The sequence below is a fragment of the Bradyrhizobium sp. WSM2793 genome (assembly GCF_000379585.1).
GTDB lineage: Bacteria > Pseudomonadota > Alphaproteobacteria > Rhizobiales > Xanthobacteraceae > Bradyrhizobium.
This window is the reverse complement of the sequence record NZ_KB902806.1, coordinates 1-56,283: the sequence shown is the minus strand read 5'-3', so window position 1 is coordinate 56,283 and position 56,283 is coordinate 1. Positions and strand designations below refer to the sequence as shown.

The 56,283-nt window shown below is 58.9% G+C and carries 55 protein-coding genes, 1 tRNA gene and 1 pseudogene (1 of these 57 only partly in view); 23 read left to right on the top strand and 34 right to left on the bottom strand.

Translation table 11 applies throughout. From position 1 onward, the window contains the following. On the bottom strand, positions 1-822 hold the 5' portion of the coding sequence (locus tag A3AS_RS0132630; protein WP_018321688.1) for an alkaline phosphatase family protein. 1,158 nt of this gene lie to the left of the window's left edge; only the first 822 of its 1,980 coding nucleotides appear in the window; its start codon is at positions 820-822; its stop codon lies off the left edge, out of view. A gap of 1,469 nt (positions 823-2,291) precedes the next feature. On the opposite strand from A3AS_RS0132630, the gene A3AS_RS48605 reads away from it, so the two are divergent. Further along, positions 2,292-2,453, top strand: a complete 162-nt coding sequence (locus tag A3AS_RS48605; protein WP_198293743.1) for a hypothetical protein — start codon at positions 2,292-2,294, stop codon at positions 2,451-2,453. Between the two features lie 2,311 nt (positions 2,454-4,764). Then, the gene (locus A3AS_RS0132605) at positions 4,765-4,977 is read left to right on the top strand and encodes a hypothetical protein (RefSeq protein ID WP_026202599.1); all 213 of its coding nucleotides are present in this window, start codon (positions 4,765-4,767) and stop codon (positions 4,975-4,977) included. A gap of 581 nt (positions 4,978-5,558) precedes the next feature. Here A3AS_RS0132605 and A3AS_RS0132600 read toward each other — a convergent pair. Continuing rightward, positions 5,559-5,738, bottom strand: coding sequence for a hypothetical protein (locus A3AS_RS0132600; protein ID WP_018321683.1), 180 nt, complete (start codon positions 5,736-5,738; stop codon positions 5,559-5,561). A 450-nt stretch (positions 5,739-6,188) separates the two neighbouring features. After that, positions 6,189-6,683 (bottom strand): DUF4142 domain-containing protein, encoded by a 495-nt coding sequence (locus tag A3AS_RS0132595; RefSeq protein ID WP_026202598.1) that lies wholly within the window; start codon positions 6,681-6,683, stop codon positions 6,189-6,191. A 3,333-nt stretch (positions 6,684-10,016) separates the two neighbouring features. Here A3AS_RS0132595 and A3AS_RS0132575 point away from each other — a divergent pair. Beyond that, the gene (locus A3AS_RS0132575; RefSeq protein ID WP_018321679.1) at positions 10,017-10,286 is read left to right on the top strand and encodes a hypothetical protein; all 270 of its coding nucleotides are present in this window, start codon (positions 10,017-10,019) and stop codon (positions 10,284-10,286) included. Here A3AS_RS0132575 and A3AS_RS48600 read toward each other — a convergent pair. Further along, positions 10,283-10,456, bottom strand: coding sequence for a hypothetical protein (locus A3AS_RS48600; protein WP_018321678.1), 174 nt, complete (start codon positions 10,454-10,456; stop codon positions 10,283-10,285). The genes A3AS_RS0132575 and A3AS_RS48600 overlap by 4 nt on opposite strands. Positions 10,457-10,763: 307 nt before the next feature. Here A3AS_RS48600 and A3AS_RS0132565 point away from each other — a divergent pair, with 307 nt between their 5' ends. After that, positions 10,764-11,183 (top strand): CopG family transcriptional regulator, encoded by a 420-nt coding sequence (locus A3AS_RS0132565; protein ID WP_018321677.1) that lies wholly within the window; start codon positions 10,764-10,766, stop codon positions 11,181-11,183. A 4-nt stretch (positions 11,184-11,187) separates the two neighbouring features. Then, positions 11,188-12,360 (top strand): PHB depolymerase family esterase, encoded by a 1,173-nt coding sequence (locus A3AS_RS0132560; RefSeq protein ID WP_018321676.1) that lies wholly within the window; start codon positions 11,188-11,190, stop codon positions 12,358-12,360. An 85-nt stretch (positions 12,361-12,445) separates the two neighbouring features. On the opposite strand, the gene A3AS_RS47820 is transcribed toward A3AS_RS0132560, so the two are convergent. The 5 genes from A3AS_RS47820 to A3AS_RS0132535 all read right to left on the bottom strand — a co-directional run bounded on the left by A3AS_RS47820 (position 12,446) and on the right by A3AS_RS0132535 (position 14,611). Then, positions 12,446-12,616, bottom strand: coding sequence for a hypothetical protein (locus A3AS_RS47820; RefSeq protein ID WP_018321675.1), 171 nt, complete (start codon positions 12,614-12,616; stop codon positions 12,446-12,448). 185 nt (positions 12,617-12,801) lie between these two features. Further along, the gene (locus A3AS_RS0132550) at positions 12,802-13,725 is read right to left on the bottom strand and encodes a Ku protein (protein WP_018321674.1); all 924 of its coding nucleotides are present in this window, start codon (positions 13,723-13,725) and stop codon (positions 12,802-12,804) included. A gap of 116 nt (positions 13,726-13,841) precedes the next feature. Beyond that, complete coding sequence (locus A3AS_RS0132545; protein ID WP_018321673.1) at positions 13,842-14,081, bottom strand: hypothetical protein; 240 nt, start codon at positions 14,079-14,081, stop codon at positions 13,842-13,844. 75 nt (positions 14,082-14,156) lie between these two features. Then, positions 14,157-14,321, bottom strand: coding sequence for a hypothetical protein (locus A3AS_RS48595; protein ID WP_018321672.1), 165 nt, complete (start codon positions 14,319-14,321; stop codon positions 14,157-14,159). Positions 14,322-14,428: 107 nt separating this feature from the next. Next, the gene (locus A3AS_RS0132535) at positions 14,429-14,611 is read right to left on the bottom strand and encodes a hypothetical protein (protein ID WP_018321671.1); all 183 of its coding nucleotides are present in this window, start codon (positions 14,609-14,611) and stop codon (positions 14,429-14,431) included. A 120-nt stretch (positions 14,612-14,731) separates the two neighbouring features. Between A3AS_RS0132535 and A3AS_RS0132530 the strand changes: the two genes are divergently transcribed. Further along, complete coding sequence (locus A3AS_RS0132530; RefSeq protein WP_018321670.1) at positions 14,732-14,932, top strand: hypothetical protein; 201 nt, start codon at positions 14,732-14,734, stop codon at positions 14,930-14,932. A gap of 1,039 nt (positions 14,933-15,971) precedes the next feature. Here the strand turns inward: A3AS_RS0132530 and A3AS_RS0132520 are convergent. Together A3AS_RS0132520 and A3AS_RS0132515 are read right to left on the bottom strand one after the other, a co-directional pair. Then, positions 15,972-16,358 (bottom strand): response regulator, encoded by a 387-nt coding sequence (locus A3AS_RS0132520; RefSeq protein ID WP_018321668.1) that lies wholly within the window; start codon positions 16,356-16,358, stop codon positions 15,972-15,974. Between the two features lie 117 nt (positions 16,359-16,475). Continuing rightward, complete coding sequence (locus A3AS_RS0132515; protein WP_018643617.1) at positions 16,476-16,841, bottom strand: PRC-barrel domain-containing protein; 366 nt, start codon at positions 16,839-16,841, stop codon at positions 16,476-16,478. 92 nt (positions 16,842-16,933) lie between these two features. Here A3AS_RS0132515 and A3AS_RS0132510 point away from each other — a divergent pair, with 92 nt between their 5' ends. Together A3AS_RS0132510 and A3AS_RS0132505 are read left to right on the top strand one after the other, a co-directional pair. Further along, positions 16,934-17,191 (top strand): hypothetical protein, encoded by a 258-nt coding sequence (locus A3AS_RS0132510; RefSeq protein WP_018321666.1) that lies wholly within the window; start codon positions 16,934-16,936, stop codon positions 17,189-17,191. A 266-nt stretch (positions 17,192-17,457) separates the two neighbouring features. Continuing rightward, the gene (locus A3AS_RS0132505; protein WP_026202595.1) at positions 17,458-18,771 is read left to right on the top strand and encodes an adenylate/guanylate cyclase domain-containing protein; all 1,314 of its coding nucleotides are present in this window, start codon (positions 17,458-17,460) and stop codon (positions 18,769-18,771) included. A 559-nt stretch (positions 18,772-19,330) separates the two neighbouring features. Here the strand turns inward: A3AS_RS0132505 and A3AS_RS0132495 are convergent. Then, the gene (locus A3AS_RS0132495) at positions 19,331-21,112 is read right to left on the bottom strand and encodes an adenylate/guanylate cyclase domain-containing protein (RefSeq protein ID WP_018321664.1); all 1,782 of its coding nucleotides are present in this window, start codon (positions 21,110-21,112) and stop codon (positions 19,331-19,333) included. 346 nt (positions 21,113-21,458) lie between these two features. After that, positions 21,459-23,048, bottom strand: a complete 1,590-nt coding sequence (locus A3AS_RS0132490) for a winged helix-turn-helix domain-containing protein (RefSeq protein ID WP_018321663.1) — start codon at positions 23,046-23,048, stop codon at positions 21,459-21,461. 290 nt (positions 23,049-23,338) lie between these two features. Between A3AS_RS0132490 and A3AS_RS0132485 the strand changes: the two genes are divergently transcribed. Together A3AS_RS0132485 and A3AS_RS0132480 are read left to right on the top strand one after the other, a co-directional pair. Continuing rightward, positions 23,339-23,902 (top strand): hypothetical protein, encoded by a 564-nt coding sequence (locus A3AS_RS0132485; RefSeq protein ID WP_245283336.1) that lies wholly within the window; start codon positions 23,339-23,341, stop codon positions 23,900-23,902. 19 nt (positions 23,903-23,921) lie between these two features. Beyond that, complete coding sequence (locus tag A3AS_RS0132480; protein ID WP_018321661.1) at positions 23,922-24,281, top strand: hypothetical protein; 360 nt, start codon at positions 23,922-23,924, stop codon at positions 24,279-24,281. A 160-nt stretch (positions 24,282-24,441) separates the two neighbouring features. On the opposite strand, the gene A3AS_RS0132475 is transcribed toward A3AS_RS0132480, so the two are convergent. Continuing rightward, positions 24,442-24,738 (bottom strand): hypothetical protein, encoded by a 297-nt coding sequence (locus tag A3AS_RS0132475; protein WP_018321660.1) that lies wholly within the window; start codon positions 24,736-24,738, stop codon positions 24,442-24,444. Positions 24,739-24,908: 170 nt separating this feature from the next. On the opposite strand from A3AS_RS0132475, the gene A3AS_RS0132470 reads away from it, so the two are divergent. After that, the gene (locus tag A3AS_RS0132470) at positions 24,909-26,471 is read left to right on the top strand and encodes a winged helix-turn-helix domain-containing protein (RefSeq protein WP_018321659.1); all 1,563 of its coding nucleotides are present in this window, start codon (positions 24,909-24,911) and stop codon (positions 26,469-26,471) included. Positions 26,472-26,625: 154 nt separating this feature from the next. Here A3AS_RS0132470 and A3AS_RS0132465 read toward each other — a convergent pair whose 3' ends face one another. Beyond that, positions 26,626-28,206 carry a winged helix-turn-helix domain-containing protein gene (locus A3AS_RS0132465; protein ID WP_026202592.1) on the bottom strand — a complete coding sequence of 527 codons (1,581 nt, stop codon included), beginning with the start codon at positions 28,204-28,206 and terminating at the stop codon, positions 26,626-26,628. Positions 28,207-28,355: 149 nt separating this feature from the next. Here A3AS_RS0132465 and A3AS_RS49860 point away from each other — a divergent pair, with 149 nt between their 5' ends. The 3 genes from A3AS_RS49860 (at position 28,356) to A3AS_RS44120 (ending at position 30,927) form a co-directional block, all read left to right on the top strand. Then, positions 28,356-28,592, top strand: coding sequence for a DUF1127 domain-containing protein (locus A3AS_RS49860; RefSeq protein WP_018321657.1), 237 nt, complete (start codon positions 28,356-28,358; stop codon positions 28,590-28,592). A 234-nt stretch (positions 28,593-28,826) separates the two neighbouring features. Continuing rightward, positions 28,827-29,420: a DUF6647 family protein gene (locus A3AS_RS0132455; protein ID WP_018321656.1), complete on the top strand. Its 594-nt coding sequence runs from the start codon at positions 28,827-28,829 to the stop codon at positions 29,418-29,420. A gap of 916 nt (positions 29,421-30,336) precedes the next feature. Further along, entirely contained in the window at positions 30,337-30,927 is a 591-nt protein-coding gene (locus tag A3AS_RS44120; RefSeq protein WP_018321655.1) for an NYN domain-containing protein, read from the top strand. 624 nt (positions 30,928-31,551) lie between these two features. Here A3AS_RS44120 and A3AS_RS0132440 read toward each other — a convergent pair. The 11 genes from A3AS_RS0132440 to A3AS_RS44115 all read right to left on the bottom strand — a co-directional run bounded on the left by A3AS_RS0132440 (position 31,552) and on the right by A3AS_RS44115 (position 40,591). Continuing rightward, complete coding sequence (locus A3AS_RS0132440; RefSeq protein ID WP_157644448.1) at positions 31,552-32,709, bottom strand: hypothetical protein; 1,158 nt, start codon at positions 32,707-32,709, stop codon at positions 31,552-31,554. 59 nt (positions 32,710-32,768) lie between these two features. Beyond that, positions 32,769-33,560 carry a hypothetical protein gene (locus tag A3AS_RS0132435; RefSeq protein ID WP_018321652.1) on the bottom strand — a complete coding sequence of 264 codons (792 nt, stop codon included), beginning with the start codon at positions 33,558-33,560 and terminating at the stop codon, positions 32,769-32,771. 941 nt (positions 33,561-34,501) lie between these two features. Continuing rightward, positions 34,502-34,801 carry a hypothetical protein gene (locus A3AS_RS47815; RefSeq protein WP_157644447.1) on the bottom strand — a complete coding sequence of 100 codons (300 nt, stop codon included), beginning with the start codon at positions 34,799-34,801 and terminating at the stop codon, positions 34,502-34,504. Between the two features lie 132 nt (positions 34,802-34,933). Beyond that, positions 34,934-35,638, bottom strand: a complete 705-nt coding sequence (locus A3AS_RS0132410; RefSeq protein WP_018321647.1) for a hypothetical protein — start codon at positions 35,636-35,638, stop codon at positions 34,934-34,936. Positions 35,639-35,732: 94 nt separating this feature from the next. Beyond that, positions 35,733-36,131, bottom strand: coding sequence for a hypothetical protein (locus A3AS_RS0132405; RefSeq protein WP_018321646.1), 399 nt, complete (start codon positions 36,129-36,131; stop codon positions 35,733-35,735). 270 nt (positions 36,132-36,401) lie between these two features. After that, positions 36,402-36,635, bottom strand: coding sequence for a hypothetical protein (locus tag A3AS_RS0132395; RefSeq protein WP_018321644.1), 234 nt, complete (start codon positions 36,633-36,635; stop codon positions 36,402-36,404). 116 nt (positions 36,636-36,751) lie between these two features. After that, on the bottom strand, positions 36,752-36,961 hold the full coding sequence (locus A3AS_RS0132390) for a hypothetical protein (protein ID WP_018321643.1): 210 nt from the start codon (positions 36,959-36,961) through the stop codon (positions 36,752-36,754). Then, on the bottom strand, positions 36,948-37,556 hold the full coding sequence (locus tag A3AS_RS0132385) for a hypothetical protein (RefSeq protein ID WP_157644446.1): 609 nt from the start codon (positions 37,554-37,556) through the stop codon (positions 36,948-36,950). The genes A3AS_RS0132390 and A3AS_RS0132385 overlap by 14 nt, the downstream gene beginning before the upstream one ends. Before the next feature lie 122 nt (positions 37,557-37,678). Further along, entirely contained in the window at positions 37,679-37,810 is a 132-nt protein-coding gene (locus tag A3AS_RS49855; protein WP_018321641.1) for a hypothetical protein, read from the bottom strand. A 197-nt stretch (positions 37,811-38,007) separates the two neighbouring features. Next, on the bottom strand, positions 38,008-38,376 hold the full coding sequence (locus A3AS_RS0132375; RefSeq protein ID WP_018321640.1) for a hypothetical protein: 369 nt from the start codon (positions 38,374-38,376) through the stop codon (positions 38,008-38,010). Positions 38,377-38,614: 238 nt separating this feature from the next. Next, entirely contained in the window at positions 38,615-40,591 is a 1,977-nt protein-coding gene (locus A3AS_RS44115) for an ATP-dependent helicase (protein WP_018321639.1), read from the bottom strand. 363 nt (positions 40,592-40,954) lie between these two features. Between A3AS_RS44115 and A3AS_RS0132365 the strand changes: the two genes are divergently transcribed. From A3AS_RS0132365 to A3AS_RS0132350, 4 genes are all read left to right on the top strand, one after another. Further along, the gene (locus tag A3AS_RS0132365; protein ID WP_018321638.1) at positions 40,955-41,530 is read left to right on the top strand and encodes a site-specific integrase; all 576 of its coding nucleotides are present in this window, start codon (positions 40,955-40,957) and stop codon (positions 41,528-41,530) included. A gap of 95 nt (positions 41,531-41,625) precedes the next feature. Then, positions 41,626-42,585, top strand: a complete 960-nt coding sequence (locus A3AS_RS49425) for a hypothetical protein (RefSeq protein WP_245283335.1) — start codon at positions 41,626-41,628, stop codon at positions 42,583-42,585. Between the two features lie 246 nt (positions 42,586-42,831). Beyond that, positions 42,832-43,401, top strand: coding sequence for a hypothetical protein (locus A3AS_RS0132355; protein WP_157644445.1), 570 nt, complete (start codon positions 42,832-42,834; stop codon positions 43,399-43,401). Between the two features lie 118 nt (positions 43,402-43,519). Continuing rightward, entirely contained in the window at positions 43,520-43,849 is a 330-nt protein-coding gene (locus tag A3AS_RS0132350; protein WP_020508780.1) for a DUF3768 domain-containing protein, read from the top strand. A gap of 27 nt (positions 43,850-43,876) precedes the next feature. Here the strand turns inward: A3AS_RS0132350 and A3AS_RS0132345 are convergent, their stop codons facing one another. Then, positions 43,877-44,107 (bottom strand): helix-turn-helix domain-containing protein, encoded by a 231-nt coding sequence (locus A3AS_RS0132345; protein WP_018321634.1) that lies wholly within the window; start codon positions 44,105-44,107, stop codon positions 43,877-43,879. A gap of 99 nt (positions 44,108-44,206) precedes the next feature. On the opposite strand from A3AS_RS0132345, the gene A3AS_RS0132340 reads away from it, so the two are divergent. The 3 genes from A3AS_RS0132340 to A3AS_RS0132325 all read left to right on the top strand — a co-directional run bounded on the left by A3AS_RS0132340 (position 44,207) and on the right by A3AS_RS0132325 (position 46,114). Then, entirely contained in the window at positions 44,207-44,743 is a 537-nt protein-coding gene (locus A3AS_RS0132340; protein ID WP_157644444.1) for a DUF4339 domain-containing protein, read from the top strand. Between the two features lie 152 nt (positions 44,744-44,895). Continuing rightward, positions 44,896-45,705: a hypothetical protein gene (locus A3AS_RS0132330; RefSeq protein WP_018321631.1), complete on the top strand. Its 810-nt coding sequence runs from the start codon at positions 44,896-44,898 to the stop codon at positions 45,703-45,705. 193 nt (positions 45,706-45,898) lie between these two features. Then, positions 45,899-46,114, top strand: coding sequence for a hypothetical protein (locus tag A3AS_RS0132325; protein ID WP_157644443.1), 216 nt, complete (start codon positions 45,899-45,901; stop codon positions 46,112-46,114). 459 nt (positions 46,115-46,573) lie between these two features. Here the strand turns inward: A3AS_RS0132325 and A3AS_RS47810 are convergent, their stop codons facing one another. The 3 genes from A3AS_RS47810 to A3AS_RS0132305 all read right to left on the bottom strand — a co-directional run bounded on the left by A3AS_RS47810 (position 46,574) and on the right by A3AS_RS0132305 (position 49,310). Continuing rightward, entirely contained in the window at positions 46,574-46,993 is a 420-nt protein-coding gene (locus tag A3AS_RS47810) for a hypothetical protein (RefSeq protein ID WP_157644442.1), read from the bottom strand. 295 nt (positions 46,994-47,288) lie between these two features. Further along, on the bottom strand, positions 47,289-47,885 hold the full coding sequence (locus A3AS_RS0132310) for a hypothetical protein (RefSeq protein ID WP_018321627.1): 597 nt from the start codon (positions 47,883-47,885) through the stop codon (positions 47,289-47,291). A 267-nt stretch (positions 47,886-48,152) separates the two neighbouring features. Continuing rightward, complete coding sequence (locus A3AS_RS0132305) at positions 48,153-49,310, bottom strand: ParB/RepB/Spo0J family partition protein (RefSeq protein ID WP_084674958.1); 1,158 nt, start codon at positions 49,308-49,310, stop codon at positions 48,153-48,155. Positions 49,311-50,339: 1,029 nt separating this feature from the next. Between A3AS_RS0132305 and A3AS_RS0132300 the strand changes: the two genes are divergently transcribed. Then, positions 50,340-51,362, top strand: coding sequence for a tyrosine-type recombinase/integrase (locus A3AS_RS0132300; protein ID WP_026202590.1), 1,023 nt, complete (start codon positions 50,340-50,342; stop codon positions 51,360-51,362). 61 nt (positions 51,363-51,423) lie between these two features. Here A3AS_RS0132300 and A3AS_RS0132295 read toward each other — a convergent pair. From A3AS_RS0132295 to A3AS_RS0132280, 4 genes are all read right to left on the bottom strand, one after another. After that, positions 51,424-51,499: transfer RNA gene (locus tag A3AS_RS0132295), tRNA-Lys, on the bottom strand. Positions 51,500-51,656: 157 nt separating this feature from the next. Further along, positions 51,657-52,265 carry a Spy/CpxP family protein refolding chaperone gene (locus A3AS_RS0132290; protein ID WP_026202589.1) on the bottom strand — a complete coding sequence of 203 codons (609 nt, stop codon included), beginning with the start codon at positions 52,263-52,265 and terminating at the stop codon, positions 51,657-51,659. Between the two features lie 209 nt (positions 52,266-52,474). Then, the gene (locus A3AS_RS0132285; protein ID WP_018321623.1) at positions 52,475-53,479 is read right to left on the bottom strand and encodes a TRAP transporter substrate-binding protein; all 1,005 of its coding nucleotides are present in this window, start codon (positions 53,477-53,479) and stop codon (positions 52,475-52,477) included. A 224-nt stretch (positions 53,480-53,703) separates the two neighbouring features. Further along, positions 53,704-55,266 (bottom strand): 2-isopropylmalate synthase, encoded by a 1,563-nt coding sequence (locus A3AS_RS0132280; RefSeq protein ID WP_018321622.1) that lies wholly within the window; start codon positions 55,264-55,266, stop codon positions 53,704-53,706. A gap of 774 nt (positions 55,267-56,040) precedes the next feature. Between A3AS_RS0132280 and A3AS_RS49420 the strand changes: the two are divergent. Then, positions 56,041-56,283, top strand: a pseudogene (locus A3AS_RS49420) (hypothetical protein); the annotation flags it as partial.

Below are 56,283 nucleotides of genomic sequence, written 5' to 3'. Positions count from 1 at the left end.
CCAGAACACGGTCAGGTCGGGTTGCTTGGCCGGTAGGATGTAGTCGACGAATACGTCGGTCAGGTAGCGGAAGCCGCGCCGCGACAGCGCGCCGCTGCGATCAAGCGGGTTGGCGGTCTGCCCGTCCTTCAGCCGCTGGATCGGGATCGGCGCAGTGGGATCGCCGTTGTCCTTGGCAAACGTCAATGCACCCGCCGGATGGGCGTTAACGCTGTTGCGTGGCAGCGCGTAGCCGGCGTTCTGCAGTTCCTTGGCGAAGGCGAACGGTATCGCCGCGTCCTCGTCGAGGATGATGCCGCCGCGTCGGTAGTCCTGGATGAAGGCGGCGCCGAACTTGCCCACCGCTGCGGTGGACAGGCCCTTGGCCTGTGCCGTCTGCAGCAGTGTCGGAACCAGCGTCAACCTGCTCTGGTAGGCTTCGCGCACCGCCTCCACCACGCCGAAATCCTCGATGAAGGCCGGCGCCGAAAAGTCGATCTCGGAACCTTTCGCGTTCTTTCCGCTCGCGTGCGGCGCGTACACCACGTTGCCGTAGAACCCATGTGCGCCCGGATAGGCGCCGGTGGCGATGGAGGCGGAATTCATCATCGTGAAGGTTGGATAGACCGCGTGATGGTCGGCGAAGACGACGCCAGTTCGCGCAAGCGCGAAGTAGTTCGGCGTGATCTCTGGTGCCAGGTCGTCGGCGCGCAGCCCGCCCCAGACAAAAACGATCACGCGTCGCTTAGCGGATGCGTCCGGCTGCTGCGCACACAAGTCGTCGGCGGGCGCAAGCAGTATGACCGAGAGGGCGCCGAGGAGAGCAAGCGATCTCATTTTCATGGTTCGCCTCGCATGACGCCGGCAATGATACCCGCCTCTCCGGAAGCCGCTGCGGCTGCCCCCCAGATGCCAGCGAGAAGGAAGATCACCGGCTGGACATGTCTCGCGGAGGTTAAGAAGATTCTGCTTTGCCGTCCAATACATAATTGTACTATTCTTCGCGCGTCATGCACTGAAGAAAGCCGCTGCGCGACCGCTACGTTATCCATTGGGACAAGCGGCGTCCCTGCCTATCACGCGTCCGACGGGCGCGGCAGCACGGCGCTGTAGCTGGGACGTACCATGGCGCATCGTGTGATCGATGTCAGCTATTGGCCCCATCTGCGAAGTCGCGGCACAAGGCATTAATGTCCGCGAGCGGACTGGATTGCTCGCTCTGAGGTCTTCGCATTTTGACCCAAAGCCGTCCTGCGGCCACGCTCACAGTTCGCGAGCAGCACTTGCTGGCCTGTGAACGCAAGGGTTCCTTCACCTTGATCGAGGGTTACATCCGAATGGGCTATAGCCGAAGATCTTCGCGACGAAGAGTGAGCCCGCTGCTGCTGGGGGCCAAACGGAGATTTCCGATGGGTGCGGCAGGCTGGCGGTATGCGCATACGAAGAGAACTCTCCGCGTCCGGGTGGTCGTTATCGGCGCGCTGGAAGAGTTGCCGTTTGTCTGCCCGGTGGCAGTCGCAATCGGCTCACTGATCATGATCGACTACGCTCTACAAAGTTTGGCCGCAGTGAGGGGGAATAGTGACGAGCGAGCTTACCGCGGCGGAGCCGCGATGCGTTTTGTAGGATGGAGTCGGCGCGCGAGTCAGCCAGCTTCATTATGCCGCCGACTTGTCTTCCTTCTCCGCCCCGCGCATCACGATCTTGAGGGCGTCATCCGGCAATGGCTGCTGCAACGTCTTCGCCTCGTCCCACGGCGGGCGTATCCACACGTCGCGCTCCTCGGCGGTCGTGAGGGCCCGCCTGCGGTCCGCCGCTCACACTTTGATGGAGTGGCAGCAGACATCGCGCACCGCCGTAAACCTTCGTATCGGTCCGTAACCCCTCTAGATACCCGACGTTTACCTACCCTCAATTGAGCCGCCGGCCGCGATCATCTTATCTTAAGCGTGTGCGGTAGCGCTCCCGCTATCGCTGCCCTCCTTGGGCGTTTCCTCCCTAGACTTGGCCGCTTGTGGCAACGCAGGCGGCCTTTCTTTTGTGTGCACCCTGGGATTAAACCGAAGTCTGGTCGACCTACACCCATTCACTAGCTCGAGCGTACGTCAGTAGGATCACTTCATACCCGCGCGCAATGGCGTCAACGAAGTGCTCGGTGCTTAATGAATGCGGATTGAAAGGCAACGGAACCGGCCCACGAGCAGGCAGTTGCAGGACAAGGTCGGCGGCGTAGCGCCCGCCGATCTTTCCCTTGATCGAGCCGCGCGTTGCCGCTCCTGTCTACTGCGACAGTTGGCTGCGGAGAGTACGCCATGAAAAACATCGCCGATCTCCTAATGCGGTTTTGGCAAGGGAGCCAACCCGCGTCAGATACTCAGGGTGCGGCTATGGCCGAAAATCGGGATCGATCCAGCATGGCCGATTTTGTCCGCATCCTTCAGGCCTACGATCAAGACCAGTACGGCAGGAGTTAGGGGCGACGGTTGGCTGACATGGTGCCGCGATCACCGTCTCGCGGTAATGACGTGATGCGACGGCTACCCGCTCCCGGTGAGCTTCTCAACTGGCAACTTTTCCAGTTGCCTCGCAAGCTTCCGCCGTGACGCGGTCGTCTCTCCCGGACAACCTGTTCATCACGATGATGTGCCCGTCGAGTTCCCGAAGGTTGTTTGGAAGGTTCTGCAAAAGCACAAAGCCACCCTCGCTTGCATTGCCACACTTACAATCTTGGCCGCGACGTAGCTCAACGGTTCGCAGAAAGCCACCTACTGCCGCTAATAGGTTCTCGATGAAGTCATGCGCGACACCCTCTAGGCCTTACCGCCGACAATCGCAGCGCGCTCAATCATGTGTGGGCAGTCTTCAACCCGCTTGGATGCTTGGGCCGGCGCAGTAGCTCACTCGCGTTCCGAACCCCAAGGGATTGATAATTTGACTCTCGGCGGCGCCGCGCTTCGGTAGCGGTATGCCTCGTTCTGTTCGACGCCACACACCTACGCAGGCCGACGGCCGGCCGATGAAGATCACTTTCGGCCAGATGCGCGCGATGGGCCTACGCGGGATCGTGGGTCTACCGCCACTGCGGTCCTCACGTTGCGCTGAATGCCAATCGCTGGAGACGAAGTGCCGTCATCTGATACCGAACCGCAGTTCGTATGCCAGGGGTGCGGCAGCCGTGGCGCGGACTTGCGGCCCGATTTCGAGCGAGGTAATCCGAAGATGGCAATCACGGGCCGCCGACCTGAGAGCGATGAAGCATGACAAAGTTCGCGGCCTCACGTCCCTATGCAGATCCTGAAGCCGCCGCCCGGCAGCTGGTCCAGCTCGCATCGAGCCGGTTCGGGACGGGTTATCCATATCGAGAAGATCAACGCGCCGTTTCGCTACACGATGAGGGGCAACGGCTCAGAGTTCGGAGCTGGTATCAAGTATGCCGTCCAGCAAGGCTGGCTCGAACTCCACGAGAGTGGGACATATGTGCGCTTGAAATCGGAGAAGCAGCTGATTCCGAGCTAATCAAGGCGCTGCGGGTGATCCTCTGCCGCCGTTATCATCTGAACTCTCACGCATCAGCCGGGCAACTCTGCGCGGCCCGTCCCACACCTCAACAGAAGGATGTGCGTCTAAGAATTTCTTGGCCCGAGCTTGAGCGTCTTTGTCGGTCGGGCAATCGATCTCGTAAACTGCGCGAGCAACACCGTTTAGATCGACCGCGTACGCAACATAACGCATTGCCGTGCCCACGCATTTGTTGACCGCATCGAAAGTGGCCCCAGTCATTTGGCGGTGACTGGAGCCGTTGCGCCCTGGCACGGCAGGGGGCTGAAGTGCCAGAGCACACACCAAACCGGCCGCTGGCTACTGGTTCCTAGAAGGACTTCAGCGCGCCGCTTGCGAGAACCGACCGATCGCCAAACGCGCGTCAGACGATGGGCCGTCCCGGGTGGATGTCGCGACTAGCGTATCGCGCCACAGACGAAAATCCCAATTCTCTGGGGTCGAGAATCGTTCCTTTACAGATACTTCGAGCCAACTGAGGGGGCCTTACTCTTTCCAGTAGAGGCGCTTGCAGGTTGGGCAGTCGTACACGTGGATCTTTGCGCTCTTGCGGAGATCGAAGATGGTGGCCCGGAATCTCGTCGGTGTGTGGCAATCCTCGCAGGACGGCTCACGGGTCTCGGTCTCAGCTTGCCGGATGGGGCTAGAAGGGATCATTTCCAAGCATCGCGACCGCCCGTACCGCAGGGGCAAGCAGCAGCATTGGGTCAAGGTGAAGGACCGTCTGCGCAATGGGACGGGAGCTTTAGAAACGAGCCACAGGCCCGCTCTGATACGGCGCCCGCGGTCCGTGCCGCGACGTTCCGCACGATCGGCGCGGCTGATGGACCTAGCAACACTCGCCAACGGCGAAGATCTTAGGCCGCCATTGGCGAGAATCTGTCAGCTTGCGCCTGGGAAGGGGCCGTTGGGGGACATACGGGCTCTGCTCAGAGGTGAAGGCCCGCCAGCTCGCCGGCCCATCCTGCTGAAAATTGTGAATTGCATCATATTGCGTCTCAGAAATGCTGCGGTAGTGTCAGCGTCACCGGGCTGGCCGCATATTTCACTTAGATCTTTTCACCCGGCTTTTTTGACCATTGCGCTGACCGCAGCAGTCCCCCTGCTGCGGCCTACGCGCTGACGGGAGGCTGCGTCCAATGCCCAAGTAGATTTGCTCTCCGCCGCCAGTTTTCCCTTTTTGTGTCGACCATTTTTCCGGCTTCCAAATTGCCATTGGAGACCTTTATGGCCAAAGAGCATTGCCTGATTGTCCGTGCTGCTGGGAAACAGCTTGACCTGCTACGAGGCGAAGCCTCCCGCATCGCAAAAGGAGCTAATGTCGCTTGGTGGACCGACCGCGCGGAGATCGGCACCAGGTTCTGCTTCGAGGATTCCAAATCGAAAGATTTGTTTGCTCTCACCTGCGACGGACTCGGCATCAGCTGCCAGGACGGCTAGGTCCCAATAAAAAACCCGTCGACCTGGAGCCGACACGTTCTCTTTGCCCTTGCGTACCGCGGTACTTGTCACCAACCCGCGATGACCAATCGTAACGCAGTACAGTTGATGCTCGGTTACCGCTTCAACCGCCTAGCCGCCACTGATGCATTCTGAACGTCCGGCGTCGGCGCTTCATCGCTCCTCGCTCAGCAGGCGCTCTCGGAGATCACGGGATTTTTCGGCGATATCATTCCTACAGGATTTATCCAGCGCCGCCGCCGCCCGTTCCTTGGACCGTTCGGACCCCGACCATGTGCTTTGCTTGGAAGACTTCGGCTCGCAGGCTGCGCAGGGCCTATAATTCAGAATCCGCGTCCCCTGATAACCGGAAGCCGCGGCATAGATCCAATCGCAAGCGCAATCTCGAGAACGCTTCGTGTCCATCGTGTGGGCGATCATGACCGCTACGCTGACGTCGATGAGAATAACGAGGACTCAATTAAATACACGCTCACCTCCAATTTTTGGAATTGAGCGCGCGCAACTGCGGTGTAGAGTAACTTCCAAACTCAACCGCCCATTGGTTGCTGGCCTCGCGATCACCGCTGGTGACCGAGTCCAATTCCCAGGACAATCGCCTTCTGACGTAGTGCGCCCTCAGTTCGCTTAGTCATCTTAGCGATTTTGACAACCGGCGTCCGGGCCTTGGAATGCGCCTTCAGTTCTTTAATGTCTTCCTTGGTCCACTCACGGCGAACGTTCTTTGCCTTCTTGGCCACTCTGCGCTCCTTCGATGTTTAGAGCGCCGTTTAGCACAAAGTTTGTAGCGCGCAACCCTGCGCGCATTTTCTCCAACCAGAACGTGACAGCGGTCGATTAGCCGCGCGCCAACGTTCTTAGGATTCCAATGGCAAACGACTTAGTACCTGCTGCGTATCTGCTGCCCAACGGGATGGTGGGAGCGCGACGCAACTAGACTTACGCTAACCGGTTTCGCAGGACGTTTAATTCAGCAATTTGCCTTTCGAGAAATGCGATACTTTGTGCAAAGCAGCGGCCTGGAAAGATCAATCGGAAATACTCATCACGGCCTCAACGCAACTGAGCTGTATATTTTTCATCAATCTCAGCTTTACCCCACTAGAGGGGCGGACCAAGTAGTCTTCGCGTCATGAAGGACCGCCGTGAAGTTGCCTTGCCGAGATCCTGCCGAGCGAATTAGGTGTGGATTAGTGACCGGCTTTCAATGATTTTGCGGCGTTCAGATGCTTTTGCAACGTATCTATTTGGCGGGACGCATACTCTCCGGCAGCATCTTTACTTTTGGATGCCTTCTTGTACTCGGCGATATCCTTTTGGTGGTCTGCGACCATGTGAGTCGCGAACATATTGTCGAACCCTGCGCCGGACATTTTTGACATCTTGTCATGTTCAGCTTTTTGCTTAGCGTTCGGTCCGCTTGGTGGATTCATTCCCAGCGCTTGGGCAGCATCTAAAGCCTTCTGATTTGCGGCAGCGTGGTCTGTGGAAAGCATTTTGCCATAGGACTTGACGACATCGCTTTGACCGTTCTGCTGCGCCAGCTCTCCCATGCCAACTTCAGCGAAATTGCCTTCGATTGCCTTCTTGAGGAACGTTTCGCTTTGCTTTTCCTTCGCAGATGCGTTGGCAATTGAGAGTGCCATTAAGGCTGCTGTTCCGAGCGACAAAAGGATTCTGTTCAAGGCAAACTCCTATGAGTTGTTTGTCGATGAACACGTCAATCATGGAAGAGGTTCCAATTGAGCACGTCGGCCGCGTCCCCGCGGTGCGCGCGCAGGCACTCCCGGGTTCTTGCCGGGCTTCGGGGGCTTGCCAACTGACCGGCCGAAGTCGGAACGATGCCCAACAGGAACCGAATAGTGCGAGCACCATTGGCTCCCCATGACCGATCAGGTCCTGTATGAAAGCAGTAATCGCGACGTCTGGTTTTTGACGCGACACCCGGCTTCGAGCACAGCCGAATGCCGGTCTCGTACATTGAAATCGGCAAATTCTTGCGGGACGGCGCAAACGGTCCGGAGCACCAAGCGCTGCTCGACGTGATCGGAACTTTGATCCTAGCCTAACGAGGACGCTATTATGCGGCATCCTTGGACTTTAGCGGCAGCTCTTTCCGCACTCGGCGTCGTTGCTTGGGCTGTAGTGGCTGAGCGCCGCCCGGAGAACCCGCTCCGGATTGAGGCTTCCCTGACCTTGGCCGCCGACTCCGACCTTCGATTGGTCTCAGAGCGCAGTCCTTATATGCGGACAGAGCGGTGATAACGAACAGGCGCCCAGCCGCCCGGGCGAGTTGGGTCGCGGTTTGAAAGGCTCACCCGAGCCGTAGATTTTCAGCGTTTGCCGCGATTGTTTACGACGTCGAAGCTCACTTTTGCGCCCTCTGCGACGGAGGTAGAACCGGCCTTTTCACCGCCGAGATGTGGACGAAGACGTATTTCGGCCACAGCAAGGACGATGCCCAGCCCGCTTCTGCGGCGAGGTAATCACACACGTTCTCGCCGCAAAACGCCACGCGCCGCAAGCTTGGAGCTAGCAGAAGGCGCCGGCAATGCAGACATCGGTTGAGCGTAGAAGGCTATCCCGGCGATCGAACGATTGGCATGGTCGAAGGGACCATGGCAATACCGAGCCCGGCCGCAACCAGACCTAGCGTAGTTGTGGTCCTCGGCGCCGGTTGACCGACCTTGCGCACGAGCTCGGCGGCCAGTGTTTTGTCGTGCAGGCGCGTTCCCTGCCGGCCGGTCAGGATTGCGCATTGCCTCGCTTGGCGATCTCCAGAAGCCGCCGATCAATCGGCGAAAACGAACGTCATGTCTTGAACATTCTGTAGCGGCAGATTGGCGACGCTTCGCTGTAAAGTTTGGAGATCTACACTAGTGCTCGACGGGACTGCCCGCGCGAGATGGGCATCGACGAAAGTAAGCTTTGCGGTGACGCCGAGTAGGAGAACCGCGACGAGGCTCAGAGTGGAACGTGCACGCATGATCGCTCCTCCTTTTGCAACTGCAGTGGGGGCTCCAGTCCCTCCATAGCGGACTTTGACAGTGTAGACAGCCTGCGTTTCAGGTCCTTTTCCTTCTTCCGTAAAACGATTTCATGGACCTGTATTTTGACTTCGTGTCGCCGGGCGAGATTCGAAGGGCCGATATTTTCGTTCATGTGCGGCTGGAAAACGACTCGACCCCCTACGGGGCGAAGCTTCTCAAATTGCCAAAGCAGCTCAGGCCGGCTGGTGGACAGACCGTGCCGAGGTTGGAACTAAATCTGCTTCGAAGATCCTAGTCGAAGGACACTTTCGCACTCGCTTGCGAACGTTTCGGCATCGCTGCCGAGAAGGCTGCTCCGTGAAAAACCCGCCAGCCCAGGAGCCGGAGGAGTTTAGACTGTAGACCGAGATCCCGAGCCCCTTTGTAGGACGAAGACCGCCAGCTGTGAACGAGAGGCCGCGAGTTGAAGCGGTGGCCCAAAGGAAGCCGGAATTGTGTCAGCGACGATCTGGACGCGCCTGGAGGGGCACGACTTTGTCCATCTCGCTGCGACCGGAGCGCCGGCTCCGCAGCTTCACCACCTGCTCGAGTTCGAGAACCTCTATAGCGAGCTCATCTGCCAAGCGTTCGAAAAGTGCGCGCTTTTGCGGGTCGCTCGTTCGCCTGCTCATAAGGGCTAGGTCCGCGGCATCGGCACGGAGTTTGTCCAATTTTTCCCTGAGGTCCACCATGGTAACGGCACCGTCCTAGACCCACCTCGTCATGCGGTGACGGGATGCAGGTCAACGGCGGAACATGTTATGGACTCTTCGTTAACCGATTGTTAGGCCGACCTTCCTTAGAGCCGAGATGTGTGAACGAGCGCCCGCTAGCTTTGCCGAGCGCGGGTCTAGCAGCTATTCCGCTCAATGGTTCAGTGCACACACGTGGTCACGAGCAGCATGGTCCGGCTGCATTGCCAATCGGATCCCAACATTGATTCATGGACTCCACGAGGTGTACCGATGGCCATTGTGGTACCAGCCGCCACTAGAACAGCGGCGGCCAGCGCGAGCGTTCGATAGGTTGCCTTCCACGTCATTGCGCTTCTCTCCGGTGGAAGGGCGCACGCTACGCTCAGGAATACCTCCCCGCTTGTGAACTACTTCACATGGCGTTTCTTAACAGCCATCACAGTCGCGTGCAGCAAGCCGCGCTGCGTGAAGCGGCGGGCTTGAGGCGCTCGGCCCCGAGACGCAGTCATACGTGATGATGCAGTCCCCAAAACGCAATCAGCAGCAGAGCCGCGGCCCCAATCCCAGCAACAGGAGAATGGCTTCCAGCATGACGAATCAAGCTCCGCCCAGGCGAAATCATACACCGGACTGAAACTTAGTCATCTAAGCCCGCCAGAGCCGGCTTGCCATCACACGCTTTGGGGGCCTCTCACGGCAGCAGCGTCTGGTCCGCTTCTCTCGGGGCCCCCGTTCTTTCTCAAACAGCGATGAAAGCTTCAACTGAAGCCCGAGCTCGCGACACGGCGAATCCCAAGAGCTTCCCTGATTTGTGATTTTGAGAGATGACGCACTCGCGAGCTACCCGCCTCGACTGATAAGCTTTCGCATATTACCTTATCAGTTGGCCAATTGACTCCGTTTGCGACCAAAGCTTATCAGTCCGCGGACTGACTCCGTTTCGCTGTTTTCGAGAGTGCCACACAAGAACGGACTTCCAAATCCAAAAATATAATAGAATCAATACGACGGCAGATCGAGGCAACAGTTCAAGCCTGTCCGGCTGCGTGAAGTTTCCCCTGTTTTGCAAGGCCTTCACGGAGCGCAAGCCGTCATCGCAAAGCTTTGATGCAAGTGACGAAAAGTGCACTCCGCTGCGAGCGCCGTAACATCGCTAAGGACAGCGCGTTGCCAATCGTGGCGGCTCGAAACAAGTGGACAAGCCGAAGCCCTGCCGATTCCGAATCCCTGCCCCGTGTAACCGCCCGGAACGAGCGAGAGGGCGAAAGGATTCGTCCCGGCAGGAGCGATCTCGATGCTGATGACGAAGGAAAGACGGCCGGCGCTCCGGACGTTGCGCGGCTGGGCGATCTCGGTGCTGCAGGAAGCCGGCGCCATCCGCGAGTGCGAAGAGCACGGGTGGATGCAGGACCGCGCCGACCCGCACGCTCGCGAGCGGGCCTTCGACATCGCACGTCGGGATTCGCCGGCCGGTGTCGCTCCGGACGAGGCCGTCGCCGAGATCCGCGATGTTTTGGACTCGATCGGCTACACCTGCCCGGAGTGCCCGCCCGAGGCCGACTAAGCCGCCTCGTCCTTCATGCCGCCCTCGCAGCAAGCCGAGGCACGAAGGCGAATGAGTTCGATCCACGCCAGCGCGGCGTTGATCCATCTCTGCCGTTCAGCTCCATCGGCTTCGGCGGCGAGCCTCATGGCCGCAAACGCCTCGCGCTCGGGATCGTACTCGACCTTCATGGGCTAAAATATAATTGCGGATCGTAAACGATCACGCAGCGAGGCGACCGTAGGAATCCGGGGGCCGCCACGACCGCAATCGCGGGCCTAACCCTCCGGAGCGTCACGCCTCTGCTCCTCTAATCTGTCGATGAGCTGCTCCCGACGCTCGGGATCAACCGCAAGCCTCTGCCGCTGCTACTGCAGAAGGCGATGCGGGTAGCGCTGGCCGCCCCGGACGGATCGCACTTTCGCAAGTGGGGTCTTGCGGGCTGACGAATACCATCCATATACCATCTGCTCAGATGGCGAAGGGATGGTAATAACGATGGTCGGCAACATGTACGAAATCCGACCAAAGCCCTCCGACTCGGAAAAAATCACGATCAATCTTGGTTTTGTCGATCTCGGTCAGGTCGATTTGATGGTGCAGGAAGGCTTCTACTCGAACCGCACGGATTTCATCCGGACCGCCATCCGCAACCAGCTCGAACGCCATGCCGACGTGGTCAAGCAGTCGACGGCGCGAAAGAGCCTGGACCTGGGCTTGCGAAACTACAGCCGCGAGGATCTCGAGGCGGCGCGGCGGGCGGGCGAGATGCTGCACATCAATGTTCTGGGTCTCGCCACCATCGCGCAGGACGTCACGCCCGAGCTGGCCCGCGCGACGATTGCATCGGTCTCTGTGCTGGGGGCCCTGCATGCCAGTCCGGCGGTCAAGTCCGCTCTCGCCGACAGAACGAGGTAAGGTCATGTTGAACCAGGACATCATTCGCGAAGCCACACGCCTCACACGCTCGGGCCAACTCGTCGAGGCCACCGCGCTGCTTCAGCGCATGCTTCGGGGCGAGAGAGAGCGCGGCGCTACCGCACCGACGGTCGACCACGCCGCCCTTGCGTCAGGACGAGAGCCGCCAACCATCGACGCCAAGGCGAACGCCGCCGAGACGAGGCGTCCGCGTCGGGCTGCCCAGCCGGCAGTGGATATCGCCAAAAACCTCCGCGGGCTCGGACTGGGAGGAGCCCTGAGGCGTGCGCCGCCTCCCATGGCGGACATCGTGCCGGACGGCGCCAGGTTCGTCGAAGGCGTCTACGCGAACGGCGCGGGAAGCCGCGCCTACCGGCTCTTCATCCCGAGCGGCTATCATGGCCAGCCCATTCCGCTGGTGATCATGCTCCACGGCTGCACGCAGTCGCCGGAGGATTTCGCCGCCGGCACGCGAATGAACTTCATCGCCGAAGAACAGACCTGCTTCGTCGCCTATCCCGCGCAGCGGGCCGACGCAAACCAGGCGAAATGCTGGAATTGGTTTCGTCCGGCCGACCAACAGCGCGACGGAGGCGAGCCCTCGCTCATCGCCGGCATCACCCGCCAGATCATGTGCGATTATTCGGTCGATTCGGAACGCGTCTACGTCGCCGGACTGTCCGCCGGGGCCGCGGCCGCGGCCGTCATGGGATCGACGTATGGCGACCTGTACGCGGCGATCGGCATTCATTCCGGACTGGCCTGCGGAGCAGCCAGCGACCTTTCCTCGGCACTGATCGCCATGAAGCAAGGCGGCGGGTCCGATGTAAGGCCGGCAGATGGCCCATCCATTCCGACGATCGTCTTCCACGGCGACCGCGACAATACGGTGCATTCGAAAAACGCCGCGCGAATTGTCCGGCAATCCGTTGGTGGGACAAGCACGACGACGAAGGTGCGTCGCGGGCGGGTACCTGGAGGGCATGCCTACACTCGCACGGCCCATACCGACGTCTCTGGACGCGGCATCCTCGAGCACTGGGAGATCCACGGAGCCGGACACGCATGGTCGGGGGGCAGCCCCGCCGGCTCCTACACCGATCCGGACGGACCGGACGCAACGAGAGAAATGCTGCGCTTCTTCCTCGAGCATTCGCTCCCGCAGGGGCGGAATTGAGGTGGCATCCGCTTTTCATCTCGGTGATGGGAGCGGACGTCGCAATCGTCTCCATCGAACGGGAGCCCGCTGGCGCTAACCGCTTTCAGGTCTTTGGCTTCTGTTTCGCTGCAGCCTCTCGAGCGATCCGCTCCGCCTTCAGGCGCTCCCGGTTTGCATGGAATGCCTGTTGGTCGCGCTCATGCTCTGAGACCGGCGCCTCCGCGCGCGTGTCGCGAAACACCTTGCGGGCTTCCCGTTGGGCAACGGTCGGCATCCGTCGGTCCGATATGCGATTGTTCATTGCTCCCTCCTTCGGGCGCAAACGGTCCTTGCGCTATGTTGCGCATTCGGACCGCCAACCTTGGGGTAGGTTTTCCCCCGGATGGGGCTTTTGGGGGCCGGGGGCTTGGATTCGACGTTTCGCGAACCCGTTCGTTCCAATCCTCCTGCTGTAGAAAATCACGCAGACTTCCGCTGCGGTTTGGCCGGCCTTTTCGCCGTAGCTTCCTTCGCCGTCTTCTTGCCCTCGATCGGCATCAGCATTTCCTTCTGGCCGGCCGCCGCCTTTAGCGGCTTCTTGGTGGGCTTTGCGGCCTTCGCCGGCGCGGCCTCGTTGCCGACGGACCGCCGCAGCGCCTCCATCAGATCGACGACGTTGGTCGACGCTGGACGCTCCTTCGGCGTGATCGGCTTGCCGGCGCGCTTCTTGTTGATGAGGTCGATCAGCGCGGTCTCATAGTGATCCTCGAACTTCTCCGGCTCGAACCGCCCCGCCTTCTGGTTGACGATGTGCTTTGCGAGGTCGAGCATGTCCTTGGTCAGCTTCACCTGCTGGATGTCCTCGAAATACTCCTGCTCGCTCCGGACTTCGTAGGGGTAGCGCAGCAGGGTGCCGACGAGCCCCTTGTCCAGCGGCTCGAGCCCGATGATGTGCTCGCGGTTGGTCAGCACGACCCGACCGAGGGCCACCTTGTTCATGTCGCGGATGGTCTCCCGGATCACCGCGAAGGCGTCGTGCCCGACCTTGCCGTCGGGACGGATGTAGTACGGGCGGATCAGGTAGCGCGGGTCGATGTCGGACTTGTCGACGAACTCGTCGATCTCGATAGTGCGCGTCGACTCCAGCGCGATCTCCTCGAGCTCCTCCTTCGTCACCTCGATGAACTGATCCTTCTCAAGCTGGTAGCCCTTGACGATGTCCTCGTTCGGCACCTCGTCGCCGGTGTCGGCATCGACCTTCAGGTACTTGATGCGATGTCCGGTCTGCCCATTGAGCTGGTTGAAGCTGATCTTCTCGGACTCGGAGGTGGCCGGATAGAGCGCGACCGGACAGGTCACTAGGGACAGACGCAGGAAGCCTTTCCAGTTGGCACGCGGGGCCATGTACGCAGAACTCCGTTGGGGCCTGGATTCAAGACGAACGAGGCGGTCCGGTTCCGACATGGCCGACGGGCGGCGGGAGCATTTCACCCTGCGAGGGGTATCGCCCGGCCCCGGCGTCAGCGCACAGCCGCGTGCTCGATCTCGAAGCGAAGGCCCACCCGGAGAACGGGCCCTGCGTCATCCCGGACTTCGATCGCCAAGTTGCGAACCTCGGACCCTGGCAGTACGTCCTTGGCGAAGTCCGCCATGGCCTGTGACGCCTCCCGTTTCACGTCCTCGAACGAGGCGATCTCCACCCCGACGTCGTCGAAGACGAAGTTCTCGTTGTCGGAGGTATCAAAGTAATAGCGGGGCATTCACGAAAACCGGCTGCGGCGGCTGCCGTTCCTAGGCGCCCACGCTTTCGCCGCGCCGCGACCGGCGCGGCCAGATCATTCCTCGCGCGGGGCGGCATTTCCCGATTCGAGCAAGTTCAGCGCGGTCTCGATCTGCGCGAGCAGACGCTCGATTTCCTCGCGCTCGTTCGGTCCGGCACCGTTCTCCAGTCGCTCCATGAGCGCCTGCTTGCGCGCGAGCAGGTTTGCGACAGTCGACACCTCGCACCTCCCATGTTCGGTAACAATAATGGAGTTGGTGCGCCTATGAGGAACTTGCCAGTCCCAGCGTCTTCCTGGCCGTCAGACCAGACCGTCCTTCCGGACCCCTATTTCGCCGGCGGCCGCAGCGGGCCGTCCACCCACTTCCGGGCGGCGGGATCGTGCAACGGGTCGTCGTCGCACTCGGGACAGACGTAGCGCTCGCCGCCTCTGGCGGCCGCGTCGCGAACAAGCTTCATCGGCCGCCCGCAGTGCGGGCACGGCTTCAGGATAGGATGCAGCATCGACATTGGCTTCCCCCGCCGCGATCAGCGTAGTGCCCTTTGCCTTGCGGGCACAAGCGATCTCTTGACGCGAACGCCGAAGACCGTCGAAGATCGGCGCCCGCGGTGTTGTTGCAGGGTGGCGTCATGGAAGAGTTCTACAGCGGGTTCGCGCAGCGGGCGCGGGATCTGGCGGACAAGGCAGACCCGTTTACGCGCAGAAGACTGCTCGATCTGGCCAAGAGGTACGACGCCAAGAGCAGACCCGGATCTCCCGTCGGAAGGTCCATTCCGCCGCCGCGCGCGACGCCGCCCGCCGTGCTGTTCTCCGGTTCCGGCGAGATTTGACTCAGCCCTACCCGTCCTTCGGGACCGGCGAAGCATTGGCCCGGCTATCGTAATTCTTCCGCCAGAGCGGCGAGCCGCTCGATCACCTCCGGATCGGTGATGGAAGCAGCCAAGCGCCTGCACCTCTGGGCTTCGGCGAGCAATCGGGTCTTCCCGTCTTCCATGGCAATTCTAGCCCGCTTCCAGGCGGGTCGCGGCCTCCTCCGTAGCCGCAAGCGCGTCATCCGTCCTTCAGCGCATCCTTGGTGTCCTTCGCAGGCCAACTGTCGCCGACCGGCCTGACACGCACCTTCCCGCCAGCCCCCAGCAGTTCGTGGGTGGCGACCTCATCTTTGGCCTGGACGAGTCGAGCGTCAGGTCGAGATCGCCCGGAAAGATCTGCCAGCGCGAGCCGTCTTCGATTTCGACGATGTGGCTTTCGGAATGGGAGCGGATCTTCATCTCAGGCCGCATCAAGAGTCCGAGGCGGGTCGCGCGGCACGAACGAGCGCCGCAGCCGGCCCGCTTCGTCACCGTGGCACCTTGGGCACCTGAACCGGATATCCGGCTGTGGGGATGACGTGCGCTGCAGGTTCGCGGCCATCGGCGAGGCGCCGCAGCGGGGGCATTTTTCCAATAGGGTCTCGGTTTCGATCATCGTGACGGTTCCTTCAAGGCGAGGCCCCGTGGTTGCGAACGGCCTGCACTTGCACAGGTTCCCGCCTCCCTGCCGGCACGGACACGTCCATTCGTGAACCAAAAATCGCTCTTGCCGTTGTGCCGCATCCGGACGCCCTCACTGCGCGTGCACCGAAACGGCAACCATGAAGACCTACTCGAGTCGCTAATCCGCGAGGATTTCGAGCGATGCCATTTCCGGCGAGACGCTGGAAGATCTCAAGCGGCGTGCGTCGTTTTCCAGAGAGGACAGAGGCCGCTGCGGGACTGGATGCTGGTCGCGGGGGCGCGCGCCGCGGCCGCACACGAAGTCAAAGAACGCTAACGATCAGCCAACCGATGTGGGCACGATCGAAGCACGGGAACTCACCACGATTCCGGTTCAAGCCGGCGAGGCTCCGGTATCAAGTAGCTGCGAGACGGCGGCAGCCAATTGCGCCGGCGCAAAGGGCTTTTGAACCAGGACGCTGCCGTCGACGCCCTGCGATTGCCAGTCAGGCGCGCTGGCGCTCGTCATGTAGACCACAGGAAAACCAGGCGTGATTTCCCTGATCTGCCGCGCCAGCTCCCAGCCGCTGATGCCGTCACCCAGGTTGATGTCCGTCAGTAGGACCCGACATCCCTCGCGGCCATCGCAAAAGGTGCACATGGCCTCCTCCCCCGAATGGACCGAGCAGGCCTCGAAACCGCCGTCGGACAAGGCGTCCTCGACGAAGCTTGCGATGAGAGCTTCATCCTCCACGACCAGAACACGAACGGCATCACCCACTTTCAAATCTCCTCGGCGACCGAGCCGGGTCGTCTCGCGTGCGGCAGTGCGCTGGTCCGCAGTCCGGCGGAAGAGCGACCTCCGCCGTCAGCCAGCCAAGCACCGTAATGCGCCGTGTCAAGCCACCGGCACACCGTAATAGGCGTTCACCGAGCGCGTCGTCGCCGGGTCGCTCCAATTCCAACTGCTCTCGTCGGCGTATTTGGGGGCGCCGCGGAGCTGGTCCTGGGAAATGCCGGTGACTACATAGCCGCCGAGGTTGGTGTCGTATTTCAGCGTCTGCCATGGCAGCGGATAGTGATCGTCGCCGATGCCGAGCAGGCCGCCGAAGCTGAGCACTGCGTACGACACCTTGCCGCTGATCTTGTCGATCATGACGCGCTCGATGTAGCCCACCTTTTCGCCCTTCGCGTCGTACGCGTTCGTGCCCTCGACCTTGTCGCTGCCGATCAGGCTGAACGTCTCGCGATCTTCCATGGTCATGTTGACCTCCTGGGTGTTGTCTTCCGCAATCAACGGGGCCACGATGCCTCTGTTCCTGGCACAATCCGGGGCGAAAAGTTGATTTCCCAGGGATGAAGCGGCCGGATCGGATGACGCGCCGCAATGTGCCGGACGAAGTCGGCGAGCGGAGTTGGAGCATGGAGCTGACCGATCTGGAGCGGGATTTTCTGAGGAAGCTCCTCGGCGAATCCTGGGTCAGCCCGCCGACGTTCGACCATGAAATCGTGGCGCGGCTCGTGGAGCTCGGTCTCGTGGAAACCGAACCGCTTCCATCCGGAGATATCGAGTATCGCATCACCGACGCCGGGCGGGCGGCGGCTACCGCGTAAAACACAGGTCGGCCGGTCCAGGAGGATCACGGATCGCCGATCCAAGCGGCGGCGGAGGACCTGACCGCGGCCAGGCGGAGCGGCAGCATCAAGTGCCACCTGCCAACGTGGCCGACTCGGCAAGGCTGCAGCTGAAGTCCGCCGCGTACCCTCAGCGAACATGGGCAGCTGAGGCCATCGGACACTGCTCACGAGCTTATCCCGATCAATTGCACTGCTTGGCCGTTAGCCGTAGGCTACCCAGCGGGCTAGGCCGGCGGAAAGCCATGGTTGTCGAGACGCGCTATGTGACCAGCGGCGAGGTCTTCGTCGCTTACCAGATATCCGGACAGGACGGTCCGGATTTGCTCATGACGCCGGGCTTCGTATCGCATCTGGAGCTGTCATGGGAGAATCCCCAGGCCGCGCGTTTCCTTAACGACCTCGGCTCGTTCTCGCGATTGATCCGATTCGACAAACGCGGCACGGGTCTAAGCGATCGTGGCGTCGGTGTCCCGCATCTCGATGAAAGGATCGACGATATCCGCGCCGTCCTCGACGCCGCGGGTTCTAAGAGGGCCTACTTGTTCGGTGTCTCGGAGGGCGGGCCGATGTCGATCCTGTTCGCGGCGACTTACCCTGAACGGGTCGCCGGTCTCATCCTGTTCGGCACGTATGCGCGCACGGTTGGCGCCTCCGTTCCGTTTGACGATTTTGTGGGATTAGAGCGCGAGATCCGGTCCAACTGGGGTACCGGCAAAAGTCTGCCAAGTTTCTCCCCGTCGGCAGCCGCAGTTCCCGAGGCCATGGAGCGGTTCGCCAAGTTCGAGCGCTCGGCGGCCAGCCCGTCTGATGTGATCAACCTGATGCGTATGAACCGCGAGATCGACGTGACGGCTATCCTGCCGTCGATCCGTGTTCCTACGCTGGTCATGCATCGGCGCGACGACGTGCGCATTCGTGCACTCGCCGGCCGTGAGCTTGGAGAGAAAATTCCTCGGGCGCGCTACATCGAACTCCCGGGCAGTGACCACCTCGCGTGGTCAGGAAATCAAGATCGGGTTGTCGAGGAGATCAGACAATTCATGGGTGTTTCCGCTAGTGACTTCGACGTTGATCGCGTCCTCTCGACTGTGCTGTTCACCGATATCGTTGATTCGACAAGGAGAGCCTCGTTGGTGGGCGACCGGCAGTGGCGTTCAACTCTGGAAGCGCATCATGCGGCGGTGCGTTCGGAACTGGAGCGGCATCGCGGACGCGAAGTTAAAACTACAGGCGACGGATTTCTGGCGCTGTTCGACGGCCCGGCGCGCGCTGTCCGCTGCGCCCAGAGGATTGTCCGCGCCGTGCGGCCGCTCGATCTCGAAGTGCGGGCCGGCGTCCATACCGGTGAGGTTGAAATGATGGGCGACGATGTGGGCGGCATTGCTGTGCACATCGCAGCACGGGTAGCTCAGCATGCGAAAGCGAACGAAGTACTGGCCTCGAGCACGGTAAAAGACCTTGTGGCAGGAGCTGGCCTCAAGTTCTTCGATCAGGGACCCGCTGAGCTTAAGGGTCTGGCCGAGCCAATGCGCCTATTTGCAGCCGTCGATGCATAAGCACAACTCGAAAAACCTTAAGCATTATCGACCGGCCATCCACGAAGAATACCAATGTTGATAGCCAGTAGTTGCCCTCTAAACTACATGGGGTAGCGCCACCTCAACGCGCGGCGCAGGAAAAGCAAGGATACGCTGATCGCAACGGTGGCAAACCAAAGGAAAGCTGGAACTGGCGATTGATTGTGGATGTGCGCAATGTACAGCACCAGCGCTAACAGCAGGCAAACCAGCGCGTTCGACAGCCAGTATAAGGGCGAGCGCAAAACTCCCGCTGCTGCGAGCTCAGCGGCCCGTTTGCGAGCGTGTGTTACGCGCCACCAACAAAAGCCTAAGAATGCAATGGCAATGATCCAGACCATCACCATCCGTTCGCATAGAAATCTGCAAGCACTCTTGCTCAAATCACTCGAATTATCTGCATCGCACGCTTTGGCAAAAGGGCCCCACGTCGCCTTGTGGCCCGTCTGCGAAGTTGCGCCGGGTCTGACGAACGTCCGCTCATCGCGCCAGAGGGGACCAGATTTGCTCAACTGAGTTCTTTGACCCACCGCCGACATCACCCCTCCGGCACCCCGGCCATGCGCATACCATTCCGAATACGTTCGCCTCCGGCTCGGTAGGTTGGATGGTCGCTCATTCGTCGCATACGGCGAATGGTAAACGTAGGGTCGAGCGTCAGGCCATCTTGAATGGCGGCACGAGCCTCATCGGGCTTCTGAATAAGCACAAGCGCTGCGCCCAGCTGGAAGTAAGCTAAGGGATTGTTTCGATTGGTCTCGATGCTTCGACGCAGCCAAGCTACTGCTTCAGCATCGGCGCCAAGCATCAACTTGGCAAAGCCGATCCAATGCAACCATCGGTAAACACCTGTATCGCGAGGAGATAAGCGCAGCGCCTCGTGAACGTGGGCTTCCGTTTCAGCACCTCGCCCGATAAGGATTTTGGCCGCACCGATCGTAGCATGCGCTTCCGCCAGATTTCGGTTCAACTGCAGCGCTCGTTCGCATTCGGCGATACCTTGGGCCACGCGGTTCGTACAGATTTGGGTACAACCTAAAAGCATGTGCGCCAAAGAATTGTCTGGGGCTAGGGACAGAGCTCTGATTGAGGCCTTTTCAGCCACAGCGAATCGCGCATGCCGATCGTCGATTTGAAAAGTGCTGATCATTCCGTCAACGTACGCCAAGCCCACCAACGCTTCGACACTGCCGGGATCAAGCGTTAGGGCCCTTTCGAAGAATCCGCGCGCTCGCGCCATGTGGTCAAGGGTTGGCCCTTTGTTGAACCAAGCCATACCCTGGAAATAAAAGTCCATCGAATTGGGATGCAGTGAACGCTCCGCCCGCCGTGCCTCGACTTCAATGAGTTGTGTTTCAAGCGTGTTGGCGAGCCGTGATACGATTTCATCCTGCACTTCAAACAGATCGGCGACGGGCTTGTCGAAGCGTTCTGCCCATAGGTGATTTCCGGTTTCGGCATCAACCAGCTGGACGTTCACCCGAAGCCGGTTGCCGCTACGCTGCACGGATCCTTCGAGTACGTAGCGGATGTTCAGCTCCCGGCCGACCTGTCTAACGTCTACTGACCTCCCTTTGTATGAGAAGGCGCTGTTGCGGGCGATGACGAACGAGCCGCTGATGCGCGAAAGGTCCGTGGTCAGGCTCTCAGTCACCCCATCGACAAAATAGTCTTGCTCGGAATCACGGCCGAGGCTGGCGAAAGGCAGCACAACAATGGAAAGACGAGGTGGTGAGAGCGGGCCTTGCCTTGTGCGCTCAACCTGTGTCGCCGAGGTTGGCGCATCCCAAATTACCGCATACGCCCGGATCGGAAGGGCGATGTTTTTGAGGTTCTTCTCGCCCAGATCGACGAACTCAACCCCGACCTTTCCTCGGACGTGATCGTAGGCAGAAGACGAGATGCAGATACCGCCCGGCTCTGCAATGCTTTCAAGCCGCGCCGCAATATTCACGCCATCTCCAAAAATGTCATGCGGCTCGACAATTACGTCGCCCACATTGATACCCACGCGGAAGGCAATGCGATTGTCTTCTCCCGCGCCGATTGTAAGTTCGTGAATGCGCGCCTGGAACTGCATCGCAGCCCGAACCGCCTCGACTGCACTTGGAAACTCCGCCAAGAACCCATCACCGGTGTTCTTCACGATGCGGCCGCCGTGTTCGGCGATCGCCGGGTGGACAGCCTCCATTATGAGCGCGGTCAGTTTGGTATGCGTAGCCTCTTCGTCATCGTGCATCAATCGCGAGTAGCCAGCTACGTCGGCGGCCAATATCGCCGACAATCTGCGCTCCACTCGGGCTGGCCGCTCTTGCACCATCGACCTGCGGACCTTTCGACTTGCACGTTGTACGATAAATCCGGCTACAGCGCCACGACTGGCTCAAAGCGCGGCGATAACATGGGCGTAGACCGCCTGGAGGTCACAACGCTGGGGGGCTCCATATTCGGAATAGCCCCGATCGGTTCTCCCGCTTGGCCTAAAGAGGCTTGGGCGTTTCAGCTAAGATATTTTCGGCAGTTGCTTCGCCCTCCAGATAGGGAGCTGATGTCTCCTGTTGGCCCATCGCTGCCGCATGCCGCGGCCGAAGGATATGTCGGCTGTCGGGGTAGATCGGACCTAACCTAAGCGGGCACAAACCGTCGCGATTGACCCATAAGCGACATCACCCCTCCGGCACGCCAGCCAAATACATCCCCTTCAAAAGCCGCCTTGATCCCGCGAGAAACGTAGGGTCGTCGGAAACCCGGAGGATTTTCAAACGGCGAATCGTGAAGGCGGGATCGAGTAACAGACCTTCGTTTCTAGCTGCTACCGCGTTATCTGTTTGCCCGAGAAGCGCGAGGGCGGAAGCGTATTCGAAGTGCGCCATGGGATAGTTCGGGTTGGCTTTCAGGCTTCGGCGTAGCCACTCAGCGGCTTCACCATCGGCTTCAAGGTGCAATTTAGCTGTACCGACATAGGCCAGCCAACGAGCGATCCCTTCGTCGCGAGGAGATACACGCAGCGCTTCCTTTATGTGTGCCTCAGTCTCAGTGGGGCGACCGAGATACAGTTTGGCGACGCCGACACAAGCATGAGCCTCGGCAAAATTTGGGTTCAAAGATAGGGCATGCTCGAATTCAGCAAGTCCTTCCACTCCGCGTCTCGTACACAATCGCACGCCACCAAGAGCCAAATGAGCGGCGGCGTGCCGTGGATCGAGAGAGACAGCCTTAATCGAGGCCACTTCTGCGGTCGCAATGTACCGATACGGGTCATCAACGAACGCAAGGCCAGCACAGAACACATCTAACATCGCAATAGCGGCCAGTGCCTCGATGTTATCAGGTTCAAGCTTTAGGGCCCTCTCGAAGAAACCTCGCGCTTGGATTAGGCTAGTTGGAGTCCAACCTTTATTAAGTCGGGCCATCCCTTGGAAATGCAGATCTAACGCGCTTGGTTGCAAAGAACGCTCTGCTCGCCTCGCCTCGACTGCAATAAGTTGAGCATTAAGAGCGTTGGCCAGTCTCGACACGATTTCGTCTTGCATTTCAAAAAGGTCGGCGAGTGGTTTGTCGAAGCGGTCCGCCCACAGATGGCTGCCCGTTTCGGTATCGACTAGTTGCACGCACACCCGAAAACGATCCCCGCTCCGCTGCACCGAACCTTCGAGGACGTAACGAACATTGAGCTCGCGGCCAATCTGCTTGAGATCGACTGCTTTGCCCTTGTAAGTAAATGCGGTGTGCCGACCAATCACGAACGAGGCTCTGATGCGGGATAAGTCCGTGGTCAGGCTCTCGGTCACGCCGTCGGCAAAATAGTCTTGCTCGGGATCTCCACTGAGATTGGCGAACGGCAGCACAACGATAGAAAGGCGGGCTGCTGAAGGCGATGTCGCTGCGGTCACTTCACCACGCACCGCCGGACTGTCCGGCTCGACAGGGCTAGCCTGTCTTTCTTCCTGCACGGCTCCAACAAAGCGGAAACCTTTGCGCGGGAGCGTCTTGATCAGGTCCTGTTTCTCACCAGTGTCGCCGATTGCACACCTGGCGCCATTGATGCGCGTCGTCAGCGCGGCATCCGAGACGATGCGACCATTCCAAACGCCGGCAATGAGCTCGTCCTTACTGACGACGCGTTCCCTGTTCCGGATCAAATAGTTCAGAAGGTCGAATACCTGCGGCGCGACAGAGATTGTGTCGGCTCCTTGCCGCAGCTCCCGCCGTTCCGTGTCCAGCGTGAAATCCGAAAAGGAGTAAAGCAAAGGCATCCTCCTGCGGTACGGTCGTACCCCGTGGAGCGGATATGTAAGCAGACGGTAAGAAGAATGGAAGGCGCCTGTAAAGCGCTTCTCATGACCTTGGCGCATCCTCGTGCGCGGCTGAGCAGTATGAACTGCTTGGATCCCGCGTCACGAGGGAGGATGTCATGAGGCGGACGGCCGCACTGACGTGGGCTGCCACAGCAGCGAGGCTCTTGATCTGGGTCGTATGCGTTCTCGCCTCTGCGAACCGCGCTCACGCTCAATGCTCGGCGCGCGATGTGTTGCAGAGGCAGTTAGTGCTCAAGGCGGCGCCCGTTGTCCCGACGCGCATGGGTCCCGTAACGTCCGTTTCGGATGTTGCCGAATGGAAAACGATCAGCATCGGGACGTTCCCGGATACGTTCGCTCTCCTCACCGCGCTGAGTAAGATTGGTTGCGGCGTCGGTAACTCGGCTGCGGAGGCTCTTGCCCGACCTGCGTTTACGCTCAGCAGTACCAGAACGGCGGTAACACTTCTGACAGTGACCGCAGCCGATCTGGGCTTCAGCGGTGAGACGGTGCCATTGCGGCAGATTTACGAACTCGCGCAGCAACTCGGCTTCCGTCTTGCACCCCCTGAAATCGCTCCGCAGCTCAGACTTCAATATCCGGACCAGCCCGTAGGCGAGTTTCTCATCATCGGGATGAACCCGATCCGGACATGGACTGGTGAAGAGGTCATCCTGACCGTCGCAAATGGGGGAGCGGGTCTCATTCTCATCGGCCAGGATGGCCGCGCCGACGCGGAAATACCAGTGACCTCCCGCTTCGTGTTCCTGCGCTCCTTGCCCATTACGCCAGCTGCGCTAAATCGAAACTGATTTTCCGAGAGGTGATGAAATGCTGGCGACCAGAGCGATGAAGCGCTTGGCGGCTCAAATCTGCCTGCTGCTGGTGTCGACCGCGACATTTGCGCGGGATGACGGGCGCTATGCGAATTCCCCGCTAAAGCCCTGGTTCGAGAGTCTGCAAAGCGAATTCGGGAAGTGCTGTGAGGACTCCGACGCCTACGTCGTCTCCGAACCGAATTGGAAGTCCGATCACGGACAATATCGCGTTCGCATCGACGATGAATGGGTGCTCGTGCCAGACGGCGCTGTCATCAAGCAACCCAATCTTGCCGGACGGACCATGGTCTGGAAGCACTACATCGATGGACATCCTCGTGTCCGCTGTTTCATTCCGGGCAGCATGACCTGATACGTCACCACGTCTCATGCACTGCGCATGATCCAAGCTCGATGTCCCGTCCGCCATTGGGATCGGTGGCTCGGTTACGTCAAAGCAGGAGGGTTCATCTCGTTATTGTTGCGGTGCAGGCACGCGGAAACGGCCCTTCCGGACCCAGCGCTCGTGACCTCTATCGAAAGTCGGTAGGTCCAAGCTGGCCGTCCACAGTTGGCAGATATCGCAGCCATTCGCCGGATCGGATGCCCCGGGGGTCAATACCTCGGTGCGAGGCGACGTAGTCGATCTCGCCCCGCGTGGTGCCGATATCCATCATTTCTCCGTCACTTAGGTCGGACAAGGTGACGCTCAATTCTTGGCGTTCGCGGCGCTCCCGAAAGGCATCCCAACATTTCCAGATGAAGCTGGTGACATACCGGCTCGACAGGGATGTCCATTCCAGCCACGTAGTGCCGTCTGTCGTGGTCATTGCGGTGTCTCCTGAACGGCGCTTTCCACCGACCGGAGAGTGCCGCAGGATTGGCGGGGCCGCTTGACCGGCAGCTTACATTTTCCCTACCGGCGGCTTATTCTCGCGATTTTCGGCGAGGCCAGAACGCTACCCGGCTATGGGAGCCTTCATCCAACGGGATTCTCATCTTGCGCTATCTCTTTGCGGAGTACGTATTCGACACTGACCGGCGCGAGCTGCATCGCGGGGCAGAGGTCATCGCCGTCGCACCACAGGTATTTGACCTGATCGATTACCTGATCCGCAATAGGGAGCGAGTTGTCAGCAAGGATGACCTCATCAAAGCCATTTGGAACGGGCGTAGTGTATCCGATGCGGCGCTGACAACCCGCTTAAACGCCGCCCGGCTTGCAATTGGCGATTCTGGCGACGAACAGCGCTTCATCAAAACACTGCAGCGCAAGGGCTTTCGTTTCATTGGAGCTATTCGGGAAGAGAAGGAACCGACGGGCGTAGCAGTCGCCGACGATCATGTAGAAATACAAAAACCCGATCTTGCACTCCCCGACAAACCTTCGATCGCCGTGCTGCCGTTTGAAAACATGAGCGGCGACCCCGAGCAGGAATACTTTGCGGAAGGCATGGTGGAAGAAATAATCACCGCGCTTTCGCGATTCAAAAGGCTGTTCGTCATCGCTCGAAATTCAAGCTTTACATTCAAAGGGAAGGCCGTTGACGTGAAGGAGGTTGGGCGCAGGCTTGGCGTCCGGTATATCCTTGAGGGGGCTGTGCGCAAGGCGGGGGGTAAAGTCCGCATCACCGGGCAGCTGGTCGATACAACCACCGGCGCACATATTTGGGCGGATCGCTTCGACGCGGCATTAGAGGACATCTTCGATCTTCAGGACAAATTGTCCACTTTGATCGTGGGCGCCATCTCGCCAAAGCTGGAAGAGGCTGAGATCGAGCGGGCAAAGCGCAAGCCGACCGAAAGTCTTCACGCGTACGACTACTACTTGCGCGGAATGGCAAGCCTCCATCACGGGAGCAAGAAATCCGTTGCCGAAGCCTTGGAGCTCTTCAAAAGGGCGAGCCAAATTGACCCTGCCTTTGCAGCAGCCTATGCAATGGCCGCATGGTGCTACGATATCCTTTCGCCTTGGACGGCCCACGAGGATGAGGCGCGCGAAGCAGTGCGCTTGGCGCGGCGTGCGGCAAGATTGGGCACGGATGATGCGACAGCACTCAGTGCCTCGGGTTTCGTGCTGGCTTCGATTGCCGGCGACTTCGACGCTGGTGTGGCCTTGACCAGTCGGGCTCTTGTGCTCAATCCAAACCTTGTGACCGCTTGGTTTCTCGGTGGTTGGGTGCGAATGATTAATGGCGAACCCGACGTGGCGATCGAACACTTCGCACACGCCGAGCGCCTCAGTCCATTTGATCCACTCATCTGGGCCGTGCATGGCGGCATCGCCGGCGCCCATTTCTTTGCGGGCCGCTACGATCTGGCCCTGTCGGCTGCTGAACGTTGTTTGCGCGATATGCCGAATCATCTCTGGGCACTCGCCATTGTAGCAGCAAGTAGCGCCCTAACTGGAGCCATGGATCGGGCGAGAGAGGCTATAGCGCGGGCTCTTGAAATCAGTCCGGGAATGACCATTTCCGAAGTGGAGAAAAGGATGCGGCGACGTCGCTCGGAAGATATTGCGAGAATGAGAGAGGGCCTAAGAAAGGCTGGGATGCCGGAGTGACCGCGCCAACCTCCGCATCCCCGACAAAAGCAAAGCTCAGTGAGTAAGCATTTCCGTCGCTAACCTCAGCCCAGAGCACGGCGATGTCCGCTTCCGAGAGATGACCGACCAAGGGCATGCTGGCGGCCGAGGGCGGTTTGCCCCGAACCGGACATCAGCCCTCCGGTACCTCGGCGAGGTATAACCCCCTAACGAAGCGCTTGGCTCCTGCAATGAATTTCGCATCGCCCCGCACTGGAAGATTTCTGACGCGACGGATCGTAAAGCTTCGATCGATTGCAAGTCCCATCCTGGCCGCCGCTCGCGCCTCCTCTAACCTTCCAAGGAGTGCGAGGGCAGCAGCGTGCCCAAAATGCAGGTCAGGAAAGTTTTGGTTAGCTTCGATTCCCCGAGCAAACCAAGCGGCTGCGTCGGCGTCCGCTGCGATCTGCAGTTTGGCATAACCCGCCGTACTCATCCAATGGAAGGCGAAGCTATCGCGAGGGGACAGGCGCAGCGCTTCGTTTACGTAGAACTCTGTGTCTGCACCGCGACCGATATAAAAATTGGCCGTACCCATCGTCACATGAGCGTCAGCCAAATTACGATCTAAGGTCAAGGCGCGCCGGCACTCAGCCACTCCTTGAGACACCCGATTCGTACCGACGAGCACCCTGGCTAAGGTCAAATGCGCCAAGGGCTGGTCCGGTGCGAGGCGCAACGCCTTGAGCGCCAGGGCCTCCGATGCCATCAGATGTTCGTGGGGGCAGTCGGTTAAGAACAAAAGTCCAAGCGCCCCCTCGACCGAAGCCATCCAACTCATGGCATCGACATGATTGGGGTCTTTCGCCAGCGCCAATTCAAACGAGCGGCGAGCTTCCGTTAAAAACTCGGATGTCAGTCCCTTGTTACAGAAATGGCGGCCCTGGAAATAGAGATCGATGGCATCAGGACTTAGCTTTCTTGCAGCGCGCTGCGCCTCGGCCACAATGAGCTGGATGTCCAGAGTTCGCGCAATTCTGGTTACAATTTCGTCCTGCATTTCGAGAATTCCGGCGATGGGCTTATCGAAACGGTCAGCCCATAGGTGACTGCCCGTATTAGAGTCGATCAACTGAACATTCACCCGGAGGCGGTCTTCGCAACGTTGCACCGAGCCCTCAAGCGCGTAACGCACATTCAACTCGCGGCCAATTTGCCTAACATCGATCAATTTGCCCTTGTAGCTGAAAGCGGTGCTTTGACCGATAACGAATGAGCCACTAATGCGTGACAAATCTGTGGTGAGGCTGCCGGTCACACCATCAACGAAGTAGTCCTGTTCGGAATTACCACTAAGATTCGCGAAGGGCAGCACCACCATGGACAAGCGCGGCGCCGTAGACAAGCTTGACATCGTATCGCTGTGCTGAGCTGGCGAACCGAGCGGGTCAACAGTGCGTATCGGGATTTCCCGAACGGCGCCAACAAAGCGGAAGCCTTTGCGAGGCAGTGTTTTGATCAGTCGCTGTTTTTCCCCTGTGTCACCGATTGCGCTGCGAGCCCCATTCAGGCGGGTAGTAAGCGCAGCATCCGAGACGATGCGTCCATTCCAGATGGCGCTGAGTAGATCGTCCTTCGTAACGACGCGCTCCCTGTTTCGGATCAGGTAATCAAGCAGATCGAACACCTGAGGTGTGACAACAATCACGTCCGTTCCGCGGTGCAGCTCGCGCCGGTCGGTATCCAATGCGTAGTCCTCAAAGAGATAACGCAAGCTGCCATTCCTTTTCGAGGTCACCTCTGAAGCCCAGGAGCGCAAAGAATAAGCTGCCGGTAAGGAGAATGTAAGCCACCTGTTAAGCGCGCCAGCGGATGTGCTGGCAGCTTTAGCAGGGTGAAACAGGCCAACTTGGACACACCGCGATGAGCACGATCCACGGGACCACTGAGTTCGGACCGGCAACCGCAAGGCGACAGTATTACAGCCCCCTCGAAGCATATTGGGATGCGTTTTGTGAGTGGCGCAAACGAGAGAGGCTGCGAACGGAGCTGTGTTGCCTGACGGACAGCGAGCTTATGGACATTGGTATCACGCGCGGTGAGATCGACTTCGTCGCCTCGAACCCGTCCGTCGACCCAACCGGTTTTCGTTCGTCCTAGCTCGGCAATTGGCGATAGGCGTGCTCACGGTCACTACGATAGACGGTCTGTTCGTATCCCGGCGAGGTACCACCCGCGCCGCTCACCAGCATACTCGGTGACCGGCGTTGTGGCTTCTCTGGGTGTGAAAGGGTTCACAATGGCATCGGCAAGCGAATGCTATGATTCCAGCCATTCAACCGCTGATCGTATTTGACGAGGATCTCTATTCCGAACAGCCTCTAGGAGAGAGTCATGTTCAAGCAATTTCTTTTGGTCGCTGTAGTTGCCTCTCTCACGTTGGCGACATCCTCAAGAGCTCATTGCGAATATGCTTTGGAGCGCAGCGCGTCCACTGGGTCGCGTTCGGTCTTGTTTCATTCTGAAGCGGTTCAGCCTCCGGAAGACCTTTTGAATGACATTGTGGCTTGGCTCTCATCAAATTTTGACCTGCCTGCCATCAAAGATCGTCCTGCCGTTGAGTTTACATCAAGGGTGGAGCTTGCGAGGCTGCGTGCAAGAGACCTTTCTTCCTCGCAAAGCCTCATAGGAAACGATGGGCAAGCAGCCGGGCGCGAGGTTGTAGCACTCTACGACAACAATACGAGTACGATCCTGCTTCCTGACGATTGGGATGGGGCTTCGCCGACGGACCAGTCGGTCCTGGTACACGAGATGGTCCATCACCTTCAGAATCTGGGAAAGCTCAAATTTGAGTGCCTGGGGGCGCGGGAGAAGACGGCCTACCTGGCTCAGGCCAAATGGCTAGAGCGATTCGGCCTAAGCCTGGAGAAAGAGTTCGACGTGGACATGTTTACGGTGCTGATTACTTCAGCATGCTCGTATTGATCGGTGACCGGCCGATTTGGTCGCTGTTCGACCCGAAGGACCGAAAAGCCAAGATCTTGTACGAACAAAATTTCAGCGGATTTGATCGATGGCCAAACTCTTGGCGGTCCTTGCAATCATCTTGGCTATCCTCGCGATGGCGCGGGGGCAGCAGGATCAATTTGTACCGCTACCAACAGCACCACTGCCAGCCGCGCTTATTCCCTGAGTTCGCCAGGGGGGACGCGTTCACCCGACTGGGCGATGGCGCACAGGTCGGCTCATGATGCTGTGGACGGCTCCTCCACGGGCATGAGAGTGCCAAGGAGTGGGCGCCGTTTGAGGCTCCCACGATTCGGAGGAGCAGCCCATGCTGTCAATTTCGACGATCGGTCTGGAGCCGTCCGGAAGAAGCAGACCAGTTGGCACGCTAAGTGGCCGATCGGGTGCGGCCCGAGCGATGCTGGCTGCTTCCGGCTGCACCAAGCCACTGGGAGCCGCTGCCGGCACGCAGCATCATTTGGAAGAGCGCTCGATGGGCCTGGTATTTGGCCTCGGACCGCCTGCTTTCCGAGCCATGCATGATCATGTGACCGTCTGCCGTGAAAAGAAGCCACGTCCATCTTCGGCCGCGCCTTTTCAGGTGAGTCTCGAAAACAGGAAAGTGCTCGGGCATCGCCACCGCCGCTCGGTCAGAGGGACTTCCACTGACGTTTGTCTTGGCGTCTCGCCCCAGGTTCAAGCATATGTTGTGCCGTGAAGTATATCGGATTGAAACCCCCACCAGGTGGGAGTAGCCTTCGACGTGTGGGGCACGGATCCGTAAGGCGACAGCGGTCGCGTGATGCTTGTGACCGCAGCCCCGTTTGAGCCATTTCATCGACCCAAGCTTGTGCGGATGCGCGTGCCTCCGCCTCTCCTATTAAAGCAGCCCCGGATGTCTCCCGTCCCCGACAAGATCGCGCTCTTTATCGACGGCGCCAATCTGTACGCCAGGGCGAAGGCGTTAGGCTTCGATATTGACTACAAGCGTCTCCTCGGCGAATTCCAGGGTCGCGGCACGATGCTGCGCGCCTTCTACTACACCGCGGTCATCGAGGATCAGGAGTACTCGTCGATCCGTCCGCTGATCGACTGGCTGGACTACAACGGCTATACCGTCGTCACTAAGGCCACCAAGGAATTCGTCGATGCCTTTGGCCGACGCAAGATCAAGGGCAATATGGACATCGAACTCGCGGTCGATGCCATGGAGCTCGCGGGCCGCGTCGACCAGGTCGTGCTGTTCTCGGGCGACGGCGATTTCCGCTCCCTGGTCGCGGCGTTGCAGCGTCGTGGCGTCCGCGTCACCGTAGTCTCTACCATTGCCAGCCAGCCCCCGATGATCGCGGACGATCTCCGCCGCCAAGCCGACCTCTTTATCGACCTGGCCGAGCTTCGATCCCGAGTTGGTCGCACCCCTTCCGAGCGCCCTGTCGCACGCGGCACCGTGTCGGCCGCGCGGTCGTCTCCGGCCGGCCCGGTGTGAAGCCGACAGCAGCTTGCTCGCGGCGTCGGCCTTCGCTGAGTCCCGTGACCTCTTTGCCGACTTGGGGTCGTCCAGTTGATGCAGACGGACGTGGCTAACACGCGTTAGATGTGGTAACCATTAATGTGCGGCGCCGCTCAAGAGTGCCACACAAAAGCAGTTCGCCGGGCCGAAAAATCTAGCAAAATCAATGCACTCCAGGATTGCTTCCTCAGTTCAATCCTGTCTGGCATCGCCATTCCGCTCCTCCATCACACTGATAAGCTTTCAGCTATTTCCTTATCAGTCGACAACTGACTCCATTTTGTTAGTTTCCTTATCAGTCTGCAGACTTACTCCGTTTGCGACCAAAGCTTATCAGTGGAAGATCCCCTCCAGTAACGACCAAGCATATCAAGCTACAGCGCCGGCTTTAGAAGCAGCAACCATCACGCAGGGCCCAGACATCCTCCTCATAAAGGTTGTCCTGCGGTACGAGGCATACTTTCGGGAGAGGTATGAATTCGGGCGATTCCAGCAGGATATCGAAGCCGCGCTGGCTACCATGCTCTATACCGACAAGGAACAGGATGAGAAGAGACGGGTCAGGCCGCGCGGGAGCGCGGGGCAGCCGCCTGAAGCCACCTAATACTCTCGGAAGTTGGCGATATAGTCCCGATACATTTGCGCCCGCTCTTCGTCGAGGCCGAACCTGTTCCGTTGAACAATCCCTCTGATGCGATCGTCGCCGTGCATGATGCAGCTCAGGTCAGTGGCCTGCTCGTGGCGGGCCACAATAGTCTTAGCAACGTCGAGCGGCAGCTCATCATTGTAAGTGGGGTTACGCCCGAAGTTGTTGTTCGCCTGGTATAAGGCCGTGTTGTAGTCGTTCAGGACCTCCTTGATGTAAACCATGGCGAGGTCGTCGATCTCCCTTGGAGAATCCTTGCCGCCGAGGACGAGTTCAGACACGAGACGGGCGACCTTCCACGTCTCGCGCTCTCTGCCCTGGATCAACTTTTCCTTGAGAATGCCAAGGAAGTCCGGCTTGTTGTACTCAAATGGAACATGCGGCCATCCGTCGATCAGATACATATCGTACAAGCCCCGACCAAAGAGACTTCTAACGGTACCGTCTTCAAGCCAGCGCGTGATCTCAGAGCTGCTGACGGCCGCTATTCGGTGGCTCATGTACGCAAACATGATGTCGGTGATCTGGCCAAGGGAGTAGATCCCTTGCGATGCCTCCCCGAGGATGGACGTCAACATGGAGAACTCGGCCTTCGTCGCGAACATCTCCATCCATCTCGAAGAAGCTCGCCGCAAGCGAACGTCGATCGGGTGCGGCGGTTGCGTCAGCTTCCTCGCATTTTCCAGCGCCACCCGATATCTAGAAACCCAGTACCGGGTCCTGCTCGGCTCCTCCAAGAACACGTCATTGTACGAAGCCTCGACCTCCTGGGCGAACCACTCCTGTTGCTGAGCTTTGATCTTGCCCGTGCGTGCATCGTCAAGCATCTCGCCGAGGTCACGCAAGACGGGATGCGTTTTTGCCTCAAGGCCGAACAACGTTTGCAGCCGGGCCTTCTCTGCGTCACCTTCAATGATATGGGAGGCTCGCTTGAACCAGAAGATAATCGGTGCCGGATCACCAACACGAAACAGCCTTTCGCGATAATCCTCCGGCACATCCTGCGTTAGATCGTAGTGGTCCTCGTTCTCGAACTGAAGGAAGGCGCTGATATTGTAATCGGCATCCATCTCCGGGAGATACATCGAGTTGCCGGACTCGAAGATGGGCACTCCAATGGAGTCGGCCGGTGAAAACCGTAGAGCAGCCGTGACCCTCAAAGCGTCAGGGATCAAATCTGCACTCCGGCTCGGTTATAAATCCGCTCAACGCACTCGTAGATGGTCGAGTAGTGCTGATTGAGGCTCAACGGCAGCAGCCTGTAGGTCTCGATATACTTCGTGAACTTCAGCAGCGACTCCCGCACGCCTTCAGTGCGCGCGTACTCTTCAGGAATGACGACCCCCAGAAGGTCTTCTTTCCTCAGCGGGATATCTTCACCGATCTGAACCTCAATGGCCGCAGCCCGATCGTCGTAATTCTTGGTCGAACCTTCCCGATATAACTTCCCTAGCGCCAGGATCTCAGCATGGCTCATAGTGAGCAGATGCTCATCCTTGATCTTCTCTTCGTCCAATGATTTGCGGTCGACGTATCGCCTTGGCGTATCAAAGTAGAGGGAGATAAGGCGCCCGATCTGCGCCTGATCGGACCCGAGCTCAAAATTCTCCATCTCGAATGCGGTGAGATAAGCCGGCATCCGATTGCCGTCGAAGGCCCCCGTATCGAACGGGTACAGCCGCTTGATGGGTGGCGGTGTGGCAAACCTCATGACGAACACAGACGGGAGTTGCCAGGGCTGAGGGTTGAGCGAGTCCTTGCCCTTGTATGCAGCGCGGCCAACAAAAAGGTAGCAAAGTTTTTCCTTCTTGAAGACGTTGCACCGCAGTGCGAGCAGCTTTTCGTCCTCAATGATCTTGATCAGCTTGCTGGACGGCGCGCTGTGTACCCAAGGCGGAGTCTTAGGTTCCGCCAGATTGGACTGTCTGAGGAAGTCCCGTAAACGCACTTCCCGAGGTTTCATGAGCTGACCCTGAGCTGCGGCAAATCACTTCGACCAATCTATCAAAACTGGTTGAGACAGGGAGGTCCACAACGCCGCTATCCCCCCTACTCAACCGATATGTCGGGCTATCCCATGGGCTATCAACAGGACCGTGCCGAGGGGGACAAGCAGGCCGGCCAGGACGGCCAACAACATGAGAACAAACCCCCGCTCCCGGCCAAAGGCTCTAACGACGGTCTCGGATTGGGACAGGATTCCACCCATCCCGACCGCGAACCTTGCCAGGTTCGGTTCTCGCTTTTGCGTGGCTTTAGCCATGCCCGTCTCCGAAAGTGAGCCTCCGGGATATTCCCGGCACGTACCGTACGACCATTCCCCGGCCGTCAACCGCTAACAACGCACCACGACTAACCCCACAGGGTTTGCAGTCTGGAAAAACCTCTTTGACACTTCATTCAACACCAATGGTTATTTCATCAAACCGCAACGCACCAGTAACGAAGCGCGCCGGAAAGCGCGCTTTTACAACGTGGATTCAACGACTTACGACCTATCCAGCCGTAGGCTGGCGTAAGCTACCAATTTCCTCGTCCAAATCTTGGAGAAGTCGTCCGAAAACGCGGAATTCCTATCCGAGCCCGCGTCAACCGCACGGAATCATTTATGAGCTGGCGAGGAAGAACTGCCTCCCTCGCCTGCCCGATTGGTCCCGGCAGCTCGAACACTCGTGATGCAGCTCCGCGTGTTTGGCATCCAGGAAGCGCTTCTCGCCTGTGGTGTCCCTGCGGACCCGCTGGACGAGAAGCAGATCGATCCCGAACGCCGTGAACCACTTCGCGCGCCTCGTCAGGTAGCGCGCATGGTCTAGGCCGCGCGCATCTTCCCTTGCAACACGTACTTGCAGGCGCGAGCCTTGGTCTGGCTGGTGAACGGACCGCCGATCTCCGTGAACTGACCCTTCAACTTCTTCTTGCCGCCGTCGCCTTTATATTCGAGGACGGTCTTGGCGCCGCCATTGAGGATGCGAGCGAGGCCCCGACGATGCGCAGACGCACCACTCGGAAGGCTGACTTGCCTTTCTCCGTTACGTTGACGACGTACCAACTTGTGGCGTTGGACTTCATAGGGTTGGTTTCCTTCTTGGTTGGTTTTGGGTGATGTTCACCGTTGCGGGCGTTGAACCTGTTTGCTGGGCGTTTACGACCTGCAGATGTTTTCGTAGGTTTGCTTGCCAGAATCGCCCGACGCAATGCGTCCATGACGCTCGCCGCGATCCTTCTCCTGCTTCGCCTCCAAATATTTGACGACGCCCTTGTGTTTTGCTTCGTTGACCGTCGCGGGCTGTTTGCATGGATGAATGGTGAGCCGACGAGAGAATCCCGTCTCCGCCATCAAAGCGTGTGCAGGACTTCCCGCTTCTCGAAGGTCCGATCGCTCCGGTAGAAGCTCTCGTAGGATTTATCGTCCCCGTAAAACATTGAGTGAATCCCGTACTCGTTAGTGTCTTTGAACCAAAACCCTTCCACCGATTCCGCGATGTCGTAAAGCTTGTAGACCGCGATCTCTGCCGACTCGTAGAGCTGGCTGCCGTCAGCTAGCTGAAAGTCGGTCAACTTACCGCCCCGTGAGGCGTTGAACTCCCTCACCGCCTGCTTCATCCGCTCTTTGAACTTTGCGTCCTTCACCTTCAGCACGTAGCCGTAGAGATGGTCTTCCTCTTTCTTGCTGAGCATCGGCATCTGCATGCGCCATTCCTCTGACGCCGCACGCTGCAGCGAGTGGAATCTCACCAGGTTGAAGAAGTGCTCCTCAAGATCGTCCTCGCTATAGCGTTCCAGGGTCTCCCGATACAAAACATAAGGGCGCGTTCCGATGAAGTCGAAGTTCTCGTACACGGGGTATCGCTCGGTGAGGTTGAGGAGTTGGGCCTCTCGCAGCTTTGCGTCCGCGGCAAACAGCTTTTCCTGCTCTGCCAGCGCCCGGCTATAGATGCTGCAATAGCGATCCGGGTTTAACTCGATGAGGTAGTTGGACAGCTCGCGAGCATATGCGTGGATGAGATTGCTGCGGTCGATAGCCGATGCCCGCGATGACACGGAGGTGTCCTGCGGCGCAGGCTTGCCTTAAGACGATACCCGTAGCCAGCAAGCGCCCCCATGGCGAAAATCAGGATGTATCCCCATTCCATCGTCAGTCCTCGTCGTGCAGCAGCATCCCTTCCTTCTGGAAGGTGCTATCGGTCCGGTAATAGCTCTCGATGAAATCGTCACCGTTGCCGGCGAAGAAGCTGTACATCCCGTATTCGTCAAGGTCCTTGAAATAGAACCCCACGCGGGTCTCAACGAAATGGTCGAGGTGGAAGGCCTGGAGATTCGCGGTCTCGAACACCATCTCGCCGTGCATGGCCCGCCAAAGAGGCTGGTTCCGCTCGCGCCAGTGGTATTCGCGCATTCCCGCTTTGATGTGATCGTGAAGGCGGTTGTCCTTCGACAGTCGCTCATTGGCGACTTTTGAACGCTCGACGTTCTTTGACCGCTGCCACAGGTACCACCCGCCAGCGATCACCAGGACGATCAGAAACGACTCCATGGTGCTCCCCCCAGGCCATTATCGCCGGGAGGTTGCGGCAGCTCAATACTGCGGCCGCTTTAGCAGCTCGGGTAGCCGGCATATCGCCTTAGCAATTCGTCTCGCCTCTCCGCGGGACAGAAAGTTGCTGGCGTACTGGTATCCGCTTTGGTGGAGATCTTCCCGGTGAGGCACGCCGCAGATGTGGAAGCCGCTGGCGTCCCTCACGCTGAAGCCGTGCTTGTCCTCTTCCATTGTCCAGGGCGCCGGAAACCGCCGAAGGTTGTTCATCTACCACTTTCGGCCGCCCAGGACGCGCTTACGGTTCTCCGGCGGGGTAGCCTTCTTCATCTCGTCTCGCTGCGCACAGAGATCGTCCACTTTCACCTGCATCCGCACGAGTAGCGCTTCAGCCGAGGCCGTACCGATCCCGGCCCGCTGGAGCTGAATGATTTCTTTGCGCTGGCGGCCAATCTGCACGCGCATGCGCTCGATCTCAGAACGGAGATGTTCGAGTGTGGGCATGGTCCAACCTGGGATTTTGCCCAGTAGAACGAAACAAGAACTCAAAGTCAAGGAGCCACGAAAAAGGCCGCCAGATCGGCGGCCTTAAGGTCTCAGGTTTTCAGATGAATAGGCGACTACGCGTGCGCAAGCTTCTTCGGAAGCTCCGACTGCTTCTGACGCTCAGCCTGCTTCGCCCGGATTTTGTCCAGCGAATCCTGTGCCTGCTTCAGATGGCGTGCTGCGTCGGCGCCCTTCTTGACGGTTACACCGAGGGCGCGCGCGCGATCTTCTGGCTTCTGCTCGCCCTTCTTGAGGGCGATATCGAAATGGTTACGAAGGCTCATAAGCAGCTCCTAGCGCTTCATTACCCTCAACCCGCTCCAAATGCGAGTGATCTTCGTCGCTCTTCCCTAGCAACCAAAACTTGCAACCGTATTGATCCGTTCCCTCTTTTATCACGGTATAGCCCGTTTTGCAGAGGGTTTCGGTGGCCTGGACGTGCTTTTTCAGCGCACTTTCGCCCGGTTTGCCCAGCCAGGTACTCCTAAATATGTAGCTTGGATCGCAGTCTTCAATAAGCTTCAGATAGCATGCGCAGGATATATCAACCACCAGCTGTCGCATCTCCGGCGGGACCGCACAGCGTGATTCCAGAGGATTCATAGTAGAGTACGAGACGCCATCCTGTTGATCGAACAAGTGGATTTCGTACCCGAAGCTCAGGAAATAAACCGGTGCGATACCGTCACACGGGCTTTCCTCATCACTTTCCCGGTACCCGACATCAACCGACGTCAGCCAACGGCCATCCTCGCTCAGAGCAATGGGAACCCGGATGTACCAGCATCCGTCCTCATAATTGACGTCGAGGTCGGACGGAACGTCCTCCAGGTCATTAATAACCGGAGACATCTTGCAGGTGAGTTTGGGAAAATTCATGCTTCAGACGCTTCGCCCCCGACGGGCGGGCATACGCGAAGTCGTCAGCTGCAGCAACCAGCGCGGTCAGGAGGCGATAAGCCCCCTCAACAGCCTATCGCGCTGCAGCACGTTGCTGCCGATTACACGCAATCATCCGGCTTCGAGAAGAGCAGGCAATAAACGCCCTTCGCCTTGAGGCTGATATCTTTATCGCGCAGCAGCGCGTTCGGGATTTGGGTGAAGTCGCTATCGGGCTTACGCAGCTTGTTCATAGCGCGCTCCCTTTGCCATTCAATTTAACACTGTTACCTTCAGGCGATCGCCCGATGCAGCGAATTCAGCGAAGCATCGGATGAGATCAGATTTTAGACTGATCATTGGACTGCCCTGAAGAGCAGTTTAATCTATTTTTGAGCTAAAAATCTCGACGCCAAGTCGGGCGCCGAGACACTTTCCTCTTTGCCAGTCTCTAATGGAGCGACGTTTTCCTGTCTTTTGTCGTTCCCTTGCGGCGTCCTATCCCGGACTGCCGTCGAGTGTTCCGAGTTTTAGCGACTTGCCGGCTGATCTCGTCAATCGCGAGCAACAAGAGAGTGACGAATTCATCCGCCTCGAGCAGCGCGGTCATCGTCTCGACATGCCGTTCGGGGTCGATAGTTTCGATATCCATCGCGCTCAGCACCGTCAGTTCTTTGGCAACATCGACGGCGAGGGCCGTCACGAGCCCCTCTAGGGCGTAGGCGCGCTGGGCCCGCAATTCGACTTCGCTCTTTCCGACACTGTCGGCGGCGACGGCGTTTTCCAGCCAAAAATCTTTGTCGTCGTCGTCGGATGTCATTTCGTCTCCTTTGGTCGGGAATCTCGCTATAATCCTTCGATCCGTCAGTCTCGCTTTTCTCGACATTGCTCTCTCTCCTTATACATTACTGTGATGCGCAAATTGCCATCACGGCATCATTTACAAGTTTGATTTTTTGAGCCGCCAAATGTGTCCGTCGGCGACAGTGCAGCCAAAGCCGATCCAGCGTCCCGCGGACTCCGGCCGCGGCACGCCAGTCGCTCCAGCTCGATTCAGATCACGATGCTTGTCTGGTCTGTGGTCTGCCAGAAGCCGCACGGACGACGAACAGCTTCTCTGCCGATCGCGGAATGAATTGGCTACGCCGCGTGAACAGATCGACGACGCTAGAGTTCTGCCGCCACGAAAATACGCGTTGCGGCACCATCAACGACAGGCGGTTTTTTGCCCTGCTCATCGCGACATATAGGAGACGCCGCTCTTCTTCGACCTCTGCTGGCGTCTTGGCCCTCGACGATGGGATGCAACCATCCACCGCGTTCAAGAGGTAAACGTGGTCCCATTCTTGACCTTTGGCAGAGTGAATCGTCGAGAGGACCAGACAATCATCATCCGACCGGCCCGGCTTGTTGGGGCCGACTGTGCCTTCTGGCGGCTCGAGGGTGACCTCCACAAGAAACTGCTCACGCGAGCTATAGCTGCTCGCGACAATGCAGAGCTGGCCAAGGTCTGCCGCACGAAGCTCGGGATTGTCGTGCTTCATCAGCGGCAAATACCATTTCACCACCTCCGGCAGGCTGGCCTTCCAGGGCCGTTTCTGCAGACGCTTTATCAACCGAACAAACTGCCCCCAATGATCCCCGCAACTACGAGGCCGGTCGGCATCTTTGAGCACCAGCCGCCCCATCCGACCTTCCAGCCGCTCCATCACCTGCATGGCCGCGCCCGGCCCGATGCCCGGCAGCAGCTTCAAGGCTCTCATAGCGGCCACCTCATCACGCGGATTTTCCAGCCAACGTAACAAACTGAGCACATCCTTGATGTGGGCGGCTTCGAGAAACTTGACGCCACCCCACTTTTCGAACGGTATGTTGCGCTTCGTCAGCTCGATTTCGAGCTTCTGGCTGTGGTGAGACGAGCGCATCAGGACAGCTTGGGCACGAAATGGAATGCCCTGCTCCTTTGCACAAAGAATCTGGTTGGCGATATAAATGGCTTGTGCCGTGTCATTCTCGACAACGGCGAGCCTTGGCTTGCCTAAATTCGGCCGGTCGGACCATAGGTTTTTGGCATATGCACGCGTCGAAAGGTTGATGACCGCATTGCACGCCTTGAGGATTTGGTTTGTCGAACGGTAGTTCTGTTCGAGGTTGATAACCCGGACCTTCGGCAGCACCTGCGGAAAATCTAGAATGTTCTCGACTGTGGCCGCCCTGAACGAATAGATCGCTTGGGCATCGTCGCCGACAACGGTGACGCCTCGGCCATCAGGTTTGAGGCCGAAGAGGATCTTGGCCTGAAGGCGGTTGGTGTCTTGGTATTCGTCCACCAGCACGTGGCTGAACCGAGCTCGTAACTGGTCGGCTATGTCGGGCTGGTTCAGCATCTTCACCCAGTAAACCAGCAGGTCGTCGTAATCGAAGACGTTCTGCTTGCGCTTTGCTGCTCGGTACTCAGCGAAAAGTTGCCGAAGCTGGCTGGTCCACTTCTTGCTCGTCGGATACTTCGTCCTCAGGACCTCCTTCAGAGTTATGCAGGCATTGATTTTGTACGAATAGATTTCGAGACATTGGTTCTTGTCTGGAAAATTCACGTCCAGGGTCGAGAAGCCAAGCTTGTGCCTAATCATGTCGAGCAGGTCGGCGCTATCGCCTCGGTCCTTGATCGTGAAATTGGGGGACAAGCCGAGTTGCTCGGCAAATTCTCGGACGAGCCGCGCGCCGACAGCGTGGAATGTGCCTGAGTACGGGATCTCGCCGACATTCGTGCCTAGGACACGACCAGCCGTGGCAATCGCGCGGCGGGTCATTTCCTGCGCCGCCTTCCGCGTGAACGTGAGCAACAAGATGTTGTCGGGGCTCACTCCGCTTGCCAGAAAATGAACCACCCGGTTCGACAATGTCTCCGTTTTTCCAGTGCCTGCCCCAGCGATGATCAGTAGCGGCCGACCGGGCTTTGCGGGGGCAGACTTGTATCCATGCACAACAGCAGCGCGCTGCATTTTGTTCATATGTTTCAGATGGTCGAGAGTCATGATTTTTCCTTCGTGAGATATTTGACTGCCGACCCTTTACAGGTTCGTTTTCTCGCGAAGCTTGATAGGCCGGTGAAGGAAACCAGCCCAACGTGCGACACCTTTCGACCACGAGTTCAGTGACGCCGCCCAACCAACCATGAATGCGGGTGCGAGACCTGGACGAGTCTGGTTTCGACACTCGCAAGGCAACGCAACAAGCCGGCTGCTGAGCAAGCCTCAGAGCAAGCAGGCATCAGCGCACGTCGACGTCCACGATCTGGCGGGTCGCACGCAGCGTCAGGCGCGTATCGATGCAAAGTTTCTGTTGCGTGCTCAGCCAAATGTTCTATATTTGTTCTCAGAAGAAGCTGGTTGAGTGAAATGCCTGGCAAACAAGCCAAGATTCTTTCGGCTGACCATATCGACGATCTGTTGTTTTTCGCCGCGCGCTCTCGCCACCCGCTTCGCAACCGTCTCATCGTCTTACTCTCGGTCAAGGCAGGTCTTCGCGCCGCCGAGATCGCCAAATTGACGTGGCCGATGCTGCTCGACCCAAGCGGCGAGGTCGGCAGCACGCTTGAGGTTCGCGACGAGATCGCCAAGAAGCGCAGCGGGCGGTCAATTCCAATTCATCCTGAGCTTCGACAGACTCTCGTTGAGGCGCGGCAGCTGTCTAGGGGGCTAGGCCCCCTCATTGGATCCGAGCGCGGCGGCGCAATGACACCGATGAGCATCGTTGTCTGGTTCAGCCGCGCTTATGAAGAACTTGGGTTCGAAGGATGCTCGTCGCACTCGGGACGTAGAACCTTCATTACGAGAGCGGCGCGAGCAGTTCACAAGGCGGGCGGCTCGCTGCGGGACGTCCAACTGCTGGCTGGCCACCGGTCAATTCAAACCACACAGCGCTACATTGATGGCGATAGTGACGCTCAACGGAGGCTAGTATCTCTCATCTAGCAACCAGCGTTCCGAGCCGGCGCTCGGCGAAGGAAGCTACCGGCAAGAGGTCGGTCGCAACGAGAACCTCCGATCAGCTGGGCCGGGCTGAGAACTTGATCCGGACCGTTTGCGCGGTCGCCGGCTCGATGTCGTTCCTTGACGAGATCGACGACGAGGTTCGGCACGCAGGTCTAGATCGAGCTGTCGCCCTCGCCGACACGCCGCCGATTTTTGATTGGCTCGTCTCGACGTTTAGCTTCCAAGGCATCTCGGACAGCGTCGCGCGCGCCTACATCCGTAAGCATGGTACCGCGTCCTGGTCCGCGATTGCAGCAAGCGAGAAGAATGCACCCTGTTGCCCCAAGCTGCGCAGCTATTGGCATTTCGAGGGTTGTCGTTACGAGAAGACAAGCTTCACGTGCGCGGAGCCTGATCACATAGATGCTTGCCCCTTGCCTAAGCCGCGACTCCGCAACGGGAAATTGAACCAGACCGCACATTCTCTTTTCTTGTTTGTCCGCGACCTCGCCGACGGCGACCTCGTTGGTTGGATAGACCAGCAATTGGAAAGCGCGAAAGGTGCGACCACGGCCGAATTAGAGGCGGCGCGGCAGGAAGCCTTGATTGGTCCACTCCGAAACGTCTACGGGATCTCCGACAAGATACTCATGATGTCCCTTTCGACGCTGCTGATCGGCGCGCGTGAACATCGGCCGCTCTGGTTTGAATCTGGTAAAACCATGATCGCAGTGGATACGCTCGTTCACAACCACTTCCACCGCACGGGCATTTTACAGGAGTCTGGCAGACCTCACGCATACGGCGCTGGGTGCTATCGCCCGGGGGGTTGTGCTGAAATCATAAGGGCCGTTGCGCGTCGTATTGACGCTAGCTCCCTAAATCCTGCTTTTCCGAAATCATTTGCACGATTTATTCAGAACGCAATCTGGCGGTTTTGCTCAGCCGACGGCCTGAATAGGTGTAACGGCAACAAAATTGACGACCGGCAAGCCTGCCAAATCGGCTACTGCCACCTGCACCAAAGGTGCAGTCGAATACCATTAAAACCGTGAAAATCGACGCGAAAACAGCTACTTAGAAACTATTTCTGGCGCGATTTCGCTTGAGACAACACCACGGTTCGCATATACTCGTTCTGCAAGGTCTAGCAACGACTTTGCAATTTATAGTGGAGAGACTTCCGTGATTGATTTACCTCGGCGGGCGCCTGGCCCGCTACGGTGGCCAAGCCACAAAATCGCTAGAACTGCATACAGCGGGGCCTTTTCGGGCCCCGTATGCTTTTGAGGAGGAGAAACATGGGAAAGCAGCCAGAGAAGAAAGCGGCCAGCACACCAGACAAGCTCTTTGTCTTCGGTCTTGATGAAGAAGGAAAGCCACGGGGCGCTCGGTTTCCGGAGTTCAACGAGAAAGTCGCTAGCGCTGCGGCGCTGATGAAGCTGACGTCGGTGCACCCGGCCTCGTCAGCAGTCACCGAGATCGGCATGAAGCTGCCCGTGGGGAGACTATACGCCAGCGGCAAGGCGTTCGTGCCACCGATCCGGCGGGACCTCCTCGGCAAGCTCAAAGCCGCGCTGGTTATGCCCGGCGACGGAAGCAAGGTTCAACAGCCCGCCCCAGCACCGTCCCCTGAAAAGGCAAAGGCAAGCGCAGTTGTTGCGGCTGGCCTCCCGCGAACGTGGGAGAGCATCGCCGTCGGCCAGCTAGTGCTCGTCGAGGACGATGACCCCGGCTTTGGGTGGTGGCCTTGCGTGGTGACCAAGCGGGAGGACCAGGTCTTGACCCTTCAGCTTCGCGACTATCCGGACAAAGGCACCTACGTCCGGCACATCGCCCAAGTGGGGCTTGTAAACCCTGGTCCAGAATAACTTGCCCGGTTAGCACCAAGCCCGGACCACGGCCCGGGCTCCAACTACCTGACCGTGCCTGGTGCTGAGTGAACGCGAGCCCAGGCCCATCAACCAACATATATTTTGGAGATCACTCATGTCCCTTCACACGGACCGGATACGAATGCTCAACGATGAGCTGAGGAAGCACCTTCTCGGCGGGGGAGCCGTCATCACAACAGGCATCGCCGAACTGGGACAGGACGCGGTCGAGCGCTTGGTCCGCACCGTCGCCCTATACGACGACTTCCACCATGCCAACGATCCGCAGGAGGAACACGATGCCGGAGTCTTCGATTTCGAGGGCACCGCGGTATTATTCAAAATCGACTACTACGACAAGTCCCTCAAATTCCATTCGCCGAACCCGGCCGATCCCTCAGTGACAGAGCGGATCATCACGATCATGAGGGCGGACGAATACTAGCGCCCACGCAGTCGACCAAGCCTATCCTCACTGTTCGCTCAAGAGTTTGACGAGCGGCACCGACAATGCCTCAGCAATCCGAGCCATCGCCAAGAGGCTGGGGTTACGCCGCCCTCGCTCGATCCCGCCGATGTAGGTCAAGTCCAGATCAGCCTCAAACGCCAACTTTTCTTGGGTTAGCCGACGCTGCTGGCGAATACGCCGGACATTATTGCCAACGATGACGCGCCAATCCTGCATTGCCGGATGGAGCACCATCGGGCATATAGTCTCTAGGGACTATATTCCCTATCAATAAGAATTTGGGTTCAAGCGAGGGCGACTTTCAAAAACGTCTGTAGAAAGAGGAAAGCCAAAGTGACCGAAGAACTCTCTGCGCCACCGCCCCTGCCGAACCTCGGGGCTACGAACCAGCCCGCATCAAAACGAGTGGTACTACGTCGTGAACGGCGGTCGGCGAGGCCCAATAACTGCCGACACCATCACGGATCTCTTGAAAAAAAGCAGATCGACGCGGACACCCAGGTCTGGCGAAAGGGAATGCCGGAATGGAAGCCCCTTCGGGAGACCGACATTGGTGACCTAGTGGCTGCCGAGCCTCCTGCGATTTCGGCCAGCCACATTGGCAATGGTTTCGTCTGGGTGCTCGCCCTTCTGCCCCTCGTTGTCGGGGTGATCGAGGGTGTGGTGAGCGCCAGCAATCAGCAAGCTGCAGTTCGCTCTCTGGCGCTTGGGTTTCCGTATCATCCAAGCAGAGGACTACCGTACCAGGTGCCCCTTGCCGTCAACGCTCTTTTGGGCTGGCTCGATGATCGCAGACTGCAGCAGGCGGGGTATGGCTCTCGGGCAACCCGGATCACAGCCGTCTTACTCGCGCCGGTCTACCTGTCCTGAGGGCACAACGCTTGAAGCAGCGTCCCTACTACGCGGTCGCGTGGATCATCGCATGATATTGGGTTTCCTCATCTACGCGTCCGTTGAAGGGTAACTTGGCGCTCAACTGAAACCGCATCTGCCTAATACGTAACTCACAACAGAGATCACAAATGTTGAAATGGTTTGCTCTACTCTCAATGTTCGCGTGTTCGTCGGCGCTTGCGCAGACGCCACCGCCCGACCCCATAGCGGTAATCCGTGCCCAAATAATGCAGCATTGGTTTCCTGCTCCCCAAGTCAACCTCAACTATGCTGTCAGTTTCGACTTGGATCGAGACGGTCGAATTATCGGTCAACCGTCCGTCGCCGCGACAAGCTATGATCATGGCGGCACCGCTGAGAGCCTGAAAAATGCCGTCCGGGGCGCGCAGCCCTTCTTTTTGCTTCGGCCGGAGGATTACGAAAGCTGGAAGCACGTTGCGACCACCTTCACTCGGGCGGATAAAAGCTCAACGGAAATCTATGCCTTTACGAAACGGGGTATTCTGGGGGTAGCAACCGGCATGACTGCGGCGGCAGCAAAGGCCGCTATGACCGAAAATGGATGCAGCGTTTCGTCGCCAAAACCAACGATCTTGGAATGTAAGACTAACAACAGCAATCAGCTTGTCGTCCGATTGACAGAGAACATGTCGCCCAACGTGGTGACGGCCGTTTCCTACATCTTCCAATCTGGCGCACAGGCACAAGAACTCGCTGGCCTAATCTCTGCACAATTTCATACCCGGCCATTTAACCGAATTTGGCACCTCAGCGACTCCTCGACGATGGAGCTCGATCAATATTCTAGCGAACCGCGATCCGCAAATTCTCCCGTTCCGTCATGGGTGCTCACTATCAATGAGCCTCGGTTTTTGGACCTAGATCAGAATGCCCTCCTGGAGAAGCAACGGGCTTCAGTACCCTCTCCAAAGTTCTAACGCAGAGCTTTACGCAGCGACGAGCGAATACGCTACTTCGTCGCTGCGACCACTCCGGGAGTTATAATGGGCCAAAAAAGGAGAACCGCCGGGCGCAGACCAAGTCTACGTTCTCGGTTTGGATGACAGTGGAAATCCTCGTGGCGCTCGGTTCACTGTCCTGAAGGACAGCATCGTCTCCGCGGCTATGGACATGGACTTCCGAATCCTGATCCGACAGCCCGCGGGGGTGAGCGCGCTCGCCAGAAAACTGCCGCTGGGCTGCGTGATCGGCACCGGGAAGACGGTCAGCTTATTGATCCCGAGAATTGGATCCAATCTTTACCGACAGATTTTGGAAGCTTCGCGTGTGGCTAGAATCGACGAAGAAGCTAGAATCGCCGCGGCTATTTCGATGACCGTGCATTGAGTTTTTTTGACCACCAACACGCTAGAAAACACAACTTTGGGCACCGCACCGCTAAGAAGCGATTGCTAATGTTGAGACAGGTATTAGTAGACGGGACCGCGCTGCGGTATCGGGCATTGGGCTTGGGGTGGATCACCACCAAAGGATCTGCTCGCTACGACTGACTGATATACCTCTCCTCCAAGACGGTCCCGGCCCGGTTAGCCGAGGAAGCAAAAGGACACTTGGGCCGGTCGCGTCATGATTGCCCGCAAGGGGATTGGGCGCGACTAAACCGAGACAGCAAGGCCATGCGGCAGGCTCTGTGGAGCCCTCGATCTCGGCGCAACATGTGTCAGGCGTCTCGCTGGTATTTAAAAACAACCGAGCCCCACCGGTTCAACAGGGCTCGTTGCGTTGTTTGCGAACAGCGACCAGAACGCTGTCCGGAGGATCGTCAGCGTGCGAAGTGGCCTTTCCCTAGGATATGCCCGCGTCAGCTACCATATCATCAGCGTGCGCTGCCAAGCCGAACACTTGATTCTCAAATTTGTTCAGAAGCCGGGCGGTTCGCGCGAGCCCGGGCTGCGGCTTCACGACTTCTTCCGCGAGCCTCGCGCAAGCCCACAGCTTCGCCGACAACTGCCAAAGATGCTTTGCCGAACTCTTTCGTAAAAGGAGCGGAAGGTCGTCCCTTATGTCGCGAGTGAGATTTCGCAAACAATGATCGTCGGTGTTAAGACGAGCCACGCCTGCAACAACAGCCGGTACGAGCGGGCTTTTTTCGCACGCGGCGATAGCGTGAACAAGGTCTTCGACTAGGCGCGGGTTTAACTTGCGGGCATTTTCTCCTGGTTGGATATCGGTGTTTAGCCCCGCAGGGGCGACGTCGTAAGTCATGATGTTCTTTCCATTGTTGGCCGCAGCAGCGCGGCTGGTCACAACGGGTATTTACAAGATGGCGAATGCCGTCCGGCATGATCTTGTCTCGTGGGCATGCATCAACGAAGAAAGCCCCGCCATTTCGGACGGGGCTCTCATCATTGCGCGATCAGGAACGAAAGGCTCTCCCGGCGTCCGGCGATCTCTAGAATGCACTTAAAAGCTTGGAATGCACAGCCGCCTACCACGACAGTCGCTATTCCATCTAGCATTCACAACGAACGGCTATCCAAGGCCCTGCGTGGAAGCTGAGCTACCTCAGAACGAGAATGGAGTCCTCGTCTATGCGGCCATGCTTGAACGTCTTCAAGGTGTAGTCGGCCATAGTGCCTTCTGTGATTGGGGTAACATCGATCCGCGACAACCGACCGTTCAGATACTTTCGGCTACTCTCCTGAAAGTGCTGGTCCAACGGCACCGTCAAGCGCGACAGTGGCCCCCGAAGCCAATACTGAAATTCAACCGGAAGAACCGGATCGGTTCGCGGCGGCACAAGAGCAACCACATTGAAGTGAAGCCCGTCGTTGGCCGTCGCCGACTGGCCAACCTTGTCCCGATTCCACTTAAAGACCGGGAGGTCGGGGCAACCGAAAAAGATCGGCCGCAGGTGCGCAAAGCGCACCGCGTTTGGCCTTCGGACAATATGGTGCATGAGGAGCCAGTGAACTCGCTCTACCTCTTGCACCATGATGTGAATCTGTGTCTCACGTGACCCTGGCAATTGGTTGAACATGAAATTCAGGTAGTAAGCCCGTCGCCCTTGATCCATTAGCTCAGTGATGTGGTGCGAATAGGCTTCAACGAGATTTTCCCGGTGCTCAGATTCCGAGAGTTGGCGATAAGTTGTCATGTGCGATCTCGACCTAGCTGGTTTTTGAATGAATTCAGAACAAGCGAAGCCATATGGAGAGGCTGAACTCTCCACTTTGCAGTACCGCGCATCGGGGCAACCACTGAGCGCGTCGGCTATGTGTTCTGAATTAGCATTTTACAGGTTGATCTCTGACACAGCCGCGCAGGACGCTACCTGCTCCATCAAACTACGCGGCCTCTTAAGGAGACCCAGAAATGGGGTGCAGCTTACCTATAGCCGCCGCACCCCACCCATGGCCGCGACTTATTCGTCCCAATTGCCGTCGGTCACATCCGGGGCATCAACGTCCCCGCTGGTTTTTTCGATCTTGGTTATCTTCAGGGAGCACCATTTCTGCCGAACACAAATTGCGGAGAGGGTATACCGAGCACCAGCTTGCTGCCGCTCGATTTCGTCCCAGTCCGAAGCTTTCATTCGGACTAGGACTTTCGTCTCCTTGTCGTTGGTGGGGTCCCGTTCGAAGTTGCTGCCCAATGCGCCATTCGTATCGGAGAGGTCCCGATCAGCCCGGCCCAGTTCCTTGCGCGACCTCGGATTGAGCTTTCTCTCAGGATAGTCGGACCTACTGCGAAACTCGTTCTTCGCCGCGCTACTGCGTGTTCGCGTTCCCTGCTGCCGCGGCTTGGAGCCCGTCTCGGTCTTGGCCCGATGCAGCTCCAACGTCTGCATCTGTTTCGCAGCGTCTCCAGCACCTGCGACGTCAAGGAGAACTGATTGGTTGTCGTCGAGACCCAGCTCGCGAATTTTCTGCCGCACCTCGCTGTCGATGCCTGCGATCTTTCTCGATCTGATGAGTCGGTCCTTTGACAAGTTGAGCTGCTTCGCTGCTTTACGGATATACTGCTCCTCAGGCTGTCGTCCACCACGAGGTGTCGCATCTTGCGACACCTTCTCCTTCATCAGCTCAAACAGCTCATTATCGATCAGGGCGCGGTCGAGGGCCGTCCGAACTCTGCCTCGCTGACCGGCGTTCCTTCTAAATTTTGCGTCCCAGTCGCCCAGGTTCGACCAAACAATCGCTGATATCGTCGTCGAGCCGATCTCCTTGAGCGCGGCAAGACGGGTATGGCCGTCCAGGAGCTCATAGGTCCCATTTCGTCGCTTGCGCACTACGATAGGTGGCGCAACATCGCCACCCAGGGAAATCGAAGCCTTCAATTCAGCGATCGCCGCGAGATCTGGTGCCAACAACTGATGCCCTACTTCGATCTCAGATATCGGCAGAATCATAAGCACTTCGGTTGCCGCGCTCGGGCCGTGGTTGGCCTTCGGCGGTTTCCGTGACGGAGACTTGCTTTTCTTCTTCTTTTTTGGCCCAAAATGAAGGTTCTTGAAGTTCACGTTCTTTAGCCATCGGCTAACTTCGAGCGAATCCTCTTTCGACATTTTTCCAAGCGGCATTTTTGAGGTCTCAATTCTTAGCGGGTTTTCATGGCACTCAGAGACGAGCTGCCCATGCTCAGAGTGCGGCTCAGATCGCCGGCACTGCACACCAAAGTGTGACCCGTTTGATTGAGTTGGAATCTACGGAGCACATGCCAAATCGGCCGCAGCTAGCGGGGCGAAGTCCACGTCCACGTGATGACTGGCACTTTGGCTCAGTAGAGAAAGGATGAGACTGTCGGCGTCTGTCCACTATACGCACGCTCTCCTGATCACGAACATAGTACGAGCCCCTATGCAGTTCAATAGAGAGGTCCAAGGATCGCCGCATCTTGTTGGCCGCATGGGCCCCAATTGCACGGCGTTGGTGCTCCGCCAGTCAGAATTTCAATTTAGCTCCTGTCAATTTCGGATCCCGCGTCCGGTTAACGCTAATCGGTCCGGGCGAAGGTAGTCGGTCGATTCTAAGACACTCGAGGCGAGCGGCCCTCCAAAAACGCGGCCTAGAAATCAATCGGGTCGGAGCGACCTCACCTTTGACTTCACGGCTGTTTTGACGTATGTTTTTGGCATACACACGGTATATCCGGTGTTACGTCGGATCTCCTCCCACTCAGTCTTAAGACGAGTCACGTGAAACAATCGCCGTTGGTACCGGCGACTGACACGTCAAAATGGAGTCGGACTTTGCTGACAGCGCGCGCAAGGCGCGTCTAACGGACGAACATTCGCCCGCTTCTGATCGTCGCACATCTCGTGGAAGCACTAGTGCGGCTATCCGTTTCTCAAACCCAACCACAACCCAGGGCGTCGATTCGACGCCCTGCCGACCGCTCACGCCTCGGTTGCTGAGTAGGCAGCAAGCGGCTTCCTACTGCAACCTATCGCCGAGCTCTTTTTCCGCTTGGGTGCGAGCCGGCAGGCTACCTCCACCGCTCCCCCGTACAACGCGCTGGGATCTCAAAGCTATCGACATCGCGTTAGACGCAATGAGCGGCCTGCAACCGAAACAAGAATCATCTGCTTTAGACGAATGGAGAGCAAACCGTGCGCGTCGTTCTTAAGGGAATTCATCGGGTCAAGCGTAAGCTCGCCAATGGCGAAACGAAGGTGCATTTTTACGCGTGGCGCGGTGGCCCCGCTATCGAGGCCAAGCCAGGCTCACCCGAATTCGTTCGAGAGTATCACGACGCACACGCAAGTCTTCGGCAACCACGCTCAGGCACGTTCATGACGATCATCGCGCAGTACAAGGCCGCACCAGAGTTCACTGGCCTAGCCGCTTCGACGCGCCGCGCCTACCTCGCCTATGTCAAGCTGATAGAAGACGAGTTTGGCGACCTACCAGTCGCAGCTCTGGCCGACCGCCGCGTGCGTGGTGAATTCAAGTCCTGGCGCGACTCGTTCGTTGAGACGCCTCGCAAGGCCGACTACGCCTGGACAACGCTGGCGCGTGTCATGTCGTTCGCGAAGGACCGCGGCATCATCGCGACCAACCCATGCGAACGTGGCGGCCGCCTCTACGTAGCAGACCGCAAGGATAAAATCTGGACCGAGCAAGACATTGCTGCGGTTCTCGCGGTCGCCTCCAACGAGATCCAGCTAGCGCTGATCTTGGCTCTCTGGAGCGGGCAACGGCAGGGAGATCTTCTACGCCTCCCCTGGTCGGCCTACGAGAGCCCCTACATTCGCCTTCGCCAATCGAAAGGTGGCCGCCGGGTTGCGATGCCCGCTGGCGCCCCCTTGAGGACTCTGCTCGATGCGACGAGCCGCCGGGGGCCGGTGATCCTGACGAACACACTGGGCCGCCCCTGGACCTCCGATGGCTTTCGGACGTCTTGGGGAAAGGCATGCGAGCGTGCCGGCATCGACGGCCTCACGTTTCATGATTTGCGCGGCACGGCGGTAGTTCGCCTCGCCATCGCGGGCGCCAGCGTGCCGCAGATCGCGGCCGTCACCGGGCACTCGTTGAAGGACGTCGAGGCCATCCTGGATGCGCACTACCTCGGTCGTGACATTCAGCTTGCCGAAGCCGCCGTGCTGAAGCTCGAAGCGCGAACAAAATTGTAAACGGTGGTGTAAACGGCGCTGGTTCTGCCGTTCGATCAAACCGCTAAGTGCTTGATTTATATGGTGGGCGCACCAGGGCTCGAACCTGGGACCCGCTGATTAAGAGTCAGCTGCTCTACCAACTGAGCTATGCGCCCGAAAGGCGGTTAGTGCCTTGCGAGGTCGGTCGTTTAGCAAAGCGATCCGGGTCTGGCAAGCGATGCAATGAAGGTTTTTCCACAGTCCCCAGAAAGCGAAAAGCCGCTGGATTCCAGCGGCTTCTCCAGGGTTAATGGTCGCGAAATCCAGCCCTTCTCAGAGCCGGCCCTCGCGATCCCGGTCGGGGCCGCCATCGCGGTCGAAACGGTCACGATGGAAGTGCTCCATGCCGCGCTCCATCATGCGGTCCATACCGCGTTCCATGAAGTGGCGGTGCGGGCCGTCTTCGCCGCCGCCGAACGGGCCGCGGTGGCGGGTCAACACGGCGAGGCGCCGCTTCTGGCCCTCGTCCAGGGTCTTGTAGAGGGGGTCTGCGGCATCGGCGATCTTCTTCAGGGCCGCCGAAGTCGCGCCCATGTCCTCGGCGCGCTGGCGCAGGCCGGCGACCGGATCCTCCGGCCTGTCGGCGTCCTTGCCGGCATCGCCGGGGCCGGCATTCATCCGCGCATTGGCGCGGTCGATGCGCAGCTTGGCGAATTCGCGCACGGCAGCCTCGACCGGCGGCCACAGCTTCTCCTGGTCGGCGTTGAGCCTCAAGCCGGCATGGACGGCGGCGATCCGCGCGTCGACAAAAGCGGCGCGGTCTTCCGGGTTCATGCGGATGTGGCGGATGTGCTCCATCCACGGGCGATGATATTGCGCATAGACCGCGCCCGAGCCGGCGATGCTGAGCACGGCGATGGCGGCGATGGTGAACTTCTTCATCCGGACCTCCTCTGGAAGGATGTCCATGAAGATGGGCGCGACGCCGCTGACACGCAACTTACAACTTGGACAGGAAGCGCGCCCTTGCCAGGATTGTAACGCCCGATTTTACCTCCAGCCGCAATCGGAAATCATTCGCAACAAAAAGGCTTCCGTGCAGGCTGCACGGAAGCCTTTGTTCATCGTTCGAAACGATCAGTTCGTCGTGCTCAGTTCGTGGTGCTCTTGGCCTCTTTGAGGAATTCGTCGATCAGCGGCTGGCCGACGCGGCCGGCGGCGTCCTTGTAGACCGGCTCCATCGCCTTGCGCATCGCGTCGTCCTGCTCGGCCGTGAGCTTGATGATCTCGCTCTTGCCGCTCTTCTTGATCTCGGCCAGCGCGTCGTCGTTTTCCTTCTGCGACTGCGCGTTGCTGAAGTCGGTCGCTTCCTTCATCGCCTTGGTGAGCGGGTCGCGGATGTCGGCCGGCAGATCGTCCCAGAACTTCTTGTTCACGATCACGACGTAGCCGATGTAGCCGTGATTGGTCTCGGTGATGTACTTCTGCACCTCGTGCATCTTCTGGGTATAGATGTTCGACCAGGTGTTCTCCTGGCCGTCGACCACGCCGGTCTGGAGCGCCTGGTAGACTTCCGAGAACGCCATCACCTGCGGCAGCGAGCTGAGCGCCTTGAACTGGGCCTGCAGCACGCGCGAGGACTGGATGCGGAACTTGACGCCCTGATAGTCGGCGGGCGTGATCAGCTTCTTGTTGGCGCTCATCTGCTTGAAGCCGTTGTCCCAATAGGCAAGGCCGGTGATGCCCTTGGCATCCAGCAGCTTGAGCAGCCGCGTGCCGAGCGGGCCTTCCGTCACCTTCCGCAGCGTCTTCAGGTCGGGCAGGATGTAGGGCAGATCGAACACCTCGAACTCGCGGATGCCGAGCGGTCCGAACTTGGAGTTGGACGGCGCCAGCATCTGCACGCTGCCGAGCTGCAGCGCCTCGAGCTCTTCCTTGTCCTTGTACAGCGTCGAGTTCGGATAGACCTCGACCTTGACCTTGCCGCCGGTGTACTTTTCCGCGAGCTCCTTGAACTTCTCCGCCCCCTTGCCCTTCGGCGTGTCGGTGGCGACGACGTGGCTGAACTTGATGATGATCGGCGATTGCGCCGATGCCGGCCCGGCAAGTCCGAGTGCCAGTGCCGCGATGGACGCGGCGATCGCGAAGGTGCGCATAATCTCTCCCTGTTATTTTCTAAGCCGCCCGGCGCGCGGGCGGACAATCTTTATGTCGACAGCATCAATAGCGGCTGGGAGACGCAGCCGCTATTGGCCGTTAGCAGGGCAGGTATTCACGCCGCCAGCGCCGTCATTCCGGGATGGTCCGAAGGACCAGACCCGGAATCTCGAGATTCCGGGTTCGATGCTTCGCATCGCCCCGGAATGACAAACTACGTTCGTCAGCTCGCCGCCGCCGTCGTCACATTGTCGCGCTGGCGCTTCATGACGATCTTGTTGAGCGCGCCGAGATAGGCTTTGGCGGAAGCCACCAGCGTATCCGGATCCGCCGCGCGTGCCGTCATCGCGCGTCCCTCCTGCGACAGCCGTACCGATACTTCGGCCTGCGCGTCCGTGCCTTCGGTCACCGCGTGGACCTGATACAGCTCCAGCTTGGCCTCGTGCGGGACCAGGCGCTTGATGCAGTTGAACACCGCGTCCACCGGACCGTTGCCCTCGGCCTCCTCGATCTTGATCTGGCCGTCGACGTCGAGCTTCATGGTCGCGCGCTGCGGGCCATGGGTGCCGGCGATCACGGTCAGCGAGGTCAACTTGATGCGGTCGTGCGAGGCCGCCATCTCCTCGTCGACCAGCGCCTCGATGTCCTCGTCGTAGATGTCCTTCTTGCGGTCGGCCAGCGCCTTCATCCGCGTGAACGCATCTTCCAGCTGGTTCGGGCCGAGCTTGTAGCCCATCTCCTCCAGCTTGTGCACGAAGGCATGGCGGCCGGAATGCTTGCCGAGCACCAGCGAGGACTGCTTCAAGCCGACCATTTCGGGCCGCATGATCTCGTAGGTCGAGGCGTCCTTCAGCACGCCATCCTGGTGGATGCCGCTCTCATGCGCGAACGCATTCCGGCCGACGATCGCCTTATTATACTGCACCGGGAACGAGGTCGCTGCCGACACCACCTTGGAGGCGCGGGTGAGCTGGGTGGTGTCGATCTTGTTCCAGTACGGGAATTTGTCGTTGCGGACATTGATCGCCATCACGATCTCTTCGAGCGCCGCGTTGCCGGCGCGCTCGCCGATCCCGTTGACGGTGCACTCGACCTGGCGCGCGCCGCCGACGATGCCGGCCAGCGAGTTCGCCACGGCCATGCCGAGGTCGTTATGGCAGTGCACGGAGAACACGGCCTTGTCCGAGTTCGGCACGCGTTCGATCAGCGTCTTCATGAAGTGGGTGTATTCCTCCGGCACCGTGTAGCCGACGGTATCGGGGATGTTCACCGTGGTGGCGCCGGCCTTGATCACGGCCTCGACGATCCGGCACAGGAAATCCATCTCGCTGCGGGTGCCGTCCTCGGCCGACCATTCGACGTCGTCGATCTGGTTGCGGGCGCGGGCGACCATCGCGACCGAGGTCTCGAGCACTTCTTCCGGCGTCTTGTTCAACTTCACCCGCATGTGCAGCGGCGAGGTCGCGATCACGGTGTGGACGCGGCCGCGCTTGGCGAACTTCACCGCCTCGGCGCAGCGGTCGATGTCGGCCGGGTGGGCGCGCGACAGGCCGGCGATGACGGCATTCTTGGAGCGGCGGGCGATCTCGCTCACAGCTTCGAAGTCACCTTGCGAGGTGATCGGGAAGCCGGCTTCGATGACGTCGACGCCCATATCGTCCAGCAGCTCGGCGACCTCGAGCTTCTCCTCGAAGGTCATGGTGGCGCCGGGGCACTGCTCGCCGTCGCGCAAGGTGGTGTCGAAAATGATGACGCGGTCCTTGTCGGACTTGTTCGCGGTGGCCATTGCAAATTTCCTTTTGAGCTTTTGCGCCGTCAGTCTGCTGGGCGCTTGAGGTGTCCGGTGATCTCGACCAGCCCCTGAGCGCCCAGGCGCGTCGCGCCCAGCCGGCCCTCAGGGGCAAGTAAGAAGGAGGCCGCCAATAAGGAGGGTGGGCAGCAGCGCGGCCGGGATCGTGGCGGCGGCCAGAGCCACCTCCCCCGAAATCCCATCGATTTGGCCGCGAATCAGCATTGCCAGACCCTTTTGAGCCCCAAATCCTCGGTCAAAACCATTGACGGTTGGTTGCCGGGAGGCTCAGTGACCCGTTTCTAGACGAGAAATAGCAGCAACTGCAACGCCAAAAGATGGTCAGGTAGCCTGACCTGGTTGTGCCGATCTCGTGTCCCGGACGCGTTGTAACGCACTTGCGTTGCTGCGCAGAGCGGGGACCCAGGGCCGACAGGGCATGATCCGGATGGATGGCCCGGCTCTGCAGCGCACCATCGAACGGGAGGATGCTTCGCATCGCCGGGGACGCTGTGCGGCGTCCGGGGCACGAGAGCGCAGCGTGGCGCACGCTGTCTCCACTTGTCATTGCGATGCTCCAGTGCACATCCCAGCGGCGCCGTCCATGAGCGACAAGGCGTGGGCACGCTGCGCTTTGCCCACCCTACGAGATCGAGTTTGTGGCACGCAGCTCAGCTCACGGACATGCCTTCGCGTCCTCGCGGCGCAATTCGCCCGAGCTTTGCTTGGTCTCGCCACCCTCTAAATCCAAGAGGGCGCAGGGAAGGCCGGGTGCTGGCTCGCACCCGCGGTCCGCTGCGCGAAAAGCACACGCAGAAAGAACCGCACAGCAGCATACAGGTGGTGCCGATCACTCGGCCTTCCCTGCGCGATGGCTGGACGGCTTATGCCGTGATCTCCCGGGAGCCGACCATTCCTTCTGGCCTCCCTCGCCCCGCGAATTGGATGATGCAGTCTGCCCGGTTGGGCTCGCTCGCATCTCCGCGGAAGCTTGACCGTGGCAACGACGGCCAG

Excerpts from the sequence above, each read along its gene's own strand:
- A3AS_RS48605 (WP_198293743.1), top strand. The coding sequence starts at position 2,292 with ATGAAAAACATCGCCGATCTCCTAATGCGGTTTTGGCAAGGGAGCCAA.
- A3AS_RS0132605 (WP_026202599.1), top strand. The coding sequence starts at position 4,765 with ATGGCCAAAGAGCATTGCCTGATTGTCCGTGCTGCTGGGAAACAGCTT.
- A3AS_RS0132575 (WP_018321679.1), top strand. The coding sequence starts at position 10,017 with ATGCTGATGACGAAGGAAAGACGGCCGGCGCTCCGGACGTTGCGCGGC.
- A3AS_RS48600 (WP_018321678.1), bottom strand. The coding sequence starts at position 10,456 with ATGAAGGTCGAGTACGATCCCGAGCGCGAGGCGTTTGCGGCCATGAGG.
- A3AS_RS0132565 (WP_018321677.1), top strand. The coding sequence starts at position 10,764 with ATGGTCGGCAACATGTACGAAATCCGACCAAAGCCCTCCGACTCGGAA.
- A3AS_RS0132560 (WP_018321676.1), top strand. The coding sequence starts at position 11,188 with ATGTTGAACCAGGACATCATTCGCGAAGCCACACGCCTCACACGCTCG.
- A3AS_RS47820 (WP_018321675.1), bottom strand. The coding sequence starts at position 12,616 with ATGCCGACCGTTGCCCAACGGGAAGCCCGCAAGGTGTTTCGCGACACG.
- A3AS_RS0132550 (WP_018321674.1), bottom strand. The coding sequence starts at position 13,725 with ATGGCCCCGCGTGCCAACTGGAAAGGCTTCCTGCGTCTGTCCCTAGTG.
- A3AS_RS0132545 (WP_018321673.1), bottom strand. The coding sequence starts at position 14,081 with ATGCCCCGCTATTACTTTGATACCTCCGACAACGAGAACTTCGTCTTC.
- A3AS_RS0132535 (WP_018321671.1), bottom strand. The coding sequence starts at position 14,611 with ATGTCGATGCTGCATCCTATCCTGAAGCCGTGCCCGCACTGCGGGCGG.
- A3AS_RS0132530 (WP_018321670.1), top strand. The coding sequence starts at position 14,732 with ATGGAAGAGTTCTACAGCGGGTTCGCGCAGCGGGCGCGGGATCTGGCG.
- A3AS_RS0132515 (WP_018643617.1), bottom strand. The coding sequence starts at position 16,841 with ATGACCATGGAAGATCGCGAGACGTTCAGCCTGATCGGCAGCGACAAG.
- A3AS_RS0132510 (WP_018321666.1), top strand. The coding sequence starts at position 16,934 with ATGAAGCGGCCGGATCGGATGACGCGCCGCAATGTGCCGGACGAAGTC.
- A3AS_RS0132505 (WP_026202595.1), top strand. The coding sequence starts at position 17,458 with ATGGTTGTCGAGACGCGCTATGTGACCAGCGGCGAGGTCTTCGTCGCT.
- A3AS_RS0132495 (WP_018321664.1), bottom strand. The coding sequence starts at position 21,112 with ATGGTGCAAGAGCGGCCAGCCCGAGTGGAGCGCAGATTGTCGGCGATA.
- A3AS_RS0132490 (WP_018321663.1), bottom strand. The coding sequence starts at position 23,048 with ATGCCTTTGCTTTACTCCTTTTCGGATTTCACGCTGGACACGGAACGG.
- A3AS_RS0132480 (WP_018321661.1), top strand. The coding sequence starts at position 23,922 with ATGCTGGCGACCAGAGCGATGAAGCGCTTGGCGGCTCAAATCTGCCTG.
- A3AS_RS0132475 (WP_018321660.1), bottom strand. The coding sequence starts at position 24,738 with ATGACCACGACAGACGGCACTACGTGGCTGGAATGGACATCCCTGTCG.
- A3AS_RS49860 (WP_018321657.1), top strand. The coding sequence starts at position 28,356 with ATGAGCACGATCCACGGGACCACTGAGTTCGGACCGGCAACCGCAAGG.
- A3AS_RS0132455 (WP_018321656.1), top strand. The coding sequence starts at position 28,827 with ATGTTCAAGCAATTTCTTTTGGTCGCTGTAGTTGCCTCTCTCACGTTG.
- A3AS_RS44120 (WP_018321655.1), top strand. The coding sequence starts at position 30,337 with ATGTCTCCCGTCCCCGACAAGATCGCGCTCTTTATCGACGGCGCCAAT.
- A3AS_RS0132435 (WP_018321652.1), bottom strand. The coding sequence starts at position 33,560 with ATGAAACCTCGGGAAGTGCGTTTACGGGACTTCCTCAGACAGTCCAAT.
- A3AS_RS47815 (WP_157644447.1), bottom strand. The coding sequence starts at position 34,801 with ATGGACGCATTGCGTCGGGCGATTCTGGCAAGCAAACCTACGAAAACA.
- A3AS_RS0132405 (WP_018321646.1), bottom strand. The coding sequence starts at position 36,131 with ATGGAGTCGTTTCTGATCGTCCTGGTGATCGCTGGCGGGTGGTACCTG.
- A3AS_RS0132395 (WP_018321644.1), bottom strand. The coding sequence starts at position 36,635 with ATGCCCACACTCGAACATCTCCGTTCTGAGATCGAGCGCATGCGCGTG.
- A3AS_RS0132390 (WP_018321643.1), bottom strand. The coding sequence starts at position 36,961 with ATGAGCCTTCGTAACCATTTCGATATCGCCCTCAAGAAGGGCGAGCAG.
- A3AS_RS0132385 (WP_157644446.1), bottom strand. The coding sequence starts at position 37,556 with ATGAATTTTCCCAAACTCACCTGCAAGATGTCTCCGGTTATTAATGAC.
- A3AS_RS49855 (WP_018321641.1), bottom strand. The coding sequence starts at position 37,810 with ATGAACAAGCTGCGTAAGCCCGATAGCGACTTCACCCAAATCCCGAAC.
- A3AS_RS0132375 (WP_018321640.1), bottom strand. The coding sequence starts at position 38,376 with ATGACATCCGACGACGACGACAAAGATTTTTGGCTGGAAAACGCCGTC.
- A3AS_RS44115 (WP_018321639.1), bottom strand. The coding sequence starts at position 40,591 with ATGACTCTCGACCATCTGAAACATATGAACAAAATGCAGCGCGCTGCT.
- A3AS_RS0132365 (WP_018321638.1), top strand. The coding sequence starts at position 40,955 with ATGCCTGGCAAACAAGCCAAGATTCTTTCGGCTGACCATATCGACGAT.
- A3AS_RS0132355 (WP_157644445.1), top strand. The coding sequence starts at position 42,832 with ATGGGAAAGCAGCCAGAGAAGAAAGCGGCCAGCACACCAGACAAGCTC.
- A3AS_RS0132350 (WP_020508780.1), top strand. The coding sequence starts at position 43,520 with ATGTCCCTTCACACGGACCGGATACGAATGCTCAACGATGAGCTGAGG.
- A3AS_RS0132345 (WP_018321634.1), bottom strand. The coding sequence starts at position 44,107 with ATGGTGCTCCATCCGGCAATGCAGGATTGGCGCGTCATCGTTGGCAAT.
- A3AS_RS0132330 (WP_018321631.1), top strand. The coding sequence starts at position 44,896 with ATGTTGAAATGGTTTGCTCTACTCTCAATGTTCGCGTGTTCGTCGGCG.
- A3AS_RS0132325 (WP_157644443.1), top strand. The coding sequence starts at position 45,899 with ATGGACTTCCGAATCCTGATCCGACAGCCCGCGGGGGTGAGCGCGCTC.
- A3AS_RS47810 (WP_157644442.1), bottom strand. The coding sequence starts at position 46,993 with ATGACTTACGACGTCGCCCCTGCGGGGCTAAACACCGATATCCAACCA.
- A3AS_RS0132310 (WP_018321627.1), bottom strand. The coding sequence starts at position 47,885 with ATGACAACTTATCGCCAACTCTCGGAATCTGAGCACCGGGAAAATCTC.
- A3AS_RS0132305 (WP_084674958.1), bottom strand. The coding sequence starts at position 49,310 with ATGCCGCTTGGAAAAATGTCGAAAGAGGATTCGCTCGAAGTTAGCCGA.
- A3AS_RS0132290 (WP_026202589.1), bottom strand. The coding sequence starts at position 52,265 with ATGAAGAAGTTCACCATCGCCGCCATCGCCGTGCTCAGCATCGCCGGC.
- A3AS_RS0132285 (WP_018321623.1), bottom strand. The coding sequence starts at position 53,479 with ATGCGCACCTTCGCGATCGCCGCGTCCATCGCGGCACTGGCACTCGGA.
- A3AS_RS0132280 (WP_018321622.1), bottom strand. The coding sequence starts at position 55,266 with ATGGCCACCGCGAACAAGTCCGACAAGGACCGCGTCATCATTTTCGAC.